45 protein-coding genes (2 of these 45 cut by a window edge) are annotated in these 57,671 nt (G+C 74.0%); 22 read left to right on the top strand and 23 right to left on the bottom strand.

Features of this window, described 5'->3' with window-relative positions:
• The 6 genes from IE94_RS0109710 to IE94_RS0109735 form a co-directional block, all read right to left on the bottom strand.
• Positions 1–297: the beginning of a sensor histidine kinase gene (locus IE94_RS0109710; protein ID WP_030181134.1), read on the bottom strand. Its footprint begins 1,155 nt before the window's first position; the window shows 297 of its 1,452 coding nt (coding positions 1–297); its start codon is at positions 295–297; its stop codon lies beyond the left edge, outside the window.
• 59 nt (positions 298–356) lie between these two features.
• Entirely contained in the window at positions 357–1,418 is a 1,062-nt protein-coding gene (locus tag IE94_RS0109715) for a rod shape-determining protein (protein WP_030181136.1), read from the bottom strand.
• A 141-nt stretch (positions 1,419–1,559) separates the two neighbouring features.
• The gene (locus tag IE94_RS37130; protein ID WP_245235209.1) at positions 1,560–6,809 is read right to left on the bottom strand and encodes an SAV_2336 N-terminal domain-related protein; all 5,250 of its coding nucleotides are present in this window, start codon (positions 6,807–6,809) and stop codon (positions 1,560–1,562) included.
• Complete coding sequence (locus tag IE94_RS0109725) at positions 6,809–7,834, bottom strand: AAA family ATPase (RefSeq protein WP_030181141.1); 1,026 nt, start codon at positions 7,832–7,834, stop codon at positions 6,809–6,811. Before IE94_RS0109725 ends, IE94_RS37130 begins: the two co-directional genes overlap by 1 nt.
• Before the next feature lie 71 nt (positions 7,835–7,905).
• On the bottom strand, positions 7,906–9,561 hold the full coding sequence (locus IE94_RS0109730) for a VMAP-C domain-containing protein (RefSeq protein WP_030181144.1): 1,656 nt from the start codon (positions 9,559–9,561) through the stop codon (positions 7,906–7,908).
• Entirely contained in the window at positions 9,558–10,046 is a 489-nt protein-coding gene (locus tag IE94_RS0109735) for a CU044_2847 family protein (RefSeq protein WP_106977791.1), read from the bottom strand. Before IE94_RS0109735 ends, IE94_RS0109730 begins: the two co-directional genes overlap by 4 nt.
• Before the next feature lie 177 nt (positions 10,047–10,223).
• Here IE94_RS0109735 and IE94_RS0109740 point away from each other — a divergent pair, with 177 nt between their 5' ends.
• The gene (locus IE94_RS0109740; protein ID WP_030181150.1) at positions 10,224–13,892 is read left to right on the top strand and encodes a S8 family serine peptidase; all 3,669 of its coding nucleotides are present in this window, start codon (positions 10,224–10,226) and stop codon (positions 13,890–13,892) included.
• Positions 13,893–13,977: 85 nt separating this feature from the next.
• Here IE94_RS0109740 and IE94_RS39855 read toward each other — a convergent pair whose 3' ends face one another.
• The 4 genes from IE94_RS39855 to IE94_RS0109760 all read right to left on the bottom strand — a co-directional run bounded on the left by IE94_RS39855 (position 13,978) and on the right by IE94_RS0109760 (position 17,921).
• Positions 13,978–14,115 (bottom strand): hypothetical protein, encoded by a 138-nt coding sequence (locus IE94_RS39855; RefSeq protein WP_157849331.1) that lies wholly within the window; start codon positions 14,113–14,115, stop codon positions 13,978–13,980.
• 53 nt (positions 14,116–14,168) lie between these two features.
• Positions 14,169–15,545: a carboxyl transferase domain-containing protein gene (locus IE94_RS0109750; RefSeq protein WP_030181152.1), complete on the bottom strand. Its 1,377-nt coding sequence runs from the start codon at positions 15,543–15,545 to the stop codon at positions 14,169–14,171.
• Positions 15,538–17,028: an acyl-CoA synthetase gene (locus IE94_RS0109755; RefSeq protein WP_030181155.1), complete on the bottom strand. Its 1,491-nt coding sequence runs from the start codon at positions 17,026–17,028 to the stop codon at positions 15,538–15,540. Before IE94_RS0109755 ends, IE94_RS0109750 begins: the two co-directional genes overlap by 8 nt.
• A gap of 290 nt (positions 17,029–17,318) precedes the next feature.
• Positions 17,319–17,921 (bottom strand): hypothetical protein, encoded by a 603-nt coding sequence (locus IE94_RS0109760; protein WP_030181157.1) that lies wholly within the window; start codon positions 17,919–17,921, stop codon positions 17,319–17,321.
• A gap of 156 nt (positions 17,922–18,077) precedes the next feature.
• Here IE94_RS0109760 and IE94_RS0109765 point away from each other — a divergent pair, with 156 nt between their 5' ends.
• Both IE94_RS0109765 and IE94_RS0109770 read left to right on the top strand, forming a co-directional pair.
• Positions 18,078–18,851, top strand: coding sequence for an IclR family transcriptional regulator (locus IE94_RS0109765; RefSeq protein ID WP_030181161.1), 774 nt, complete (start codon positions 18,078–18,080; stop codon positions 18,849–18,851).
• Positions 18,848–19,708: an SMP-30/gluconolactonase/LRE family protein gene (locus IE94_RS0109770; protein ID WP_030181164.1), complete on the top strand. Its 861-nt coding sequence runs from the start codon at positions 18,848–18,850 to the stop codon at positions 19,706–19,708. The genes IE94_RS0109765 and IE94_RS0109770 overlap by 4 nt, the downstream gene beginning before the upstream one ends.
• A gap of 22 nt (positions 19,709–19,730) precedes the next feature.
• Here IE94_RS0109770 and IE94_RS0109775 read toward each other — a convergent pair whose 3' ends face one another.
• The 4 genes from IE94_RS0109775 to IE94_RS0109795 all read right to left on the bottom strand — a co-directional run bounded on the left by IE94_RS0109775 (position 19,731) and on the right by IE94_RS0109795 (position 24,246).
• Complete coding sequence (locus IE94_RS0109775; protein ID WP_106977792.1) at positions 19,731–21,137, bottom strand: FAD-dependent monooxygenase; 1,407 nt, start codon at positions 21,135–21,137, stop codon at positions 19,731–19,733.
• Positions 21,127–22,338 (bottom strand): MAB_1171c family putative transporter, encoded by a 1,212-nt coding sequence (locus IE94_RS0109780; RefSeq protein WP_030181168.1) that lies wholly within the window; start codon positions 22,336–22,338, stop codon positions 21,127–21,129. The genes IE94_RS0109775 and IE94_RS0109780 overlap by 11 nt, the downstream gene beginning before the upstream one ends.
• A gap of 187 nt (positions 22,339–22,525) precedes the next feature.
• Positions 22,526–23,710 carry an MAB_1171c family putative transporter gene (locus IE94_RS0109790; protein ID WP_030181171.1) on the bottom strand — a complete coding sequence of 395 codons (1,185 nt, stop codon included), beginning with the start codon at positions 23,708–23,710 and terminating at the stop codon, positions 22,526–22,528.
• The gene (locus IE94_RS0109795) at positions 23,707–24,246 is read right to left on the bottom strand and encodes a hypothetical protein (protein ID WP_030181172.1); all 540 of its coding nucleotides are present in this window, start codon (positions 24,244–24,246) and stop codon (positions 23,707–23,709) included. The genes IE94_RS0109790 and IE94_RS0109795 overlap by 4 nt, the downstream gene beginning before the upstream one ends.
• A gap of 297 nt (positions 24,247–24,543) precedes the next feature.
• Between IE94_RS0109795 and IE94_RS0109800 the strand changes: the two genes are divergently transcribed.
• The 4 genes from IE94_RS0109800 to arfA all read left to right on the top strand — a co-directional run bounded on the left by IE94_RS0109800 (position 24,544) and on the right by arfA (position 29,276).
• A complete protein-coding gene (locus IE94_RS0109800) occupies positions 24,544–25,902 on the top strand; it encodes an extracellular solute-binding protein (RefSeq protein WP_030181174.1) in 1,359 nt (452 codons plus the stop codon).
• A complete protein-coding gene (locus tag IE94_RS0109805) occupies positions 25,899–26,840 on the top strand; it encodes a carbohydrate ABC transporter permease (protein ID WP_030181175.1) in 942 nt (313 codons plus the stop codon). Before IE94_RS0109800 ends, IE94_RS0109805 begins: the two co-directional genes overlap by 4 nt.
• Entirely contained in the window at positions 26,837–27,706 is an 870-nt protein-coding gene (locus tag IE94_RS0109810) for a carbohydrate ABC transporter permease (protein ID WP_030181177.1), read from the top strand. Before IE94_RS0109805 ends, IE94_RS0109810 begins: the two co-directional genes overlap by 4 nt.
• 64 nt (positions 27,707–27,770) lie before the next feature.
• Positions 27,771–29,276, top strand: a complete 1,506-nt coding sequence (gene arfA / locus IE94_RS0109815) for an arabinosylfuranosidase ArfA (RefSeq protein ID WP_030181179.1) — start codon at positions 27,771–27,773, stop codon at positions 29,274–29,276.
• Between the two features lie 99 nt (positions 29,277–29,375).
• Here the strand turns inward: arfA and IE94_RS0109820 are convergent, their stop codons facing one another.
• On the bottom strand, positions 29,376–32,153 hold the full coding sequence (locus IE94_RS0109820; protein WP_030181181.1) for a beta-galactosidase: 2,778 nt from the start codon (positions 32,151–32,153) through the stop codon (positions 29,376–29,378).
• Positions 32,154–32,249: 96 nt separating this feature from the next.
• Here IE94_RS0109820 and IE94_RS0109825 point away from each other — a divergent pair, with 96 nt between their 5' ends.
• On the top strand, positions 32,250–32,708 hold the full coding sequence (locus tag IE94_RS0109825) for an RrF2 family transcriptional regulator (RefSeq protein WP_030181182.1): 459 nt from the start codon (positions 32,250–32,252) through the stop codon (positions 32,706–32,708).
• A gap of 57 nt (positions 32,709–32,765) precedes the next feature.
• Here IE94_RS0109825 and IE94_RS0109830 read toward each other — a convergent pair whose 3' ends face one another.
• From IE94_RS0109830 to IE94_RS0109855, 5 genes are all read right to left on the bottom strand, one after another.
• Positions 32,766–34,337 carry a substrate-binding domain-containing protein gene (locus IE94_RS0109830; RefSeq protein WP_030181184.1) on the bottom strand — a complete coding sequence of 524 codons (1,572 nt, stop codon included), beginning with the start codon at positions 34,335–34,337 and terminating at the stop codon, positions 32,766–32,768.
• A 214-nt stretch (positions 34,338–34,551) separates the two neighbouring features.
• Entirely contained in the window at positions 34,552–35,763 is a 1,212-nt protein-coding gene (locus IE94_RS0109840; RefSeq protein ID WP_030181185.1) for a PucR family transcriptional regulator, read from the bottom strand.
• A 194-nt stretch (positions 35,764–35,957) separates the two neighbouring features.
• Positions 35,958–36,899, bottom strand: a complete 942-nt coding sequence (locus tag IE94_RS0109845) for a hypothetical protein (RefSeq protein ID WP_030181188.1) — start codon at positions 36,897–36,899, stop codon at positions 35,958–35,960.
• 35 nt (positions 36,900–36,934) lie between these two features.
• Entirely contained in the window at positions 36,935–38,533 is a 1,599-nt protein-coding gene (locus tag IE94_RS0109850) for a DUF6801 domain-containing protein (RefSeq protein ID WP_030181190.1), read from the bottom strand.
• A 110-nt stretch (positions 38,534–38,643) separates the two neighbouring features.
• Positions 38,644–39,276 carry a hypothetical protein gene (locus tag IE94_RS0109855; RefSeq protein ID WP_030181193.1) on the bottom strand — a complete coding sequence of 211 codons (633 nt, stop codon included), beginning with the start codon at positions 39,274–39,276 and terminating at the stop codon, positions 38,644–38,646.
• Between the two features lie 653 nt (positions 39,277–39,929).
• On the opposite strand from IE94_RS0109855, the gene IE94_RS0109860 reads away from it, so the two are divergent.
• From IE94_RS0109860 to IE94_RS0109925, 14 genes are all read left to right on the top strand, one after another.
• Positions 39,930–40,940: an ABC transporter ATP-binding protein gene (locus tag IE94_RS0109860; RefSeq protein ID WP_030181195.1), complete on the top strand. Its 1,011-nt coding sequence runs from the start codon at positions 39,930–39,932 to the stop codon at positions 40,938–40,940.
• Positions 40,937–41,701, top strand: a complete 765-nt coding sequence (locus tag IE94_RS0109865) for an MlaE family ABC transporter permease (RefSeq protein WP_030181197.1) — start codon at positions 40,937–40,939, stop codon at positions 41,699–41,701. The genes IE94_RS0109860 and IE94_RS0109865 overlap by 4 nt, the downstream gene beginning before the upstream one ends.
• 6 nt (positions 41,702–41,707) lie before the next feature.
• On the top strand, positions 41,708–42,514 hold the full coding sequence (locus tag IE94_RS0109870) for an MlaE family ABC transporter permease (RefSeq protein ID WP_007388461.1): 807 nt from the start codon (positions 41,708–41,710) through the stop codon (positions 42,512–42,514).
• A 1-nt stretch (position 42,515) separates the two neighbouring features.
• Positions 42,516–43,772 carry an MCE family protein gene (locus IE94_RS0109875; protein WP_030181199.1) on the top strand — a complete coding sequence of 419 codons (1,257 nt, stop codon included), beginning with the start codon at positions 42,516–42,518 and terminating at the stop codon, positions 43,770–43,772.
• On the top strand, positions 43,769–44,833 hold the full coding sequence (locus tag IE94_RS0109880; protein WP_030181201.1) for an MCE family protein: 1,065 nt from the start codon (positions 43,769–43,771) through the stop codon (positions 44,831–44,833). Before IE94_RS0109875 ends, IE94_RS0109880 begins: the two co-directional genes overlap by 4 nt.
• The gene (locus IE94_RS0109885) at positions 44,830–45,882 is read left to right on the top strand and encodes an MCE family protein (RefSeq protein WP_030181203.1); all 1,053 of its coding nucleotides are present in this window, start codon (positions 44,830–44,832) and stop codon (positions 45,880–45,882) included. The genes IE94_RS0109880 and IE94_RS0109885 overlap by 4 nt, the downstream gene beginning before the upstream one ends.
• The gene (locus IE94_RS0109890; RefSeq protein ID WP_030181205.1) at positions 45,882–46,904 is read left to right on the top strand and encodes an MCE family protein; all 1,023 of its coding nucleotides are present in this window, start codon (positions 45,882–45,884) and stop codon (positions 46,902–46,904) included. Before IE94_RS0109885 ends, IE94_RS0109890 begins: the two co-directional genes overlap by 1 nt.
• Positions 46,901–48,124 (top strand): MCE family protein, encoded by a 1,224-nt coding sequence (locus IE94_RS0109895; RefSeq protein ID WP_030181206.1) that lies wholly within the window; start codon positions 46,901–46,903, stop codon positions 48,122–48,124. Before IE94_RS0109890 ends, IE94_RS0109895 begins: the two co-directional genes overlap by 4 nt.
• On the top strand, positions 48,121–49,407 hold the full coding sequence (locus IE94_RS0109900) for an MCE family protein (protein WP_030181208.1): 1,287 nt from the start codon (positions 48,121–48,123) through the stop codon (positions 49,405–49,407). The genes IE94_RS0109895 and IE94_RS0109900 overlap by 4 nt, the downstream gene beginning before the upstream one ends.
• The gene (locus tag IE94_RS0109905) at positions 49,404–49,916 is read left to right on the top strand and encodes a hypothetical protein (protein WP_030181210.1); all 513 of its coding nucleotides are present in this window, start codon (positions 49,404–49,406) and stop codon (positions 49,914–49,916) included. Before IE94_RS0109900 ends, IE94_RS0109905 begins: the two co-directional genes overlap by 4 nt.
• Positions 49,913–50,722, top strand: coding sequence for a nuclear transport factor 2 family protein (locus IE94_RS0109910; protein ID WP_030181212.1), 810 nt, complete (start codon positions 49,913–49,915; stop codon positions 50,720–50,722). Before IE94_RS0109905 ends, IE94_RS0109910 begins: the two co-directional genes overlap by 4 nt.
• A gap of 26 nt (positions 50,723–50,748) precedes the next feature.
• Complete coding sequence (locus tag IE94_RS0109915; RefSeq protein ID WP_030181217.1) at positions 50,749–51,297, top strand: hypothetical protein; 549 nt, start codon at positions 50,749–50,751, stop codon at positions 51,295–51,297.
• Between the two features lie 48 nt (positions 51,298–51,345).
• Complete coding sequence (locus IE94_RS0109920; RefSeq protein WP_030181219.1) at positions 51,346–52,197, top strand: hypothetical protein; 852 nt, start codon at positions 51,346–51,348, stop codon at positions 52,195–52,197.
• A 75-nt stretch (positions 52,198–52,272) separates the two neighbouring features.
• Positions 52,273–53,550, top strand: coding sequence for a lytic transglycosylase domain-containing protein (locus tag IE94_RS0109925; protein WP_030181221.1), 1,278 nt, complete (start codon positions 52,273–52,275; stop codon positions 53,548–53,550).
• Positions 53,551–53,566: 16 nt separating this feature from the next.
• Here IE94_RS0109925 and IE94_RS0109930 read toward each other — a convergent pair whose 3' ends face one another.
• The 3 genes from IE94_RS0109930 to mmsB all read right to left on the bottom strand — a co-directional run.
• Positions 53,567–55,222 carry a pyridoxal phosphate-dependent aminotransferase gene (locus IE94_RS0109930; RefSeq protein WP_030181222.1) on the bottom strand — a complete coding sequence of 552 codons (1,656 nt, stop codon included), beginning with the start codon at positions 55,220–55,222 and terminating at the stop codon, positions 53,567–53,569.
• Between the two features lie 116 nt (positions 55,223–55,338).
• The gene (locus IE94_RS0109935; RefSeq protein WP_030181224.1) at positions 55,339–56,487 is read right to left on the bottom strand and encodes an aldose epimerase family protein; all 1,149 of its coding nucleotides are present in this window, start codon (positions 56,485–56,487) and stop codon (positions 55,339–55,341) included.
• A gap of 67 nt (positions 56,488–56,554) precedes the next feature.
• Positions 56,555–57,671, bottom strand: the 3' portion of a protein-coding gene (mmsB, locus tag IE94_RS0109940) for a multiple monosaccharide ABC transporter permease (RefSeq protein WP_030181226.1). The gene runs 128 nt beyond the window's last position; 1,117 of the gene's 1,245 nt are visible here — the last part of the coding sequence; its start codon lies off the right edge, out of view; the stop codon is at positions 56,555–56,557.

Genomic DNA, 57,671 nt, shown 5'->3' on the forward strand with positions numbered 1-57,671 from the left:
CGGGGCGGCGCCGGGCCGCCCGGCCAGCCGCAGCTCGCCGAACTCCTCCTCCCCCACGTGGATCGGCACCCGCAGCACGGGTGCCGTCCGGGGTACGGGTTCCGGGCCCGGGGTGCGGATCTCGGCGGGACCGCCCTCGCCCGGGTCGGCGACGACCAGGACCGCGCGGTCGGCGCCGGTCAGTCCGGCGGCGCCGTCCACGACCTGCCGCAGGACGTCGTGCAGGTCGAGGGCGGTGCCGACACCCAGGAGGGCTTCGAGGAGACGGGTCAGTCGGGGCGCGGGCTGCGCGGTCATGCGTCCGGCTTCCTCGGCTTCCTCGGCTTGCTCGGCCTTTTCTTTCGGTCCCTCGGCCGTCAGTCGGCGTCGGAGCCGGCGGTCGTCGGGTGCAGGACGAGCGGCTCGACCCGGCCCTCCAGCATGCTGCCGAGGCCCTGGACCGCGCACACGTCGGGCCGTTCCGCGATGTGCACCGGCATCCCGGTGGCCTGGCGCAGCATCTGGTCGAAGCCCGGCAGCAGGGCGCTCCCGCCGACCATCATGATCCCGCGGTCGGCGAGGTCGGCGACCAGGTCCGGCGGGCAGTCCCGCAACACCTTGCCGATGCCGTCGAGCACGGCCGTCAGCGGCGTCTGGATGGCGTTGCGCACCGTGGCGGTGTCGACCCGCACACTGCGGGCCAGCCCGGTCGCCACGTCCCGGCCGTGGATCTCGGTGGACGCCGGTCCCTGCGGGGTCAGCCCGTTGCCGGACAGGGCGAGCTGCAACGGGCGCACGGACTGGCTGGGCAGCACCAGCTCGTGCTGGTGGCGCAGCAGCTGCACGATCGCGTGGTCCACGGCCTCGCCGCCCACCGGGATGCGCTCGGCGGTGACGATCGAGCCGAGGGAGAGCACCGCGACCTGCGTGGCGTGCGCGCCGCACACCATGATCATGGTCGCCTCGGGCTGCTCCACCGGCAGTCCGCAGCCGACCGCCGCCGCGATGAGCGTGTCCACGAGCTCCACCCGGCGCGCCCCGAGCCCGACCAGCGTCTCGATCGCCGCGCGCTGGGACAGCGGATCCGCGTCGTGCGGGGTGCAGACGGCGGCCCGCAGCCGGGGCTTGCGGCGCAGGGTGCGGCGGATCCGGTCGCCGAGCAGGTGGCGCAGCATGCGCTGGGCCATCTCGATGTCGACCACCGTGCCGCCGGAGACGGGCCGTACGACGCGGATGTAGCCCGGGGTACGGCCGGTCATCTTCTCCGCGAACTCGCCGACCGCGATGAGCGCGCCCGTGCGGGTGTTGACCGCCGCGGCGGACGGCTGGTCGACGACGAGCCCGGCCCCCTTCACATAGACGCGGGTCCGCGCCGCGCCCAGGTCGACGGCGAAGTGGCAGCGGCGCAGCGCCTCCAGACTGGCGGTACTGGCGGTCATGGCGAATCCTCCCGAGAGCGCGGACCGTGCGGGGCCGCCCGGTGGACGGCCTCCTAGCACCGATCGTGCGCGGCGGCGCGGCCGGGCGCCCGTTGGAGGGGGCCGGGCGGGGGGCCGCTGAACGGGGGGCGCGCGGAGCGTTCAGCGGTCCTCGGCGGCCGTGAGCAGCGGACGCAGGTCCGGTACGAGCAGCACCCGGTCGTCCGCCGCGGTCAGCTCCCGCCGGGTCTCCTCGTCGGGCCCGTGGCCGACGAAGGGCAGACCGATCGCGCGGGCGGCGGACTGCCCGGCGACGGAGGAGCCGATCAGCACGCAGTCTCCGGCGGGGGCGTCGAGCCGGTCCAGCGCCCGGAGCAGGACGTCCGGGTCGGGCATGAGGCGGGTGAGGTCGGCGCCCCTGCCGTGCACGTCACCCGGCAGGGCGGGCAGCAGACCGCGTCGTCTCAGGTACCCGGTGACCGGTTCGGGAGCCCGGTCGGTCACCACCGCGGTGGGCACACCGCGGGTGTGCAGCGCCCGGACCAGCCGGTCGGCCAGGGGCGTCGGCTGCGCGGTGCGGGCCGCCCGCGCCTCGTGCCGGTCGAGCCGGACCCGCACGGCGGGAGCGAGCCGGTGGCCGGCGAGGGCGCGGACGAAGTCCAGGGTGCCGGCGTATCCGCCCGCGGTGACCCGGGGCAGCGGAACTCCCGCCAGGGCCTCATCGGGGTCGCGCTCCTCGACGAAGAGCCGCGCGATGTCCAGCAGCACCTCCCGCTCCGCCGCGGGCCGGTACAGCCGGGCCAGCACGTCGTCGAAGCAGAGCAGGACGCAGCGGGCGCCGGTGATCAGGTCCGCGGGGGAGCGCGCCGTGCGGCGGAGGGCGAGCGGGGACGTGTCGCCCGTCCGGTGGACGTGCCAGGTGACCACGTAACCGGGTACGCGGAACCGCTCGAAGGAGCCGTCCCGTCGCTCCCGGACGGCGGCGAGCGGCTTCCGGAGGTGCTCGGCGACCACCTCGCGCAGGTCGGTCGCGCGGTGGCGCACCGCCTCGACGGGGTCCTCGACCCGCCATGTGACGTCGACGCCCGCGAACGGAGTGGCGAGCCGGTGATCGGTCAGGTCGACCTCGAAGTAGCGCCACGCCGCGCGGGAGGCCGCGGGGGCCGAGCGGGCCCGTTCGGCGTCCGGCGGCGCCAGGGTGCCGTCGGGCAGCCGCAGGACGACGGCCCGGGAGGCGTCGCCCGGCACGGGGAGCCGCCCGTCGGACGGCAGGGGGAAGGGGCCGCTCACCGCCCCGGCGTCCGACGCCGCCGCCGGCGGGGGCACGGCACCGTCGATCAGCCGGTACCAGCCGGTGTCGTCGGGCAGGGGCCGGAAGAGGTCCGGCGGGAAGGCGGGCCCGTCCTGGTCCTCCTCGCACACCTCGTCGTAGTAGAGGGAGTCCGAGAGGGCGACGACCGCCTGCGCGGGCGAGGCGTCCAGGACCGCCCCGACCGATGTCCCGGCGGCCCGGAAGGTCTCCTCCCCGGCACCGTCCAGCCGGAACTCCACCTGCCAGAACTCCGCGCGCAGCCGACGGCCGCCCAGGTGCGGCAGCAGCCGGGGCAGACCGGCCACGGTCGCCCTCAGCAGCGGGGCGGCCTCGACGCGCGGTGCCATCAGCACCAGCAGGCCGCCGTCGTCGTCCAGGAGCTGGTAGGAGGCGCCGTCCATGCCGCTGTCTGTCAGCAGGCCCGCGACCAGGCCGTGCAGGGCCGCGAGGGCACCGGAGTCCACCGGGTGTCCCGTGCTTCTCGGGTTCCCCGGGCCCTCCGGGCCTCCCGGGCCTCCCGGGCCTCCCGGGCCTCCCGGGCCTCCCGGGCCTCCCGGGCCTCCCGGGCCTCCCGGGCCCTCCGGCTCGTCGGTGAAGGCGTAGCGGGCGCAGGCGCGGAAGCCGGTGTCCAGGTCGTCCTCCGGGCCGTCCTCCCCGTCGTCCTCGGGGGCGCGGGTTCCCCCGTCGCCCGGGTCGGGGCGCGGCTCCTCGTCCCGTTCGGGTTCCGGTCGCAGTCCCTCCTCCCTCTCCTCCCGCTCCGCCCCGTCCGCCGGGGCCCGTGCCGTGTCGTGTTCCGCGTCGTCCGCCGGCAGCGGCGTCCACAGGTCGTCCTCCGTGGGGAAGGGGCCCTCCGGCAGCTCGTCCGGCGCGGACACGACGGATCCGGTGCCGTCCGGGTCGTAGGGGCGCTCCTCGTACTCCGACCACGGCGCGTCCTCCGCCGGTACGGCGTGCTCCTCGCGCAGCTCCCGGCCCAGGGCGGCCAGGGCCGGGCTGCGCCCGCCGGACAGCTCGTACTCCTCGTACACCTCCAGCGCCTCCTCGCCCCGGCCCTGGCGGCGCAGGGCGATCAGGTACAGGCGGCGGAAGTCCTCCCGGTGCGGGTGGGACCGCAGCAGGCCGGCCAGTTCCGTGGCGGCGCGGTCGTACTCGCCGAGCGTCAGGTCGAGTTCGGCGCGCTTGGTGTGCAGGGCCAGCCGCAGCCGCAGCAGGCGGGTGCGGGCGGTGCGGGCCGCGGGGCCGGGCACGTCCGCCAGGGGCTCGGCCCCGCCCCACAGCGCCAGCGCCTCGGTGACCAGGGCGTGGGCCTCGGCGGGCGCGTCGCGCAGACCGGCGGCGTCGGCGCGCCGCACCAACTCGTCGCAGCGCACCAGGTCCAGGTCGTCGGCGCTGGTGTGCAGGGCGTAACCGTGCGCCGACTTCGCGAGGACGCCCGGGCCCAGGACGTCCGCCAGCCGCGTCGCCAGCCGGGTCACCTCGCCCCGCGGGTTGCGGGGCTCGTCGCCCGGGTCCCACAGCCCCCACCGCAGCTCCTCGTGCGTCACCGTGCGGCCGTGCTTGAGCAGCAGCATCGCGAGCAGCGCGCGCACCTCGGGGTCGGGACGGGTCGCGCCGTCCGGGAGGCCGACCCGCAACGGGCCCAGGGCGCGGTAGCGGCGCGGCCGGTACGCCTCCTTCGCCCGGGTGAGCAGGTGCGGGTCCGCGAGCAGTTCGAGACCGCGGGCCTGGGCCGCCGACGAGGTCGACATCAGCTGGTCGAGGGCGTGCGCGTAGTGGATGCGCAGCGCGGGCGGCAGCCGGTCCAGGCGGCGGGAGTCGATCGGGACGGCCGGGCGCGCGGCCCCCGACGTCAGGCGCAGCAGCACGTCGCACAGGGCGCGCAGGTCCGCGGAGCGTCTCCCCGGCCCCGAGGCCAGCCGCGGCTCGAACAGGCTCAGCCGGACCGTGCCGTCCGGCAGGAGGACCACGCCGGACGCCTCCAGGCCCCCGTGCGCGAGGCCCGCCCGGTGCAGTGCGGTGAGCGCCCGGGCCAGCTGCGCGCCCACCGACACCGTCAGCGGCACCGGCAGCCGCCGGTCGTCGGTCCGGGTGAGGGCGCCCAGCGCTATGCCGTCGAGGTGCTCCATCACGACGTACGGGACGTCGTCCTCGATGCCCGCGTCGAGCACGGTCACCAGGTTGGGGTGGGAGAGCCCCGTCAGCCGGCCCGCGTTGCGCAGGAACGCCTGGCGCGAGGCCGGGTCGGTGTCCGCGTCGTGCAGCCGGATCGCCACCGTACGGTGCGCCGACGAGGGGTCCGGCGCCGTCCGGTCCGGTCCGGTGTCCTCCGCCAGCCAGATGCTCCCGGACGGGGTGAGCCGGCGCGTCGGCCGGTAGCGGGCGCCCAGGGCGCGCGGGAAGGGCGACGCGACGGCGGGCCGCTCGCGCACCGTCAGCTGCCGGGCGCTCTTCTCGCTGATCGACGCGAACGACTCGCTCGCGTCGGCCCGCTCGGTGCCCTCCCGGGAGGGCACCAGCGCCCGGAACTCGCCCGGCGAGCGGCCCGCCCGCTCGTCGATCAGGCCGCCGGTGCGCAGCAGCAGTTCATGGGTGCGGTCGCGGGCGGTGCGCGGCAGCCCGCGCAGGAGCAGCGCGCGCACGCCGGGACGGAAGGCGTAGGAGCCGGGCGGCCCGGGGACCGCGGTGAGCAGTCCGCCGAGGATGACCTCGGCCAGGTGCTGGGGCCGCGGGTCCGGCTCGACCGCGGCCTGCACCAGCCGCATCACCGGCAGATCGGGGCGTCCGAGCGCGAGATGGCCGGCCAGCCGGTAGGCCTGCGGGGAGGCGCTGGCGCGGAAGCGCAGGACCAGCTCCTCGGCGGACAGCCGCGCGAGGTCGGTGCGGTCGTCGGCGTCGGCGGGCAACGGGCGGTGCAGCGCGGCGGCCGCCCCCGGGTACGGGGTCCCGCCCGGACTCGCCACCAGCGCGGCCCAGTTGGCCAGCCACTCGGGCCCCGGCTCCAGCACCGGGAGGTACGCCGCGCCCTCGGGAGCCCGGGGCGCCGCGTCGTCGTACGGCGTGAAGGCGAGCGAGGCGCTGGGGGCGGCCCGGTGCGGGGCGGACAGCCGGCCCGGGACCGGCGGCAGGGCGGTGTCCCGCCACAACTGCTCGGGCAGCGGCTGGAGCACGGCCAGCGGTGAGCGGCGCGCCCAGCGGCGCAGCGCGCCGAACCACCGGGTGCCGGCCGGGCCCTCGCGCCACTGGGGTCCCATGCAGTCGCTGATCAGCAGCATGACCGTACGGCCGTCGGCGGGGATCTGGGCCCCGTCGCCACCGACCGTGCCGTCGGCCTCGGCGCGGTGCAGGGTGACGGTGCGGAAGACGCCCGACTGGGCGAGCGCGGCGTGCAGTTCGCGGACCAGGGGCTGCCAGACGGGCATCGTGGGGCCCACGTCGTGCACCAGGTGCAGACGCAGCCACCGCTCCCGTACGGGGCGCAGCACGGGCAGCCACCACTCGGGTGCGGCGCCCAGACGCGCGATGCGGTCGGCGGTGGCGGTTTCGTCCACCTCGTGGCCGACGGGCGCGGCGCTGCGGCGCTTGAGGGGACGCAGGGAACGTTGCAGCGCCAGCGGGTGACGGAGCATCGGCGGTGCGGGCGCGAGCAGGGCGCTGTGCGGCTGGGCCGTCGAGGTGCCCGGGGGCGGGGCCGGGGACGGCAGGCGCAGAGGGGTGCGGGAGCCGGGGGAGGGAGCGGGCCCGGGCGGCCCGTCGTCCCAGGGCCGTTGCCCCGGCGCCTGCTCCCGCTGCCGGTCCGCGTCCCGGTCCCCGTCCCCGCGCGGGCCCCGCGCGTGCTCGTGCCGTCGCCCCTCGCGCTCCCCGTCCTGCTCCGGGTGCTCGTCCGGGTCGGCTCCGGGGGCCGGGGGCGGCTGCCCGGCCCGCGTTCCGGACGCCGGGCCGTCGCGCTGGTCCGCCGCGGGCTCCATCTGCCCGGCCAGCCAGAGGAGTTCGGCCAGCTCCAGCGGGGTCGGGCGGGCACCCGTGGCCGCCGCCCGGCCGAGGAGGTCGGCGAGGCGGGGCAGGGGCGGGGGGTCCGGTGCGCCGGGGAGTTCGGTGGACATCAGAAGGTGTCGGGCCCCGCGGACCGGCCGAGGTACGGCATCAGCCGCTCGGCCAGCTCGTCCAGGGAATCGGCGCCCAGACCGGAGGAACGGGCCAGGTAGATGGCGTTGAGCAGCTGGTCCGTGGCCAGTTCCCCGCTGCCCACCCGGGACAGGAACCGGTGGATCAGTTGGCGCGCGTACCCGTCGGGCTCGCCCAGGTGGGCGCGGACGATCTCGGCGAGGTGGTCGTCGTCGGGCTGGCGCAGCCGCAGCGAGACGCAGCGGCGCAGGAAGGCGGGCGGGAACTCGCGCTCGCCGTTGCTGGTGAGGACGACGAAGGGGAAGGCCTTGCAGCGGACCCGGCCGCGCTCCACCGGCACCCGCTGGTCGGCGCCGTCGATCAGGACCTCGGCGTGGGGGCCGGGGGCCTCCCGGGAGGCCCGGACGAGCTCGGGGATCTCGTACTGGCCCTCCTCCAGGACGTGCAGCAGGTCGTTCGGCAGGTCGAGGTCGCTCTTGTCGATCTCGTCGATGAGCAGGGCGCGCGGTCGGGCGTAGGGCAGCAGGGCGGTGCCGAGCGGGCCCAGGCGCAGGTGGTCCTCGACGCCGGTGGCGGCGGCCGGGGTGTCGGACGGCTGGGCGGTGTGGCGGGCCGCGTACAGGCGGGAGAGCGGGTCGTAGGTGTAGAGGCCGTCGCCCAGGGTGCTGCGGCTGGTGATGTTCCACCTGAGGACCGGGCCGAGCCGCAGCTCACGGGCGACCGCGTAGGCGAGGGACGACTTCCCGGTGCCGGGCGGCCCGGTGACCAGCAGCGGACGCCGCAGGTACAGGGCCGCGTTGACCAGTTGCACCGTGTCCTCGGTGGCCTGGTAGGTCGCGGCCCGGTGGGTGCGGTCGGGCGAGGCGGCCGCCGTGTCGCCGTCCGCGTCCGGCGGATCGAGCACGGGGCCGCCGTCGAAGTCCCGCCAGGGCGGGGGCGGGGGCAGCCGGGTGATGCCGTCGTGGGGGTCGGGCGCGCCGGTGTAGACGGGCCACAGGGGCATGGGTTCTTCTCTCCGGGCGGTCGGTGCGGCGGACGTTTCATCTCGGTTCGTCGGGGGCGCGGCGCGGCGGTTCAGCCGACCGGGGAGTGGAGCAGGGCGGGCGGCTCGGCGAAGCAGCGGGGGTCGTCCCACAGGAGCTGGACGTCCCGCGCCCAGTGCTCGTCCGGGGCGTCCGACGCGTCCGCCGTCTCGCGCAACTTCATTACCAGGCGCGGGAGTTCGGCCGGCGGCACGCCCGTCACGGACGCCGCCAGCTCGTCGAGGAACGCCGTGCCGGCGCAACGGCCGTCGGGTCCCTCGTCGCCGGGGCAGTCCCGGCGCGGCCACAGCAGCACGGGGACCGGGAGAGTGAGGCCGACCTCGAAGTACTCCGGCGCGGCCGAGGGCGGGGTGGCGAAACCGGCCAGCTCCGCGTCCTCCCGCAGCCGTTTGCGCAGTCCGGCCGGCCGCTCGCGGGTGTCGCAGTCCACGCGGTGCAGCGTGCCGCCCGGGCCGGAGCCGAGCCTGCGCCACCTCTTGCGCAGCTGGTGGCGCAGGCGCCCGCTGCGGTGGCGGTACCGGTCGGTCACCACCAGCGGGTAGGCGCAGCCCAGCGGCGTGGAGTCGTCCTGACCGCACTCCCAGTGCGCCACCGGTTCGTTCAGCCACTCGCGCGGGAGCACGAAGGTGAGCAGTTCGTCGGCGCCGGGATCGAGCTGGGCGCACGCCTCGTCGATGCGTTCCTGGACGAAGGAGCGCACCGCGCCGCGGGCCAGCCGGCGCGAGCCCACCGGGCGGCGCTGCCCGTCCCGGTAGGCGGACACCTCGACGGTGACCTGGTCGGCGCCGGCCCCGCTGTGGTCGATCTCCACGACGATGGGCGACCAGGTCGCGGGGCGCGGCGGCGGGGCGTGCAGCCGCTCGGTCAGCCGGTCGGCGAACCGGGCCACGGCCGCCGGGTCCGGCACCTCCCACTGCACGTACGCGGCGGCCTGGCGCAGCGAGGCGAAACCGCCCTGCGGCAGCGGCGGGTCGAAGTCGTCCATGGCGGAGACGTACAGCCGGTTCGGGTCGCAGTCCAGGCCCGCCTCCTCGGCCCGGCGCACCAGCGCGTACAGCCGCCTGCGGGCGTCCGCCCGGTGACCGGGGGTGGGCACCAGCTCGCCCAGCTCCGGCCAGTAGCGCGCCATGACCTCGACGGGCAGCATCCTGCCGACCCGCACGTCCCGTGCACCGGCGACGGCGGAGACCATGCCGACGACCGTGCCGTCGGCCAGCGTCAGCGCCGCGCCGCTGAACCCGGCGGCCAGCGGCTGCCCGTGCCCCGTGAGCGCCTCCAACTGGACCCACTCGCCGGAGATGAGCGGTCCCGGCAGGGCGCGGTAGGAGGCGAGCATGCCCTCGTCGTACCCCTTGGGGAAGCCGTAGGCGATCAGCTCGGGGACGGGGGCGGTCCGCTCCGTGCCGGGCCGGGCGAAGACGGCCGGGGTGAGCGGCACCTCCCGGTCCAGCTCCAGTACGGCCAGGTCCCCGAGGTCGGCGGCGCCCTCCCGCCAGCCGCCGTGCACGGCGACCGTGCCGGACAGCTCGCCCAGCTCCCGGCGCCCCGGGAAGGTCACCGTCACCGGCGCGCGGTCGGCCCACCGGACGACATGGGCGCAGGTGAGCAACCGGCGGGCGGAGACGAGGAATCCGGCGCCGACCTCCTTGCCGCACTCGACGCGGGCGTGCCACGCGGCACCGCTCATGACAGCGCGGCGGCGTCCGGGGCCCCGGGACGCGCCGGGGACGGAGGGGTCTCGGAAGGCGTCGGGGACGGCTGCGGCTCGGGGCGCGTCGCGGACGGCCGCGGCTCGGGGCGGAACGGGGAGGGCTGCGGCGACCAGCTCAGTCTCACCACCAGATGGCCCTCGGCCGAGCCCTTCGCGATGACCGCGCCGGCCTCGGCGCTCAGCTTGACCCCGAACTCCAGCTCCACCGCGTCGGGTCTGAGCGAGCCGTCCCGGAAGACCCGCAGTGCGGACGAGGCCGCCGCCCGCACACCGTCCAGCGAGTCCTCGAAGGTGCGGGCCGCGCGGGCCGGGCCGTCGCCGCGCGAGACCAGCCGGGCGCCGTCCTCGTCCTCGACGCCCTCGGCGACCACCCGCACGCCGTCCTCGGTCCTGAACTCGACCAACCCGTCCATGACGCCGCTCGCTCCCCGTGTGCCGTACGTGTCCGTGCGCAGCACCATTGTGACGGACGGTACTCGGCCGTGTCCGTCCCGCGCCGCCGCTCCGTTCGGCCCCTGGCGGAAACCCGCCAGGGCGACTAACCGCCGCCCCTGGTCAACTTCCTTGCCCCGCAGGCCCCCTGAGACTGCTCACAGCACTCGTCACAGCACTCTACGACGACACGAAGAGAGACGTGGATGAGCACAGGACCAGTCAGACGCGGGGCGGCCCTCCTGTCGGCGGGACTCGTGATCGCGCTGCTGCCGGCCGCAACGGCGGCGGCACAGGATCCGCCCCCCGACCCGGCGCACCCCCCGGCGGCCGCCGCCCGCGCGGCCGCCCCGCCGGCCGGCACCGCCCGCGCCGTCACCCTCGTCACCGGCGACCGGGTGAGCGTCACCGACCTCGGCGGCGGCCGCCGGACGGTCACGGTCGAGCGGCCCGAGGGCGCCACCGGGGCCGTGCGCACCAGCAGTTCGGGCGGCCGGACCACCGTCGTACCGGACGAGGCCCTGCCGTACCTGCGCGACGGCAGCCTCGACCGGCGGCTCTTCGACGTCGACGCGCTGCTGGAGCAGGGCCTCGCCGACGGCGAGAGCGGCGCGCTGCCGCTGATCGTGACCTACGCCGAGGGCGCGCGGGCCGCCACCCCGCGGGGCGTCGAACGGACGCGGTCGCTGCCCAGCGTGCGCGGAGCCGCCGTCGAGGCCGGCAAGGGCGGGGAATTCTGGCGGGAATTCACCCGTGGCGGCTCCGGTGTCGACGGCGTGTGGCTGGACGGGCGGGTCACCGCGGCCATGGCCGAGTCCAACGCGCAGATCGGCACGCCCGAGGCCTGGGAGGCCGGGCTGACCGGCAAGGGCGTCACCGTGGCCGTGCTGGACAGCGGCGTGGACGCCGGGCACCCCGACCTCGCGGGGCGGATCGCGCAGAGCCGGAGCTTCATCCCGGGCGAGGAGGTCGCCGACCGGCTCGGCCACGGCACGCACGTCACCTCCACCGTGGGCGGCAGCGGCGCGGCCTCGGACGGCAAGGAGAAGGGCGTCGCGCCCGGCGCCACGCTCGCGGTCGGCAAGGTCCTCGACGACGGGGGCTCCGGCAGCGAGTCGGAGATCATCGCGGGCATGGAGTGGGCGGCCCGGGACGTGGACGCCGACATCGTCTCCATGAGCCTCGGCTCCACCGAACCCAGCGACGGCACCGACCCGATGGCCGAGGCCGTCAACACCCTGTCCCGCGAGACCGGTGCCCTCTTCGTGATCGCGGCCGGGAACACCGGCGCCCCGTCCTCCATAGGCTCGCCCGGCGCGGCCGACGCCGCCCTCACTGTGGGCGCCGTCGACTCCGCCGACCAGGCCGCCTGGTTCACCAGCGCCGGGCCCCGGTACGGGGACAACGCGCTCAAGCCCGACCTGTCCGCCCCGGGCGTCGGCATCCTCGCCGCCCGCTCCCGGCTCGCCGAGGGCAGCGGCGACTACACCGGCATGGACGGTACGTCGATGGCGACGCCGCACGTCGCCGGGGTGGCCGCGCTGCTCGCCGAGGAGCACCCCGACTGGAGCGGCGCGCGGCTCAAGGACGCGCTGATGTCCACGTCGAGGGAACTGGACGCCCCCGTGCACCAGTCGGGCGCGGGCCGGGTCAGCGTGCCCGACGCCGTCCACGCCCAGGTCACCGCGACCGGCAGCGCCGACCTGGGCTTCTACTCCTGGCCGTACGCGTCCAACCAGCCCGTCACCAGGACGCTCACGTACACCAACGACACCGACGCGGCCGTCGCGTTGACGCTGTCCGTGCGGGGCGCCCCGGAAGGCGTCGCCACCCTCGCCGACACCTCGCTGACCGTGCCCGCGCACGGCACCGCCGCCACCACCGTCACCGGTGACGGGTCCAGGGCGCCGGTCGGCACCACCGGCGGGCAGATCGTCGCGGCCGACGCGGGCGGGAGGACCCTCGCGCACACCGCGTTCGGCCTGGTCAAGGAGGACGAGCGGTACACGCTCACCGTGCACGTCAAGGACCGCGCCGGCGCCGCGACCCCGGCCGACCTGACGGTGCAGCGGCTCACCGCGGGCGTCGACCCCTTCCCCGCGCACGTCGGCGGTTCCGGCACCCTGGAGCTGCGGCTGCCGCGCGGGCCGTACAGCCTGTCGTCCTTCCTGGACGTCCGCGGCAGCCACGGCGACGACTCCCTCGGCCTCGGCTTCCTCGCCGCACCCGAGGTCGTCGTCGACCGGGACCGCGCGATCACCCTGGACGGCCGCGAGCTGCGCGAGATCCGCGCCGAGGTCGACCAGCGCACCGAGACCCGGCAGCTCCTCATGGAGTACGACCGCAGCGCGAACGGCTCCGACCTGTTCGGCGCAGTCCAGGTGCCGCTGACGTACGACAGCGTCTTCGCCGCGCCCACCGAGGAGGTCACCGAGGGCGACTTCGAGTACCGCACCGTGTGGCGGCTCGGCAAGCCGCTGCTGGAGGTGAAGGGGGTCGGCGAGGCCGTCGTCCAGCCCGGCGGCACCCTGATCGAGGGCCGCACCCGGCTGCCGCTGGTCGACGTCGGGGACGTCGGGGCCGGGACCCTGCCGGCCGGCGTACGCGGCAAGGCGGTCCTCGCCCGACTCACCGGGGGGACCGAACCGGCCGCGCTCGCCCGGGCCGCGCAGGACGCGGGCGTCAGGGCGCTGTTCGTCACCGACGACGCCGCCGGGCGGCTGATGGCCTGGTGGGGCACCGAGGACAACGCCGACCGTCCGCTCCAGATCGCCACGGTCTCCGCGGCCGACGCCGCCCGGCTGCGCGAGGCCGGACGCGTCGACATGACCGGCACCCGCGACACGCCCTACGTGTACGACCTGTCCGAGGGGCACCCGGGCGCCGTGCCCGACCGGGACCTCACCTACCGGCCGGGGCACCGCGAACTCGCCGTGCTCGACACCAGGTACCACGCCGCCGAAGCGGCGGGCGGCGGCGAGTTCCGGTACTCCATCACCGACACCTTCCCGGTCGGCCTCGGCTCCCGCGAGCGGATCGCCCGCCCCGCCGAGCGCACCGAGTACGTCTCCACCGGGCCCGGCCAGCTGTGGCACGAGAGTGTGACGAGCGCCGGTGAGGCGCTGGAGGAGCGCGGCGGACTGGTCGCGTACCGGGGCGGCTCGCGCGCGGAGCTGAACTGGTTCAAGCCGGTGTGGCACCCCTACCTCGGCACCGGGCTCGGCTGGGGACAGCAGCGGGCCGGGAACCGGCTCCAGTTCAACGCGCCCGGCTGGGGCGACTCGGGACCCGACCACACCGGCTTCGGCGACGTGTGGAGCGAGGACAGCGGCATGTCGCAGACCACGTCGGTGTACCTGGACGGCGAACAGGTCGACCAGGGGCCGAGTTCCGCCGCGTACGTGTGGGACGCTCCGGCCGACGAGCACACCTACCGGCTCGTCACCGACACCGCGCTCGACGCGGCCCGCTGGCCGGTGGCGACGAAGGGCCACGCGGAGTGGACCTTCCGGTCGTCGGCCACGCCGGACGACCGGTGGACCTTCCTGCCGCTGATCAACCTCTCCTTCGACGTGGACACCGACCTCGCGGGGAAGGTGCGCGCCGGCAAGAAGCTGCGCGTCGGGCTCGGCGCCGCGTACGTGGCGGGCGCCCCGGACACCGGGACGATCGGCGGCGGGAAGCTGGAGGTGTCGTACGACGACGGGAAGACCTGGCGGCAGGTCGGGCTGCGCGGCGGTGACGGGGCGGCGTCCTGGCACGGGACGCTGAGCGTGCCGCGCGACGCGGAGCACGTCTCGCTGCGGGCCTTCGCGCGCGACGACCTGGGCGGCTCGGTCACCCAGGAGATCGTGCGGGCGGTGGCCGTGCGGTAGACCCGCGAGCGGCACCGTGCGCCGACACGCGGACGGCGCCGCCTCCCTGGGACGGGGAGGCGGCGCCGCCTGGTTTCTCGGACCGTCAGACCAGCCAGCCGACGAGGTGGATGAGGCCGGCGAGGATGTCGGTGAGAACGTTCATGATCGTGCAGCTCCTTGCGCTGTTCATGTGCGGGGCCCGCCGGGCACCGCTGGGACCTACTCGGGACAGGTGCGCCAACTACGGTCTGCAGCCCGTTGCTTGCACACCGTAAGTATCGTTGGTCCCTTCGGTCACATACGCTCTCCAGAGCGACGATCACCTGTTCCAGGGAACAACTGCTCGCTTGTTCGGATCACGCCAAGCTGGGCCACGTCCTGCGGACGCAGCCGCAGTTGACCGGCCGTCTCCTCCACCTCCTCCGGCGGGCGCTTCAGGATCGCCGCCGCGTGCTCCGGCGCGATGACCGAGAAGTAGCTGTCCGGGGTCGCCCAGGTGCTGCCCGGCGCGGCCAGGGCCAGCGCCCCGCCCGAGCCGCCCTCGCCGATCACCAGGGTGGTGACCGGCGTGCGCACCGAGGCCACGGCGCCGAACAGGTCCGCGATCGCCGGACCGACCCCCTCCCGCTCCGCCTGCGCGTCGTTGGCCGCGCCCGGCGTGTCCACCAGGGTCAGCACCGGGATGCCGAGCCGGTCCGCGAGGTGGAGCAGCCGCGTCGCCGTGCGGTACCCGGCGGGCCGGGTCGCCGTGCCCGTCTGGGCGGCGTACGCCACCGTCCGCCCCGCGTGCGTGCCGAAGCCGCACAGCATGCCCTCCGGGTCCCGGCCGCCGCAGCGGTCGCCGGACAGGGCGACGCGGTCGGTGTAGTAGGCGTCCAGGTACGCCCCCGCGCGCGGGCGTTCGGCGGCGCGGGCCCTGCGCACCGCCTCCCAGCCGTCGGCCGGCAGGTCCCGCGCGCCCAGCGGCCGGGGCACCGGCGCCGGTTCGCCCGACGGGGCCGTCAGCAGCCGCAGCCACCGCCCCAGCGTCGCGCGCAGCTCCCCGGCCGGTACGACGGCGTCCACGCTGCCCGCCGCCAGTTGCGCCCCGGCCGTGTACGCCGCCGGATCGGCGTCCGGCGGCCTCACCCGCGAGCCCGCGAAACCGACCTGGGTGCCGGGCAGCGCGAGGACCACGTCGGCGCCCGCGCCCAGCGTCGCCCAGCCGCCCCCGGTCGCCGGGTCCCGCACCACCGCGATCTGCGCCAGCCCGGCCGCCCGGGTGAGCGCCGACTGCCGGGCCACCCGTTGCAGCTGGGTCAGCGCGAGCATCCCCTCCTGCATCCGGCTGCCGCCGGTGGCGACCAACGGCACCAGCGGCAGCCGGTGTTCACGGGCGTACGCGTACGCCGCCTCCAGCCGGTCACCGGTGCGGTGCCCCAGTGAGCCGCCGAGGAAGCCGAACTCGAAGGAGACCAGCACGGCCGGGGTGCCCTCGACGCGACCGGTGCCGCAGACGACGGACTCCGCCTCGCCGGTGCGCTCGGCGGCGCGGGAGCGCGCGGCGTCGTAGCCCGGCCAGCCGAGGGGGCCGTCGGGCCGCCACGGGCCGTCCGCGTGGGGGAGTTCGGCGAAGGTGGAGTCGTCGGTCACCAGGGCGAGGAAATCCCGCGCGGTCGGGCGCTCAGCCATGGTCCAGCGCCCGCTTCATGATCTTCCCCATGTCGTTGCGGGGCAGCGCCTCCAGGTGGCGGACGACCCGGGGCCGCTTGTGCGGGGCGAGCCGCCCGGCGACGTGGTCGGCCAGCGTGTCGAGGGCGGGCGGCGCGGCGGGGTCGGCCGGGACGATCCAGGCCACGATCCGCTCCCCGAGGTCCGGGTCGGGCTCCCCGGTGACGGCGGCCTCCCGTACCGCCGGGTGTTCGAGCAGCGCGTTCTCGATCTCCCCGGCCCCGATCTTGTACCCGCCGCTCTTGATCAGGTCGGTGGCCTTGCGGCCGACGATGCGGACATGGCCGTCGGGGTCGCGCACCGCCATGTCGCCGGTGCGGAAGAAGCCGTCCCCGGTGAAGGCGGCGGCGGTGGCGTCGGGGCGGTTCAGGTACTCGGTGAACAGGTTCGGGCCGCGCACCTGGATCTCGCCGACGCTCTCCCCGTCGAGCGCCGCGATCGGTGTGCCGTCCTCCTCCACGAGCCGCAGCTCCACACCGGGCAGCGGCACGCCCACCGTCCCGGCGCGCGGCTCGCCGTCGGCGCGCACGCCGGGCCGGGGGCCCGGGGGTGTCCACCGGGACGAGCACAGCATCAGCGTCTCCGTCATGCCGTACCGCTCGATCACCCGGCGCCCGGTGGCGGCGGCGATCCGCTCGTGGTCGTGCACCGGCAGCGCGGCCGACCCCGACACCAGCAGCCGCGCCCCGGACAGCGCCTTCACCAGCTCCGGGTCGGCGGGGAGCGTCTCGGCGATGCGGTGGTACATCGTGGGCACGCCGAACAGCATGGTCGCGCCGTCGTTCAGCTCCCGCGCCGCACCCTCGGTGGAGAACCTGCCCAGGTGCCGCACGGACCCGCCCCGGCGCAGCGGGCCGAGGATGCCGAGGACCAGCCCGTGCACGTGGAACAGCGGCAGCCCCTGCACCAGCACGTCGTCGCCGGTCCACCGCCAGGCGTCGGCGAGCGCGTCCAGGGTCGCCGCCAGCGCCCGCCGGGGCAGGACCGCGCCCTTGGGCGGACCGGTGGTGCCGGAGGTGTAGACGACGAGCGCGGGATCGCCCTCGCCGGCACGGTCCTCGGGCACGGCCCCGCGGGCCCGCACGTCCACGTCGACGCGCTCCAGGGTGCCGAGAGCGGACGGGAGCTGCGCGCCCGGGGACGCCAGGACGAGGGAGGGCGCGCTGTCGGAGAGGATGTGCGCCAGCTCCTTGTCGCCGGACTTCGGGTTGAGCGGTACGGCGGCGACCCCGGCCAGCAGCGCCGCGACCACGGCGACGGCGGTCTCCATCGCCGGGGTGGCCCAGACCGCGACCCGGTCGGCGCCGCCGATCCGCCCGGCCGTGGCGCCCGCCGCTGCGGCGAGTTCCGCGTACGTCAGGGAGCGCTCGCCGAACCGCAGGGCGGGCCGGTCGGCCGGTGCGCCGGTCGGGGCCGGGCAGAGGGCCGGGAAGAGAGAGGACACGCGTCGTACTCCTTAGCTGCTGCCCGGGAACTGTCGCCCGAGTCCGTCGTTCAAGGCTGCCGGACCGCGCCGGATCCGCGAGGTGGGCCTACCCGCATCCGGGCGGGCGATCTCGCCCCGGCGCGGCGGCTGTCGACGCGGTGGCCGCCCGGCAGCCCCGGCAGGCCGCCACCGCGATGCGCCGCCACGTCCGTACGGTGGCCGCCGTCACGTCCGTACGGTGGTCGAGGTCCGGCCGCTGGACCGGGACCCAGAGGGGCGAACGCCGACCCGGTGGTGCGGGGCCCGCGTCACCCTCCGACGGCCGTGCGCTGCAACAGCCCCCAGGTGAACTCCGCGACCACCTCGTGCCGTACGCCGTCCCGGTCCGGGGCGGTGAAGGCCAGCCCCCACCTGGTCGGGGCCGAACCCTGGAGCGGCCGGGCGGGGGCGAAGGCGCGGGCCGCCTCGTCGACCGTGCAGGACCAGGGCGTGAGGTCGTCCAGCGTGCGCAGTTCGGGCCCCCGCGCGCCGGGGGCGCGGACCAGCCACTCGTTCCAGACCACGCCCCTGTCGGCGACCAGCACCTCGAAGCGCAGGTCCGGCCACAGGGGCAGCGCCCACTGCCGGGCCTCGCACTCCAGGTCGCCGATCCGGCGGGGCGCCACCGACTCCGGCTCGCCGAGGACCGAGCGGTACCGGGCGGCGGCCGAGCGGGACCGCGGGGAGTGGAGCATCGCCTGCCAGCGCCTGTTGGCCTCGCGCATCTGCGCGACCGAGGCGCCCAGCTCGCGGCGGGCGTCCTCGACCGGGCCGGGGTTGTGGTCGGCCATGCGGCGCAGCAGGACCAGCTGGAAGTCGCGCGGGGTGAAGGGTCCTGCGGGCTGCTTTCCGGTCGGCATGGCAGCCATCATCGCGGATGACGCGGATGACGCGGATGACGCGGACCGGGGCGGGGGACCACGGGCCGACGCCCGCCCATTGCCCAGGCAAACGCGATATGAGTAGCCTGTGTTCGCTATTCCGATCGCCTGTTGAAATCTCGAACACACCTAGGGAGGGGGCTGGACATGGGACGCCTCGTGCCGGCCGTGACCCGGGCTCTCGACATACTGGAGCTCTTCCTCGACGGGGACGGCACGCTCTCCGCCCCCGACATCGTGCGCAGGCTCCAGCTGCCGCGCACCACCGTGCACGAGCTGGTCACCACGCTCGCCGCCCGGAAGTACATCGTCCCGGTCCCCGGGCAGTCCGGACGGTACCGGCTCGGCGTGCGCCCGTACCAGCTCGGCGCCCGCTACGCCGAGCACCTCGACCTCGCCGCGGAGGGCCAGCAGGTCGCCCGGACCGTCGCCGAGACCTGCGACGAGACGGTGCACGTGGCGATCCTGGAGGACACGGACGTCATCTACATCGCCAAGGTCGACTCCACGCACGCGGTGCGCATGGTCTCCGCGGCCGGGCGCCGGCTGCCCGCGCACTGCACGTCCGTCGGCAAGATGCTGCTGGCCTCCCTGCCCGAGCCGGAGGTCGCCGCGCGCTTCCCGGACGGCGCCGAGCTGAGCGCGATGACCCCGAACAGCATCACCGACCCGGCCGCCCTGCGCGAGGCGCTGGCCGCGATCCGCGAGCGCGGCACCGCCGTGGAGAGCCGGGAGTCCAACCCGGACGTCTCCTGCGTGGCCGCCCCGGTCCGCGACCGCACCGGCCGCGTCGTCGCCGCGCTGTCGATCTCGGTGCCTATGATCCGCTGGAGCGAGGAGCGCCGCGCCGAACTCGAACAACTGGCGGTCAAGGGCGCCGCCGACCTCTCCGAGCGGCTCGGCCACAGGAGCGCGGCATGACGACGAACAGCACGGCCTTCGAGGTGGCCGTCCACGCGGAGGCGTCCCTCGGCGAGGGACCCACCTGGGACCCGGCGACGGGCCGCCTGCTGTGGCTCGACATCCTGAACTCCCGCGTCCACACCTACGACCCGGCCACCGGCCGGCGCACACTGCGCCGCACCGACCAGCACGTGGGCGCCGTCAAGCCCCGCGCGGGCGGCGGCCTGGTCCTCAATCTGCGGGACGGGATCGGCCTGCTCGACCCCGACGACACCTTCCGCTGGCTGCACCGGGAGCCCGTCCCCGGCCGCCGCGGCAACGACGCCGCCGTCGCCCCCGACGGCAGCCTGTGGGCGGGCACCATGCGCTACGACGAGGCGCGCGGCGGGGGCACGCTGACCCGGTTCACCGGCGACGGCACCGCCGAGACCGTCCTCGACGACGTGACGGTGAGCAACGGCACCGGCTGGAGCCCCGACGGCCGCCTGATGTACTACAACGACACCCCCACCCGCCGCGTCGACGTCTTCGACGTCGACGGGGACGGACGGGTGGCGAACCGCCGCCCCCTGGCCGGGATCGAGGACGGTGCGGGCTTCCCCGACGGCCTGTGCGTCGACGCCGACGGCTGTGTCTGGGTCGCCCTGTGGGACGGCGGCGCGGTACGCCGCTACACCCCGTCCGGCGACCTGGACCGGGTGATCACCCTCCCCGTCCCGCGCGTCACGGCCTGCGCCTTCGGCGGCCCGGACCTGACCGACCTGTACCTCACCACGGCCCGTGTCGGCCTGCCGGCCCCGCACCCGCTGGCGGGTGCGCTGCTGGTGGTGCCCGGGGCGGGGCAGGGGGTGGCGCAACCCGCGTTCGCGGGCTGAACGGCGCCGACGGGGCCGCCGTTCACGCGCCCGTGCGGTCGAGCCCGGTGAGAGTCTCGCGTTCGGCGGGTGTGAGGGGTGGTCCGGCCGGCAGGGGGAGCGGTGGGCCGGCGAGGGCGGCGAGGATGGCCGAGGGGTGGAACAGGCGGGTCGGCGCCGTGCGCATGCTGGTGACGTCCCAGAGCGCGGAGGCCGCCGCGAGGTTGCCGGTCGCCGCCCTCGTCAGGCGCCGCGTGTACGCGGTCGCCGCCCGGTCGGCGATCCCCGGCCGTCCGCCGCCCCGCGTGCCGGGGTAGAGGACGTCCTGCCCGACGGCCATGGCCCAGGCCGCGTCCACCGGGCGTGCCGCGCCCCGCAGCACCCGCCGGGCCAGGCCGGGCGTGTCGAGGCGGCCGGCCCGCTCCAGCTCGCGGCACAGGACCCGGGCGCCGAACGCGGCCACCGACATGCCCTGCCCGTAGGCCGGGTTGAAGGTGCCGAGCGCGTCGCCGAGGACCACCAGCCCTTCCGGCCAGTGCGGCGCCTTGTCCAGGTAGTGCCGCACATTGCTGGTGGACCGGCTCAGGTGCACGTCGGTGAGCGGTTCGGCGCCGGAGACGAGCCGGCCGACGATCGGGTCGGGCAGGTCGAGCGTGTACCGCAGGAAGCCCTCGGGATCGGCCGGCGGTTCACCGCCGCGCGTGCCGCCGCAGCTGACCAGCCAGCGGTCCCCCTCGATGGGCATGACCATGGCACTCCGGCCCGGCCGGGACACGTACGGGTCGGCCTGCACGATGGTCAGCGGGAACCGCTCCGCCCCGGCGGGTACCCGGTACACGCGCGAGGCGTTGACCAGTCCCGAGTCCACGGTCCGCGTCCGGACGCCGGACACCCCGAGCCCCGCCAGCCAGGTGACGACCCGGGTACCGCGTCCGCTCGCGTCGACGACCAGGTCGGCCTCCAGGTCCGCCTCCCCGTCGGGCCCCGAGACCCGCACGCCCCGCACCCGCCCCGCGGACCCGGTCAGCCCGACCGCGACCGCCCGGCGCACCTCGACCGGCGTGTGTTCGAGCACCGCGGCCCGTACCGTCCAGTCCACCAGCGCCCGGGTGCAGGTAAGCATGACGGGCCCCTCGCTCCGCCACCGGCGCAGCCAGCCCTCGGGGGTGCGGGCCAGCATGCCCGAACTGAGGGATATCTCGTGGGCCCCGGCGGCGACCAGCCGCTTGCGCAGGGCGAGGCCGGGCACGATCTCCTCCATCGCGGCCAGCCCGCCGGTCATGAGCAGGTGCGCGTGCCGCCCCTGGGGCAGCCCGCGGCGCGGACGGGGACCGTCGGGCAGCTCGTCGCGGTCCAGCACGACGACCTCCTCCACCCCCGCGTCGGCCAGTACGGCGGCGGCCAGCATTCCGGCCAGTCCGGCACCGACGACGACAGCTCTACGCGACATGGGGCTCCTCGGGTTCGGTCAGCGTTCCGGTCAGGGACGACGGGTCGGGGCCGCCGGGCGCGGTGGCCGGGCCGGGCGGGCGGCGCAGCGCCTGGGACAGCTCCACCAGCCCGCTCGGACCGGGCACCTCGGTGGCGTGGAGCCGGTACGACCCGCTCGCGTCGGGCGGGTCCTCGTGGGCGGCGGCCCGGCGCGCCGCGTCCGCGAGCATCACCGCCTCCGACGCCAGCCGGGCCTCGTGGGCGGAGCGGCCCGCGCACAGGGCGGCGTCCCGCGCCCGTTCCCGCACCCGGTGGTCGAAGTACGGCGCCAGGGTGAGCAGGGCGTCGTGGATGGAGACCTCACGCCACTGGAGCCGGGCCCGGGGGAGCCGCCACCACACGGACGGCTGCCTGGGCGCCGTGGACACCGACTTCACCAGCGACCACAGCGGGCCCAGCCGCCGGTAGTCGTCCAGCCCCCGCCAGTGGGCGAGCACGGACGGCAGCAGCCGGGGCAGGGCGAAGCCCACCGAACACACCAGAGCCGCCAGCGAGGCCATGGGCGGGGCCACCGTGGTGGACAGGAAGTCCAGGTCGTGACCCGCCCACCGCGCCGCCACCGCCGTGTACTTGGTGAGCTGGAACCCCACCAGGTCCAGCAGCGCCCCGAGCAGGATGAGCCGCAGCCCCACCCGCAGCAGACCGCCCACCTCACGGCTCCACTTGACGCAGACGGCGCACATCACCAGCATCGCCGCGCTGTGCCCGAGCAGGTACAGGAGGATCATCTCCCGCATGAACGGGGTGCCCGCGTAGTACGTGTCGAGGTCGGTCAGCCGCTCGGTGTCCGCATCGGCGAGCACGAACAGCACGACGATGGCGAGGACCAGCAGACCGTAGGCGGCCATGCTGCGGACCACCGCGCGTCGCACCACCGGCCGGGGGCCGCCCCGCCAGTTGATCAGCAGCACCAGCACCGCGCAGCTGTACGCGGAGAGCATGCCGTAGGTGAGCGGGGCCCCGAAGTTGGGGACCCCGGTGAGTTCGTTGACCGTGCCGAGGGTGGCCGGGGCGGCGCACACGAAGACCAGGGCGCCCAGGACGATCGCCACGCAGGTGGACAGGGTCAGCGGATTGCTCACGGCGGTGCGCGGACGGCGGAACAGCAGGACGGAGGTCATGCCGAACACCAGTGCCGCCAGGTAGACGACGAGACTCACGACCGACCACTCCTCTCGTGCGGGACCCGTGCGTCCCGGCCGTGCCGGGTGCCCGCGCGGCCGCCCGGATCACCGCCGCGTCCGTCGCCGAACCCGTCGGCCCTCACGTGGTGCTCGCCGTGGCTGTCGCCGAACCCGTCGGCTGTCACGCGGTGCTCGCCGTGGCTGTCGCCGAACCCGTCGGCCCTCACGCGGTGCCCGCCGTCGTCCGGCCGCTCGGCACGGCGGACGCGGCCGGTACGCGCACGGCACCGGCGAGCACGTCGGCGATCCTCGCGAGGGTCGCCGCATCCGGTGACGGGGCCAGGGAGCGGCCGGTGCCGGACGCGGGCGGCGACATACGCCCGGGGTCCGCCTCGCGCCGCAGCGCGTCGACGATCACCGCGGCCCAGGCACTCGCCCCGGCCAGTTCGGGATCGCCCGTCGCCGCCAGCGTGTCGGCGCGGGTCCGGTCGTACAGGTCCCGGTCGCCGTACGCGTCCAGGTGGCCGAGGGCGTTGTGGATGCTGGTGCGGCGCCACATCAGGAGGGTGGCGGGCGAGGCGAAGCGCGGGCGGGGCAGCCGCAGCGCCCGCCGGACGAGCAGGTCGTCCAGGGCCCGCTCCAGCGGCCCCAGCCGGGCGTACGCGCGCCCCGCCCGCCGCCACTCGGCCACCCGCGGGGCCACCAGGGGCACCAGCACCCCGACGACCACCAGCAGCGCGCCGAGGCCGGCGGCGGCCGGGGAGACCGTGGTGCCGAGTGCCGACCAGTCGTGCCCGGACCAGCGGGCGCCCACCGCGACGAGCTTGACCACGCTGTAACCGGCCCCGCACAGCGAACCGGCCCCGAGCAGCAGCAGACCGGCCCGCAGTCCGCCGCGCACCTGCCGGGCCCAGCGCAGCGCGGACACCGTCGTGACGGTCACCGCGGTCAGGTGCGCGAGCAGGTACAGCACGATCATCTCGGCGATGAACGGGGTCGTCGCGTAGTACGTGTCCAGATCGGTGCGGCGCTCCACCGGCGCGTCGCCGAGGACGAAGGCCACCGCGATGCCGAGGACCACGCCGGCGTAGGCGAGCGTCCACCGGCGGGCGGTGCGGCGCACCCGGGGTCCCCCGCGCCAGTGGACGACGAGGACCTGGGAGGCGGCGCAGTACCCGGTGATCGCCGCGTAGGTGAGCGGTGCCGCGAGGTTGGGCACGCCGCTCAGCCGGTTGACGGCCCCGACCGTAGGCGGCGCCCCGAGCAGGAAGCAGAGCCCGGCCAGTCCCAGCACCGCGCAGATGGCCCGCAGATACGGATCGTGCCGGTGCCGCAGCAGGTCGGGGGCGCGCACCGCGAGGCCGAGCCAGAGCGCCGCGCAACTCACGTAGTTGATCAGGCCGTTCATCCGGTCGTCCCCCGGTAGTTGAGGGCGGCCCCGATGCGGCCGGCGAGGCTCTGCGGGCTGGCCGGGCCACCGCCCTCCGCGGCGAACACCGAGTCGGTGGAGGCGTCCAGCCAGGTGCGCAGCCGGCTGCCCATCAGCATGCCGAAGCGGTCCGCCTCCTGCTCCTCGGCCAGGGAGAAGTCGGTGCGCGCGGCCACCGGCCGGCGCGGGCCGCCCGCCCGGTCCTCCGCCTGAGCCCCTTCCTCGGCCCGGCGGCGGCTCATGTGCCACACCTCGTGGCAGAGGATCACGATCTGGTGCCAGACGGCGGCGCGTTCGTCCACCACCACGTCGTCGTGGCTGTCGCGCTCGAGCCACAGTCCACTCGCGGTGTGCGGCGGGAACGCCGCCCGGTGCACGACCACTTCCCGTCCCCGCCACGCGCTGACGGAGGCCACGAGTGCCTCGAACAGCACCTCGGGATCGGCCGGCACGGCCACCTGGATGGGGTCGATGAGGGCGTCAGCCAGACGCCGCATCTCCTTCCTGGTACGCACCGCTGTCTCCTCGTTCCCCCGGCCGTCCTTCGGTCACCCCTGCAATATGCCAAGACGCGCGGCCCCAGGGCCAGTTCCCGGCGCCCACCGGTCGCCGGGTGGCCGAGACGGTGCCCCTCGCCCGTCCGTCCGCTCCGCGCGCGCTCCGGCCCGATCCTGTCCGAACCATTGACGCGCAAGCGCTTGCCACCTACGTTTCCCGTTCGAAGTTACGAGCGACATCCGGTATGTCGAACGACAGCTCCGCGCGACCACCACGGAACGACAACCTCCGAACGACGACAGATGGGGCAGGGCATGGGACGACCTGGCCTGAATCGCAGGCATTTCCTGGCCGCGGCCGGCGGTCTGACGGTCGCGGGCAGCTTCGGCTTCGCGGCCCTCGGCACCGGCGCCGACGCGCTCGCCTCCGGGGCGGACACCCGGGTGCGCTACTGGAACCTCTTCAGCGGCGGCGACGGCTACAACATGATCGCGATGCTGGACTCCTTCCGTAAGGACAACCCCGGCATCGACGTGAAGGACTCCACCCTCCAGTGGGGCAGCCCCTTCTACACCAAGCTCGCCATGGCCGCCGCCGGCCACCGCGCGCCCGACCTCGGCGTCATGCACCTCGGCCGCGTCACCGGCTTCTCGCCGGGGCGCCTCCTCGACCCCTGGGACCCCGCGCTGCTCGCCAAGTACGGCGTCCGGGAGGAGGACTTCAGCCCCGAGCTGTGGAAGCGCGCCGTCGTCGACGGCAGGCTCTACGCGCTGCCGCTCGACATCCACGTCCAGCTCTGCTTCTACCGCAAGGACGTGCTGAAGAAGGCGGGCCTGCTCGGCGAGGACGGCCGGATGGTGCCCGTCACCTCCACCGACGAGTGGTTCGACGTGCTCAAGGAGGCCAGGAAGGCCACCGCGAAGGGGTTGCAGACCATCGGCCTGTGGCACAACGACCAGAACTTCCAGTGGTGGTTCTTCGTCGCCTTCTACACCCAGCTCGGCGGCACCTGGTTCGACGACGCCAAGACCGAGGTCACCTTCGACACCGACAAGGCCGCCCAGGTCCTGGAGTTCCTGCGCAAGCACGTCGCCGACGGCTACGCCAACCCCGCCTTCGGCGGCAACGCGGGCGCCGAACAGTTCGTCAACGGCTCCCCGTTCGCCTGGGAGGGCAACTGGTCCGTGCCCGTCTTCGACACCGCGAAGGTCGACTACGGCGCCACCCCGCTGCCGCCCGTCTTCGGCAGGCGGGCCACCCACGCCGAGTCCCACTCCTTCGTCCTGCCGCACCAGGCCGGCCGCGGCGGCGCCACCAACGAGGGCGCGCACCGGCTCGCCGCCTACGTCGTCAAGCACGCCCGGCAGTGGGCGGCCGGCGGCCACATCCCCGCCTACACCCCGACCCTGGCCACGGCCGCGTACCGGAGGCTGAAGCCGCAGAACGAGTACGTCTCGGCCATGGACCACCAGGCCACCGAGCCCAAGGTGTGGTTCGCCGGGTCCACCGGCATCCTCGCCCAGCGGGTCGGCCCCCTCGTCGTCTCCTCGACGACCGGCTCCGCGAGGACCGAGGCCGCCGCCCGCCGGATGAAGGGCACGCTCACCGAACTGCTCGCCATGAAGAACCCCATGGACGGCCGCACCGCCGCGCAGGGAGGGAGCGCCGCATGACCGCCACCAGCGCCGAAACGACCATCCGCCCGGCGCGTGCGAAGACCGCCGCCGACCGCGCCGGCCTCCGCCGCGGGCAGGGCTTCCAGCACGGCGGCTGGTTCGTCGCCCCGTTCCTCGCGCTCTTCGCGCTCTTCGTGATCTGGCCGCTGCTGCGCGGCCTCTACCTCAGCTTCACCGACGCCAACATCTCCGGCGACAGCGCGAGCTTCATCGGCCTCGACAACTACCGCGAGGCCCTGAAGGACCCGCTGATGTGGGACGCGCTCGGCCACAGCGCGTACTTCACGCTGCTCGTCGTGCCCTGCATCACCGTCCTCGCCTTCCTCCTCGCGATGCTGGCCCACCACATCGAGCGCGGCACGTGGCTGTGGCGGCTCTGCTTCTTCCTGCCGTTCCTGCTGCCGTCCACCGTCGCCGCCAACCTCTGGCAGTGGCTCTTCAACCCCGGCACCGGCATGGTCAACCACGTCCTCGGCCTCGACACGCCCTGGCTGACCGACAAGTCGTACGCGATGCTCGCGGTCGTCATCACCACCCTGTGGTGGACCGTCGGCTTCAGCTTCCTGCTCTACCTCGCCGCGCTCCAGGGCATCCCCGCCCACCTCTACGAGGCCGCCAAGCTGGACGGCGCGAACGCCTGGCACCGCGCGGTCCGCATCACGCTGCCGATGCTGCGCCACATCACCGGTCTCGTCGTCGCCCTCCAGATCCTCGCCTCCCTCCAGGTCTTCGACCAGGCCGTCGTGATGCAGGACTTCGGGCCGGGCCCGGAGGACTCCACCCGCACCTTCGTGCAGTACACGCTCGAACAGGGCTTCACCAGCTACCGCGTGGGCTACGCCTCCGCGATCTCCATCATCTTCTTCGTGCTCATCGCGGCCGTCGCCCTCGCCCGGATGTGGCTGCTGCGCAACCGTGAGGAGGGCGGCCGATGACCACCGCCGCGGCGCAGACGACCCCGGCCGCCAGGCCGCGCAGGGCCTGGACGCCCGCCCAGATCGTGCTCACCCTGCTCGGCACCGCCGTCGCCGCGGTGTTCCTCGCCCCGCTCGTCTGGGCGCTGTTCACCTCGCTCAAGTCGGAGACCGAGGCGGTCGAGGTGCCCACCCACTGGCTGCCCGAGGACTGGACCGGCCAGGCATGGAAGGCCCTCTTCGAGACCGGCAACATCACCGCCTGGTTCGTCAACTCGCTGGTCGTGTCGGTGTGCGTGACGGCGATCGTGCTGCTGGTCGCCGCGCTCGCCGGATACGGCTTCGCCCGCACCGAGTTCCGGGGCAAGGGCGCCCTGATGGGCGTGGTGATGACGGGGCTCATGGTCTCCCCGGCCGTGCTCGGCGTCCCGCTGTTCACCAGCGTCCAGCAGATGGGAATGGTCGACACCTACTGGGGCATGATCCTGCCGCAGTGCGCGCCCGCCGCGATGGTGTACATCCTCTACAAGTTCTTCCAGGGCATCCCGCGCGAGCTGGAGGAGGCCGCCTTCATCGACGGCGCCGGCCGCTGGCGCGTCTTCTTCACGATCATCGTGCCGCTCTCGCGCCCCTCGCTCGCGGCGGTCGGCATCTTCACCTTCATCAGCTCCTGGAACAACTTCCTGTGGCCCTACATGGTCACCAACAACCCCGACCTGATGACCATGCCGAACGGCATCGCGACCGTCATGAACTCCTACGGCATCCAGTGGGCCCAGCTCATGGCCGGCGGCCTGATGGCCGGCCTGCCGCTGATCGTCGTCTTCGTCTTCTTCCAGCGCCAGATCGTGGCGGGCGTCGCCCACACGGGCCTGGCCGGACAGTAGCGAGCCCCGCAGTCCCGCAGCCCCGCAGTCCCGTACGAGGACACGTCCTCCCCGAAAGGAAAAGATGCGCACCGCCCGCTTCACCCTCGACCCCGCCTTCACCGTCGGCGCCGTCAACCCCCGCCTCTTCGGCTCCTTCGTCGAACACCTCGGACGCTGCGTGTACACCGGCGTCTTCGAACCCGGCCACCCCACCGCGGACGCCGAGGGCCTGCGCCAGGACGTGCTGGAGCTGGTCCGGGAGCTCGGCGTCACCACCGTCCGCTACCCCGGCGGCAACTTCGTCTCCGGCTACAAGTGGGAGGACTCCGTCGGCCCCGTCGAGGACCGCCCGCGCCGCCTCGACCTCGCCTGGCGCTCCACCGAGACCAACCGCTTCGGCCTCTCCGAGTACATCGCCTTCCTGAAGAAGATCGGCCCCCAGGCCGAGCCCATGATGGCGGTCAACCTCGGCACCCGCGGCGTCGCCGAGGCCCTGGAACTCCAGGAGTACGCCAACCACCCCTCCGGCACGGCCCTGTCCGACCTGCGCGCCGAGCACGGCGACAAGGACCCCTTCGGCATCAGGCTCTGGTGCCTCGGCAACGAGATGGACGGCCCCTGGCAGACCGGCCACAAGACCGCCGAGGAGTACGGCCGCGTCGCCGCCGAGACCGCCCGCGCCATGCGCCAGATCGACCCCGACGTCGAACTGGTCGCCTGCGGGTCGTCGAGCCAGGCGATGGAGACCTTCGCCGAGTGGGAGGCGACGGTCCTGAAGGAGACCTACGACCTCGTCGACCACATCTCCCTGCACGCCTACTACGAACCGCACGACGGCGACGTCGACTCCTTCCTCGCCTCCGCCGTGGACATGGAGTCGTTCATCGAGAACGTCGTCGCCACCTGCGACCACGTCGGCGCCCGCCTCAAGTCGAAGAAGAGGATCAACCTCTCCTTCGACGAGTGGAACGTCTGGTACATGAGCCGGACCGAGGCCCAGGTGAGCGCCCTGGACTGGCCCGAGGCGCCGCGCCTGCTGGAGGACAACTACAGCGTCATGGACGCGGTCGTCTTCGGCTCGCTCCTCATCGCCCTGCTGCGGCACGCCGACCGCGTCACCGTCGCCTGCCTCGCCCAGCTCGTCAACGTCATCGCCCCGATCATGACCGAGCCGGGCGGCCCCGCCTGGCGCCAGACGACGTTCTTCCCCTTCTCCCAGGCCTCGCGGTACGGCCGCGGCGAGGTGCTCGACGTCCGGGTCGACTCCCCGAGGTACGAGACGGCGAAGTACGGCGAGGCCGACCTCCTGCACGCCACCGCCGTGCGCGCCGAGGACGGCTCGGTCACCGTCTTCGCCGTCAACCGCTCCCGCACCGAGGCCCTCCCGCTGGAGGTCGCCCTCGGCGGCCTGGCGCTGAGCGAGGTCGTCGAGCACAGCGCCCTCGCGGACGCCGACCCCGACGCCCGCAACACCCTCGCCGAGCCCGAGCGGGTCGTCCCGCACCCGGTGGACGGCACGGCCCTGAGCGAGGGCAGGCTCACCGCCGCCCTGGAACCGCTGTCCTGGAACGTGATCCGGCTGCGCTGAACCGGGCCCGCCCCCGGCCCGCCCCCGCCCCGCCCCGCCCCCGGCCCGCCCCGCACCGAAGGCGGCCGGGCCTTCTCGGCCTCCGTTGCGCGAGACCCGTCAACCGCGCCGCCGGGCCGGGGAGGCGACGGGCTTCACCGGCACCCCTCCGGCCGCGCTGCCCAGCAGTTCCAGGCGGACCGGGCCGGGGCCCGGCGGGGTGTCGCCGTCGGACAGGACCGCGAGGGCCAGGGTGTTGGCGGCGGCGCGGGTGCGCAGGATGCCGTTCGGCAGGACGAAGGGGTGCGGGGCGCCCCCGCGGCCGCCCACGTACTCGCCCATGTTCCAGCCGTTCAGGAAGACCTGGACGCGCACGTCGCGGTCCGGGGCGCCGTCGAGGACCAGGCCGACCGAGGCGTCGACCTCCGGCGGGACGTCCAGCCGGAACGTGGTCCGGTACCAGGTCACGCCCTGGCGCCGGTCCTCCTCCGGGGCGGTGGCCGGGGACACCCGCTCCCAGGCGCCGTCGTCGTACCCGGGCAGGTGCCAGCCGTGGCGTTCCCCGTACAGCCCGCCGGTGTTCAGCGGCCCGCGCACCGGGTCGGGGGCGGCGGCGCCCATGATCCGCCAGCGCACGTCGGGCGAGGCGCCCTCGAAGCGGGCCGACGCCAGCCCGCGGGCCGAGCGGTACGCGTCCTGGTCGTGCTGGGTGCGCCGGACCAGGACGGAGAGGACGGGCGCGTCGTCCTCGCCCCGCGGCCCGCGCAGCGCCGCGCGCAGGGACCGGGGCAGCGGGAAGCGGGCCGTGGCCGTCCAGGTGCCCGCCCCGTCCTTCTTCCCGCCGGACCGGTCCACGCGGTGCGTGCCCAGCGGCTCCCCGTCCAGCCAGGCCATCAGCAGGCCGTGCGCGCCGGTGCGGTACGACAGGGACACCGACTCCAGGCCCGAGGCGCCGGTGAGGCGGCCGCGGTACCAGACGTCGCCGTAGTGGAAGCCGTAGTCGTCGGCGAAGAGCACCGGCTGCCCGTCGGGGACCGGGGTCGTGCCGTGCGAGGTGCGCCGGTCGGCGACCGTCCAGCCCTCGTCGCCGTAGTCGGGCCGCGCCTCGAAGTTCTCCGCGCGCCGCCGCCAGCCGTCGAGCGCGGGCAGGACCAGGTCCGGCACCCCGGGCAGTGGCCACACGGTCATCAGGCTCAGCGCGCGGCCCAGGCCCGACTGCACCGGCTCGCCGTTCCAGGTGACGTCGGTGATGCCGGGCGGCGCCCACACCTCCAGCTCGCGCTCCTCGACCGTGTCGCCGGTCAGCCGGATCACGGCACCGTCCAGCGCGGCCTCGCGCAGCAGCTCGGGGCCGCGCACCAGGACCCGGCCCGAGGGGGTCTCGTACGGCCACAGCCGCAGCGAGGCGGCGTCGTCGGCGAAGAGCAGCAGCAGGGTGCGGTCGGTCTCGCCGCTGCGCACCCGCACCCGGGTCAGCCGGTCCTCCCGCAGCGGCACCATCACGTGCAGCCTGCCGTGGTCGAAGGTCCAGGCGGCCTCCTCGTCCAGCCGGGTCGGCCAGGGCTCGTCCGGACAGTCCAGGGCCAGGTGCGCCATCTCGCCGGCCCGTCCCACGAACGCGGCGATGTCCAGCTTCCCGACGCTCAGCGACAGCATGGGCTGCACGGTGGCGTAACCGAGCCTGCGCCCCGCGCCCAGGTGGAGGCCGGTGGCGAGCAGCTTGGCGTCCCGGGCGGGGACGGTGACCTCGACGTCCGTCCCGCCCATCGGCAGCTTCGAGGTGATGTCGGCCGCGGAGTCGTTGCGCAGCACGTAGGCGTGCGCGCCGGTGTCCGGGTTGGCCAGGTGCCGCACCCGGAGGCGGGGGTTCGCGGCCCGGACCGCCGGCGCCTCGGTCATCCGGGTGAAGTCGGGGACGTGGCACAGGAGGTGGCCGAGCTGGTGGAGCGGAGCGAGCTTGTCCGTCGGCCGCCGCGCCTCGTCGATCGCCGCGGTGGGGTCGTACGTCGGAGAGGGCGCCGAGGGCGCGGGCAGCCATCCCCACGAGGTGCCGCCGAACGCCGTCCGGACGTTGTGCAGTGTGCTCCCGCGCCCCAGGCGGTCGAAGTGGGCCCGCCGCGCCTCGGCGGCGTCCCGGGTCCGCTCCGGCTCCTCCCAGAGGGGCGGGGAGCCTGCGTGCAGCAGCGGCACCTCGATGCCGTCGGCGCGCAGCCGCTCGCGCAGGTGGTCCAGGCCGGCGCGCTCGGGGGTGTCCGCCCGGTAGAGCAGCACGGTGCCGGTGCCCCGGGTGAACTGGTGCCGGGCGGCGATCGCGTTGACCCGGCCCAGCCACTCGTCGGCGTGGCGCAGATAGGCCGGGTCGGTGGTCCTGGCCCGCCCCCCGGCCGTCGTCAGCCAGCCGGGCAGGCCCCCGGCGTCCACGTCGGCGCCGATGTACGGGCCGGGGTGCAGGACGACGTACAGACCGCACTCGGCGGCCGTGCGCAGAAACAGACCGAGGTCCCGGACGCCGGTGAAGTCGTACCGGCCGGGGGCGGGGGAGTGCTGGTTCCAGGCGAGGCGCACGCTGACCGCGTTGTGGCCGTACGCCCGCATCTTCTGAAGCACGTCCCGCCACAGGGACGGGCTCGGCAGCCGGAAGGGGTGCAGCTCGCCGGACCACAGGGCCAGCCGCCTACCGTCCACCAGCAGGGAGTACCGGTCCAGGGCGACCCGGTGGCGCCGGCCGTCGGCACCGGGCGGGCCGGGCGGCGGTCCGGTGGGCACGGGGCCCGGAGCGCCGGCGGCGGGCAGCGCCGCGCCGCTCACACTGCCGCCGAGCGCGAGACCGAGGACGGTGGTGCCCGCGAGGGCGCTGAACGCTCGTCTGCCGAGCCTGGTGGACCTGCTGAGCTCCAAGGGAGCCTCTCCTGTTGCGCGCGTACCTCTGGTCCCGTCGGCTGCGCGGGACGCCTGTGCCGGGCCATTGTCCCAGCGCGCGCCACAATGGTCGGCATGAGGATCTCGGCGCGTGCGGACTACGCGGTACGGGCGGTACTGGAACTGGCCGTCCGGCAGGACGAATGCCCGGTCAAGGCGGAGGACGTGGCCGCCGCGCAGGACATTCCGCACAAATTTCTGGAGGGGATCCTCGGGGAGCTGAGGCGTGGCGGTGTCGTGGAGAGCCGCCGCGGCGGGGGCGGCGGGTACCGGCTGGCGCGGGAGGCGGCGGCCATCACGGTGGCGGACGTGATCCGGGCGGTGGACGGCCCGATCGTCTCCGTGCGCGGCGAACGGCCGACGGGGCTGGTGTACACGGGTACGGCGGGGCCGCTGCTGCCGCTGTGGGTGGCGCTGCGCGCCAACGTGCGCCGGATCCTGGAGGGCGTGACGATCGCCGACCTCGCCGCGGACGCGCTGCCGGCCCCGGTGCGCGAACTGGCGGCGGAACCGGCGGCCTGGGAGAACCCGTAGGCCCCCGGGCGGGGTGCGGCGGGGTGCGGCGGGGTGCCGTGGGGACCTCCCCGGGGGTCACCTCGCCGTCGGTGCGCCGCTCGGTCGGCACAGGAGTGGCTTGTCCAGTTCGGCGCAGGGGCGGTGGCCCTTGGAGCGGATGACGTCCTTGCCGACCTCGGCGGCGAGGTAGCGCAGGAAGCCCGCCGCGATCGAGTCGGCCGGCGGTTCGCCGTAGGTGTAGGCGATCTCCGTCTGCCAGTACGGGTACGCCCCCTCGTCGGCACCCTCCAGGGTGGCCGGGTAGCCGTCGATGCGGATCTGCCGGAGGTCGTCGCGCGCGGCGGCGGCGCCGACCTCGCTGTGCCCCAGGGCGCCCGGGGTCGAGGCCACGGTGTCCAGCAGCGTCCCGGTGCCGCCCACCTCGCAGCGGCACGGCCGGTCCCGGTCGAGCCCGGCGCAGTCGGGCGTGGTCACCGCCGGGAGGGGGCGGCCGTCGAGGACCTGCCGTTCGAGCGTGGTGCGCGTGCCCGAGCCGGGGTTCCGGCTGACCAGGTGGATGGGCACGTCGTTGCCCTTGACCTGGTTCCAGTTGGTGACGGTCCCGGCATAGATGTCCCGTACCTGCTCCAGGGACAGGTCCTCGACCCCCGCGTCCGCGTGCACGACGAGGGTGAACAGGGACAGCGCGACGGGCCGGGGCAGCAGCCGCGGGCGGCCGTCGGACTTCGGTCCGTCGCTGAACGACAGTCGGTTCCCGAGCCCCCGGGCGTCCGGGAGGTGGGCGCCCGCACCGGCGGCGGCCAGGGTGTCGAGCCCGTCGACGCTGCCCTTGAAGGAGGTGGCGGTCAGCGGGATGCGCGCGTCCGGGCAGGTCCGCTCGTACTGCCGCGCGGCCTCCCGCAGCACCGGGGCGAAGGCCGTGGAACCGGACAGGTACAGGGTCCCGGCGGCGCAGTCCAGCGGCGCGGCGACGCCCTCGTCGCCCCCGGCCAGGGTGAACGCGGACTGGGTGGCGCTCACCAGGATGAGCGAGGCGAGCAGCCATCGGACCTGGCGCGAGGCGAAGGGGTAGTAGGCGGTCTTCTTGATGTTCCCGCCGCGCACCCCGCCGACGATCCCCGCGGTGACCTCGGGCTCGGGGAACTCGGGTTCGGTGAAGCCCTCTTCGCGGTCCAGGACCGCCAGGACCTTGTAGTGGGCCCGGCGGTTGAGGATCACCTTGGGCAGCTTGATCTCCCGGCCGGTGGTCTCGAAGCCCTCGGCCCCCGGTACGAAGAAGGTGGGCGGGACCTGCGGGCTGCGCTCGGTGACGGTCATGCCGACCACGCGGCGGCCGGGGAAGGCGATGCGTATGCCCACGGGATCGCTGGCGGGAGCGACGTAGTCGCCGGCGACGACGGGGCTCCAGCCGGCGTTCTCGATCCGCAGCAGCACGACCGAGGGGTCGCGCAGGTTCGTGCCGTCCCACTGCATGCGTTGCAGCACCGTGGTGTCGGGCCCCGAGGCGGCCGAGTCCCGGATCGTGGTGTCCAACTGGACGCGGTAGCCCAGCCGTTTGCGGCCCGCCAGCACGAACTCCCACAGCGCGGCGGCGACGGGCACGGCCAGGCCCAGGACGGCGGCCACGGAACCCCAGGACAGACTCACGCCCGGCTCCCCCTCAGGACGGTGACACGGGAGGCCATGGTGGCGGGGGAGGGGCCGGGGCGGGCGCGGCTGCGGTGACTCTCCGGTTCGAATTCACCCGCCGGCCATCTACGGCACCCGGTGTTCTCCGGACGTCAACCGCCGCCGGTGCCACGGGCATCGACGACGGCGACGACGGCGGCACGCCCGAGCTCGGCGTCGACCTCCTGGGGCGTCACTCCGCGTCGCCGTGGCCCCGCAGGTGGAGCGAGCGCAGGGCCACCTCGATGGCGAAGCGGTGGTCGGGGTCGGCGAGCCGGTCGCCCAGGTAGGTGTCCAGGGTCCGCAGGCGGTAGCGGACGGTCTGCGCGTGCACGCCCAGCATCTCGCCGACCTGCTCCGCGGGCGCCCGGGTGGACACGTGCACGCGCAGGGTCTCCACGAGCCGGTCGCGCCGCCGGGCCGGCAACTCGTCCAGCGGGGCCAGTTCGCGGGCCGCGATCCGGTCGACCAGGGCGGAGTCGGACAGCAGCCACAGGGTCGTCAGGTGGTCCTCGCAGCGGACCAGCGGGGCGTCGGGTATGACATCGTCGTCAACGAGTTGCAGCACCCGGCGGGCCCAGCGGACCGAGTCGGCGGCCTGGGTGATCGGTACGGTCAGGCCCACCGCGGCGCGGGTGCCGGCCAGGGCCGTGCCGATCATGTCGAGGCGGGCGGGTGTGAGGTCCCCCGGCACCAGCAGGTGCGGCTGCGGTATGTCCAGGTCGGCGAGGACGTCCCGGTCGAGGCCCGCCTGGATGTGTTCGGGCGCCGGAGAGCGCAGGGCGACGAGGAAGCACGAGCGGGGCAGCTCCCAGGCGGCGGCCTTGCACAGTTCGGAGACGGCCGTGCGGGGGAGCGGGGAGGCGGCCAGGAGGAAGTGCAGTAACTGTCTTCGTAACGCGGACTCCTCGGAGGCGGCCCGCTCCCGGACCTCCGCGTACCCCTCCCGGGTGATCGCCTCCAGCTCCTCGACGTAGGCGAAGAGCGCGTCGGCGAAGGCCAGGATCAGCGAGGGGGAGAGGCTGTACTGCCGTCCCAGAGTCTTGGCCCGGCGCAGCGCGATACGGGCGCCGAGCCGGTAGGCGCCCTGCAGCACCTCCAGGTCGCGGCCCTCGTAGGCCTCGACCCGGCCGAACCGGCGCAGCAGTTCGTCCCGCAGTTCCGAACTGCTGGAGGGGTCGGCCACCCGGTCCACGAAGGCGGTCAGCGCCTGCTCGACGCCTTGGCGGATCGCGTCCCCGTCCGGGCCGTTGAGCAGCCTGCCGTACACCGGATAGCTGCGGGTGACCTCGGTGCGTATCTCGTTCAGCAGCCCCGGAAGCAGCGGGCGCATGAAGGCCGCGAACTTCTTGGGGAGGGGATCGAGTGGTTCACCGAGCACCGAGGGACGCGCGATTGCGGGCATGTGTGATCCCTTGCCGTCGACATGTCCGGTGGGGTGGGCCGACCGGGCCCCGCCCTCGCGGGCGGAGCCTGGACCGGTCCAAGGCGTTCACCGGTCTGGCAAGCAGACGGTAAATCAACTTTGTTGTGTTGTACATCTCTTGGGGAGGAATCGTGTCACGGTTGTGTGTGTCGCCAACCGCCTTGGTCACCAGGCTAGTTGACGGCCGAGTGCCAGTTCTTCGAGAGGACCTTGCCGGCGTCGGGGACCACGGTGCCCGGTGCGTTGAGACCGGTGAGGTAGGTCCGGGTGTCGTTGAGGGTGAGGCTGTTGTTCCCGGCGGCGGAGGGCAGACCGGTCTTCGCGTTCACCGCGGCGTTGATCAGACCGACGTTCAGACCGCAGCCGGTCGCGCCGGGCACCGCGAAGGCGCCGTCGTTCTGGGTGGCGCCGGTGAGGTTGATCCGGCTCATCTCGCCGGCCGCGTCCACGGTGCCGTCGCCCTGGAAGAAGCTCATGCCGAACTCGGGGAAGGTGCGGTTCTCCGGGCGCAGCACGATCGGGTTGGCGGCCGTCCCGATGTAGCACTTGTCGCCGAGCAGCGGGTTCTGCAGGTGGATGCGGACCGGCAGGGCGACGATGGGCAGGTCGGTGAGGACGCCCGCGGTCTGGTCGAAGGCGTAGGGCGCGCCGACCGACTCCATGGTCGCGGTGATCTTGTTGAGGCTGGAGTTCTCCAGCGACTCGCAGATGCCGGTGATCACGAAGATGTCGCTCGGGCACATCAGGCCGAGCAGCCCGCCGGGCACGGTGGCGGGCTCGGCCACCAGCGCGCCGGAGGCGGGGGCGACCACGGTGCTGGTGCCGTCCGCGTTCTGGACGACGCCCAACTGGAGGTTGGTCCTGCCGGTCGTCACGGTGGTGTCGCCCAGCTTGATGGAGCCGCTCGCCGAGGTCGACACCACACACTGCGGGGTCTTGGCGAAGCCGTCGGCCGCCAGCATCGCCGGGGCGTCCACGGGACAGCGGGTGAAGGGGGCCCACTCGCCGTTCAGCACGGGGTCGGCCGCGGTCGCCGTGCCCAGCGAGGCGAAGGCGCCGAGCGCGGTCAGCGCGGACACGGTGGCGAGCCGGGTACGGGGGGAGATCGGGCGCATGGTGGTGGCCTTCCGTGGAGGTGGGAGTCGGGGGATCAGCGCTCGGCGACGGGGATCTCGTAGGGCTGGAGGTCCTCGGTGCACTGGCCTTCGTTCTCAGGGCTCGGGAAGACGGGGGCGGCGATCGCGCACGTCTGGCCCTGGACCTGCTTGATGTGGTTGCCGGGACCGGAGACGGAGGCGGTGAGCAGCCGGTCGAGGTCCTCGCCGTCGGTGCCGCAGCCGGTGAAGGCGGGAATGGCCGTCTCGCCGGACAGCACACCACCGCTCAGGAGCAGGTAACCGGTGGCCGGCAGGCCGATGATCTGCTCGCCCCGGCCGTACAGCACCAGGTGGTCACCGGGGAAGTTCGCGGGATCCGGGTCCTCGGAGGTCAGGGACGTCTCGGTCCGGCACTGCGAACCGACCTCCAGACGTGTCCCGTTGACCTCCAGATCCAGCACGCGCACGATCAGCGGGGCCCGGACGTAGGTGTCGGTGATCGTGGTGAAGTCGGACAGGCGCATCTTCATGCGCGAGTCGATCCGCAGGGGGCCCGTCTGCTCCAGCACCATGGTGGCCTTCACCGGGGCGAAGTCGAAGGACAGGAAGGTCGCTTCGAAGGGCGGGGTCTGCTCGCGCTCCCGGTAGTGGAAGTTCCCGTACGACACGGTGTCGAAGATCAGGTACTCCGGGTCGGCGGGCCCCGGCGCCGGCAGCCCCTGTTCGATCAGCACGCAGGACGGCGGCAGGTACGCGGCGCCCTTCATCTTCTTCACGTTGGCGTAGCCGGTGACGTAGGCGTTGAGCGAGACGTCCGTGGGCGGGTGCTGCTCGTCATAGCGGCACGGCGGGACCTCGTCGCGGTCCGCGGCGGCGCCGGGGGTGTTCTCCAGCACTTTCGGCGACCGGTCCGACTGCCGCTCCGGCTCCCGGTCCCCCGGCCGGTCCTGCTGCGCGTCGTCCGGCGCCCCGGAGGTCTCGACCGGCCCCGGCGAGGACGGCGAACCGCTCGGCGCCGGCTCGCCCGTGCCCACCGGTACGGTGGCCAGCAGGCCCTGCTCGGGCGCGTCCTCGGCGAGGGCGCAGTCGACGGTCAGCGAGCCGGGGTCGGCGGTGGCCGGGTCCGCCGCCCCGAGCGCCAGGTCGATCGCGAGGGCGCCCGCGGAGAACGTGAGGTCGCCGTCGCCCCGGCCGGCCACCGAGGGGACGTCGCCCCGCGCGATGAGCGTCAGCGGCCCCGACGCGGGCAGCGCGTCAGGCTCGGCGCTTCCCCGCCAGGTCGCCGTGGCCGTGGCCGAGTTCTGGGCGACGCCGACGGCGAGCCGGGTGGCCGCCCGTACCTCGGCCGCGCCGCGCGCGGTGAGGTCCGCGACCGCCTGGGCCGGGAGCTCCACGGTGGTGGTGACGTCGGAGGGCGTGAACGCCTCGCCCGCCGCCGCCCGCCCGGGGAAGTCGGCCGACAGGCGCACCGTCGCGGGCAGTGGCCCCGAGGGGAGGGTGCAGACGTAGGGGAGCTCTGCCTCGATCTCCTGGGTGCCCGAGGCGGAGGCCGTGGTCGGGACCAGGGCGGCGAGCACCACGAACGCGGCGATCGACGTGGTCCGCACCCGGGCCCGGGGCGCCCGCGGGGCGGCGGCTGGCTTGGCTTTCATACGACTCCGCTCGGACGGCTCGGACGGGAGACCGGTTCTTCTCGGGCGCGGCACCGGCCCGCGAACGCCCGGCCGGGGTGCCGGCCGGGCGCACAGGACGCGTCGGCGGCCTACGGGTTGGAGCCGACGATGGTCGGGATGGCGCCGGTGCTCGCCACCGTGACGGCGTAGTTGCCCTTGAAGGTGGGCTTGGTGGCGGTCGTGACGACCGCGCCGCAGTTGACGGGGTTGGTGACCGTCAGTTCACCGCTGGTGCTGTTGATCGCCAGGATGCCGGTGGAGTTGGTGTACGTGCCGGAGGCCTTGCCGGTCACCGTGAACTTGCAGGCCCCGGCGGTCACGTTGGCCTTGACGTTGCCGACGTAGCCCTTGGTGACACCGGTGGAGGCGGTGTAGTCGAGGGCGACGACGTCCCAGGGGGTGACCGACGTCGTGGTGACGTTGCCCAGGACACTGGTGCACGGCGAGGTGGACGAACCGAAGTTCATGGTGGTGATGTCGGCGACGTCCCCGGGGTTGCCGGTGGTGCTCGCCATCGTCCCGGCCGCGGTCGAGGTCGTGCACGTCATGGGGATGGTGGCGGTCAGCACGATGTTGCCCACGTTCACGGCCTTGAAGGCGGCCGGGGAGGGGCTGACCGTCCAGACCGTGGAGGGCACCGCCGAGGACGGGACGGCGGCGAGGCCGAGCGCCGACGCGGCCGCACACACCACGAGGGCGGACCTTCTGATGCTCTTCTTCATGACTCGGACTCTCCTTGAGGGTCGACCTGCAGTGCGCCGTGACGTTACTCGCCGGAAACATAGCCGAACAATGCGGAAGTCCATGATTCTTTGAAAAGGGGAACAAGCTGTTTCCGGGGTGAGCGAATCGCGATACGGCTTAGTCATCTGCTGCCAAGGTCTAAACGTCCCGCCCGTGGCACTCACGCCCCGCGACCGTCCCACAGTGCGGGGTTTCCCTACTCATTCGATGACAAGTTACCGAGTGGTTCTTGTGACGTCCCTGACAGGTTCCGGATGGCCGGAGTCGGTATCGGGGAAAACTCGGATTCCGGTGTTGCCCGCCGAGGTTACTCGGCCGTAACGTGCCGGTGCGGTGCTCGGTTCCAGGTCGGTGGCCCCCGTCGGCCGGAGCCATGGCGGACGCGTTTCGGCCCGGCCTCCCGTCGGGCGGGGTGTCCGCCGGCGGGGTCCCGCGGGATCCACACCCCCCGGAACCGCGAGACCCTGCCCTGTCTTCGCGGAGACAAGTGCGGGGCGGCGAGTTTGTCTGCGCGGTGACAAGTTCCACCGGGGTGCCGGTGATCCTTGCCGCACCCGTTGTCAGTGTGCTCCGTGCCGACTTAACGTGCGGGCCCGCAGCGCGTATCCGATTGGCGTCCGCTGGAGGTGATATGGGAATCGAAGTGGTGGTCGAGGGCCTGACCAAGTCCTTCGGTAAGCAGAGCATCTGGCGGGACGTGTCACTCACTCTTCCGGCCGGAGAGGTCAGCGTGATGCTGGGCCCGTCCGGAACCGGCAAGACCGTTTTCCTGAAGTCGCTCATAGGGCTGCTCAAACCCGAGAAGGGCCGTGTCCTCATCAACGGGGTGGACATGGTGAACAGCCCGGAAAGAGACATCTACGAGACCCGTAAACTGTTCGGTCTCATGTTCCAGGACGGCGCCCTCTTCGGGTCCATGTCCCTTTTCGACAACATCGCCTTCCCGTTGCGCGAACACACCCGCAAGAAGGAGTCCGAGATCCGCCGCATCGTCATGGAGCGGATCGAGGTCGTCGGGCTGCTGGGCGCGGAGGGAAAGCTTCCGGGAGAGATCAGCGGAGGCATGCGCAAGCGGGCGGGGCTGGCCCGCGCGCTCGTCCTCGACCCGCAGATCATCCTGTGCGACGAACCGGACTCCGGGCTCGACCCGGTCCGCACCGCCTACATCTCCCAGCTGCTGATCGACCTGAACGCGCAGCTCGACGCCACGATGCTGATCGTCACCCACAACCTCGACATCGCCGCCACCGTGCCCGACAACATGGGGATGCTCTTCCTGCGCGAACTGGTCACCTTCGGCCCGCGCGAGGTGCTGCTCACCAGCGACGAGCCGGTGGTGTCCCAGTTCCTCGGCGGCCGGCGCGAGGGCCCCATCGGGATGTCCGAGGAGAAGGACGCGGCCACCCTCGCCGCCGAGGCGGACGCCGCCCCCTCGGCCCCCGCCGCGCCCCGGGTGATCGTGCCGCAGCTGGAGCCCTCGCCCGGCCTGCCGCCGCGCCGGGCCGCCGCCCGCCGGCGCGAGCGCGTCATGGGCATGATCGACTCGCTCCCGCCCGCCGCGCGCTCCGCCATCCGGGAGACCTACGCGAAGGGTTCCGAGGCGGCCACCCTGCCGATGCCCACCGCCGGGAGCGGCGCGTGATCACCGGTGCGCTGCGGCAGACCGGCAGGCTCTTCGCGCTCGCCGCGGAGGTCGTCCGGGCCGTCTTCCGAAGACCCTTCCAGTTCCGCGAGTTCGTCGAGCAGTTCTGGTTCGTCGCCAGCGTGACCATCCTGCCCGCCGCCCTGGTCTCGATCCCCTTCGGCGCCGTCATCGCCCTCCAGGTCGGCTCCCTGACCGAGCAGTTGGGCGCCCAGTCGTTCACCGGCGGCGCCAGCGTCCTCGCCGTCGTCCAGCAGGCGAGCCCGCTGATCGTCGCACTGCTCATCGCCGGGGCCGGCGGCTCGGCCATCTGCGCCGACCTCGGCTCCCGCAGGATCCGCGAGGAGCTCGACGCCATGGAGGTCATGGGCGTCTCGCCCGTGCAGCGCCTGGTGGTGCCCCGGGTGCTGGCCGCCATGGGCGTCGCGGTCCTGCTCAACGGCCTGGTCTCCGTCGTCGGCATCCTCGGCGGCTACTTCTTCAACGTCATCATGCAGGGCGGCACCCCCGGCGCCTACCTCGCCAGCTTCTCCGCCCTCGCCCAGCTGCCCGACCTCTACGTCAGCGAACTCAAGGCGCTGGTCTTCGGGTTCATCGCGGGCATCGTCGCCGCCTACCGGGGCCTCAACCCGCGCGGCGGCCCCAAGGGCGTCGGCGACGCCGTCAACCAGTCCGTCGTCATCACCTTCCTCCTGCTCTTCTTCGTCAACATGGTGATGACGGCCGTCTACCTCCAGATCGTCCCGCCGAAGGGAGGCTGAGGTCCGATGGCCTCCCCGCTCGTCTGGCTCGACCGTTCCGGCGACCAACTCCTCTTCTACGTCCGGGCCCTGCTGTGGATCCCGCGCACCCTGCGCCGCTACCTCAAGGAGGTGCAGCGCCTGCTCGCGGAGGTGGCCTTCGGCTCCGGCGGCCTCGGCGTCATCGGCGGCACCATCGGCGTGATGATTGCGATGACGCTCTTCACCGGGACCGTCGTCGGACTCCAGGGCTACGCGGCCCTCGACCAGATCGGCACGGCCGCGTTCACCGGGTTCGTCTCCGCCTACTTCAACACCCGCGAGATCGCCCCCCTGGTCGCCGGACTCGCCCTCTCCGCGACCGTCGGAGCCGGATTCACCGCCCAGCTCGGCGCCATGCGCATCAACGAGGAGGTCGACGCGCTGGAGGGCATGGGCATCCGCTCCATGCCGTACCTCGTCACCACCCGCATCATCGCCGGCGTCGTGGCCATCATCCCGCTCTACGCCATCGGGCTGCTCTCCTCCTTCCTCGCCTCCCGCTATGTGACCGTCCTGTTCAACGGGCAGTCCCGGGGGACCTACGACCACTACTTCAACCTCTTCCTCTCCCCGACGGACGTGCTGCTCTCCGTACTGAAGGTGCTGATCTTCAGCGTGATGGTGATCGTCGCCCACTGCTACTACGGCTACCGCGCCTCCGGCGGCCCCGCCGGGGTCGGCGTCGCCGTCGGCCGGTCGGTGCGCAACGCCATCGTGCTGATCAGCGTCACCGACTTCTTCCTGTCGCTGGCCCTGTGGGGCGCGACCACGACCGTGAAGGTGGCGGGGTGAGATGAGCCGACCGAGAGGCGAGGCGCTGCGCCACCGGCTGGCCGGAGTGGTGTTCGTGCTCGTGCCCGCCCTGCTGATCTGGCTGGCCGTCGCCGTCTACGACAAGAAGTTCACCGACTCCGACCCCGTGGTCGTGGAGACCGGCAGCGCCGGCAACCAGATGCACCCGGGCGCCGAGGTGAAACTGCGCGGCGTCGTCGTCGGCGAGGTCCGCGCCATCCGCGCCACCGGCGACGGCGCCCGGCTCACCCTCGCCATGAAGCCGGGCGCGCTGGACGACGTGCCGTCCGACGTCCGCGCGCAGATGCTGCCCACCACCCTGTTCGGCGAGCGGTTCGTGGCCCTCGTACCGCCCGCCGACCCCTCGCCCGAACCCCTGGCCGCCGGGGCGGTCGTCCCCCAGGACCGGTCCGCGAACGCCATCGAACTCCAGCAGGTCCTCGACGACGTCCTGCCGATGCTCACCGCCGTCCAGCCGCAGAAGCTGTCCGCGACCCTGTCCGCCGTCTCGCAGGCCCTCGAAGGGCGCGGGCAGCGGCTCGGCGAGACGCTGAGCCTGCTCGACGAGCACCTGGCCAAGTTCAACCCCGACCTGCCCGCCCTCAACCGTGACCTCAAGGAACTCGTGAAGGTCAGCCATGTCTACGCGGACGCCGCGCCCGACATCATCACGGCGCTCACCGACTTCACCACCACCAGCGGCACCCTCGCCGAGCAGGAGGCGGAACTCGCCGCCACCCTCGGCGCCACGACCGGGACGGCCGAGGACGTGACCGCCTTCCTGCGCAAGAACAAGGACAACATCATCCGGCTCGGCGACACCAGCCGCCCCACCCTGGAACTGCTCGCCGAGTACTCCTCCGCCTTCCCCTGCACCCTGCGCACCCTCGCCGACTTCGTGCCGGGCATGGACAAGGCGCTCGGCAAGGGCACCGACCGGCCCGGCATCCACGTCGACGTCACCACCGTCGCCTCCCGCGGCGCCTACCGGCCCGGCCGCGACACCCCGGTCTACGACTCCGGCGGCGGACCCCGCTGCCCCAGCGTGCCCTACCTCGGCTCCCTGCCCGGGCCCGCCGCGCCCGCCGCGGCCCCGGCGGCCGAGCAGGACCTCGGGCCCGCCAACTCCCCGCAGGAGAACGACCTCGTCAACGAACTCCTCGCCCCCGCCGCCGGGAAGAGCCCCGGCGACCTGCCCGACTGGAGCAGCCTGCTCGTCGGCCCCGTCTACCGCGGTACGGAGGTGACCCTCGGATGACCGGCGCCGACCTCGCGCACACCCGGCGCCGCCCGCTGACCGGACCGCTGGTCAAGTCCCTCGTCTTCGTGGTGGTCACCGCCCTCGCCACGACCGTGCTCGGCCTGAGCGTCGCCGGCACCAGTGCCGACTCCCACAGCGGCACCCGCACCTACAAGGCCCTGTTCACCGACGTCACCGGGCTCGTCGACGGCGACAGCGTGCGGATCTCGGGGGTGACCGTCGGCGAGGTGACCGACGTACGCGTGGTGCACCGGCGCACCGCGCAGGTGACCTTCACCGTCCGCGACGACCGCAGGCTGCCCCGGTCGACCACCGCCGCCGTGAAGTACCTCAACATGGTCGGCCAGCGCTACGTCTCCCTCGGCCGCGGCAGCGGCGACCTCACCGGCACCCTCCCGGAGGGCGGTACCGTCCCGCTGGACCGCACCACGCCCGCGCTCGACCTGACCCTGCTCTTCAACGGCTTCAAGCCGCTGTTCGAGGGCCTCTCCCCGAAGGACGTCAACGAACTCGCCGGATCCATCGTGCAGGTGCTCCAGGGCGAGGGCGCCACGGTCGACGGCCTGATCCGCCACATCGGCTCGCTGGGCACGACCGTCGCCGCCAAGGACAAGGTGATCGGCCAGGTCGTGGAGAACCTCACCACCGTCCTGGACACCCTCAACGACCGCGAGGACGGCTTCGACGACCTCGTCGTCACCCTCCAGCGACTCGTCACCGGCTTCAACCAGGACCGCAAGCCCCTCGGCGAGGCCGTCGCCGCCATGGGCGACCTGACCGACGTCACCGCCGGCCTCCTCCAGGACGGACGGGCGCCGCTCAAGAAGGACATCCGGGAACTGGGCCGGCTCTCGACCAACCTCGGCGAGCACACCCCGCAGATCGAGGACTTCCTGGAGAAGAGCCCCGCCAAGATGACCGCCCTGGCCCGCCTGTCCTCCTACGGCTCGTGGTTCAACCTCTACCTCTGCGAGGCGCGCGTGAGCGGAGTGACCACCTCCGACGGCTCGAAGCCGCCGACCGGCATCGCGATCACCGAATCGAGGTGCCGCGGATGAAGCGTCCCCGCACCGGGCCGCGCCTCAAGCCGGTCAAGGAACGCGACCCCGTCGCCGTCGGCGTCGCCGGACTGCTCGTCCTCACCCTCGTCGCCCTGCTCGTCTACAACGTCGACCGGCTGCCCTTCGGCGGCGGCACCACCTACAGCGCCGACTTCTCCGAGGCCGCCGGCCTGGACGAGGGCGACGAGGTGCGCATCGCGGGCGTCAAGGTCGGCCAGGTCACCGGCGTCGCGCTCGACGGCGCCAAGGTCAGGGTGAGCTTCGAGGTCCAGGACGCCTGGCTGGGCGACCGGACCACCGCCGCCATCGCCATCAAGACCGTCCTCGGCGACAAGTACCTGGCGCTCGACCCGCTCGGCTCCGCCCGCCAGGACCCCGGCGCCCGCATCCCGCTCGCCCGCACCACGTCCCCGTACGACGTGACCCAGGCCTTCCAGGACCTCAGCGGCACCGTCGACGACATCGACACCGGACGGCTCGCGGAGAGCTTCGAGACCATCTCCGAGACCTTCAAGGACTCCCCGCCGCACGTGCGCAAGGCGGCCACCGGCCTGTCCGACCTGTCGAAGTCGATCTCGAAGCGCGACGCCAAGCTCTCCGAACTCCTCAAGGGCAGCGCCGACTTCACCAAGACGCTGGAGGACAACAAGTCCAGCTTCGAGACCCTCATCGAGGACGGCGGCCCGCTGCTCGGCGAACTCCGCGACCGCCGCAGCGCCATCAGCGCCCTGCTCAAGGGCAGCCAGGACCTCGGCACCGAACTCGGCGGCCTCGTCAAGGACAACGAGAAGCAGCTCGGCCCCACCCTGAAGGCGCTCGGCCGCGTCACCAGCGTCCTGGAGAAGAACAACACCCGGCTCGGCGAGACCCTCGCGCTGGTCGGCCCGTACTACCGCCTGGTCGGCAACACCCTCGGCAACGGCCGCTGGTTCGACAGCTACCTGTGCGGCGTGGTGCCCCGCGACTACCTGCCCGCGACCTCCCAGCCCGAGACCGGATGCCTGCCCCCGAAACAGCCGGCGGCGGCCCAGGGGAGCGGTGAGTGATGACCCGACGCCGAAAGATCCTCACCGGAGTGCTCGCCCTCGTGGTGCTCGCCGCCGGCGGCCTGGCCGCCGCCCGGGTCCTCGAAGCCGACGGCACCCGCGTCACCGCCTACTTCGACCGCGCCATCGGCGTCTACGCCGGATCCGACCTGCGCATCCTCGGGGTGCGGGTCGGCGAGGTGGAGTCGGTGGACCCCGAGGGCACCAGGGTCCGCGTCGGCCTCCGCCTGGACGAGGGGATCAAGGTCCCCGAGGACGCGCGGGCCGTCGTCGTCGCGCCCAGCGTCGTCGCCGACCGCTACGTGCAGCTCACCCCCGCCTACCGCGAGGGCCCCGCCCTCGCCGACGGCGCCGTCCTGCCCGCCTCCCGCAACCACGTCCCCGTCGAGATCGACCAGATCTACGACTCCATCACCGAACTCGGCGACGCCCTCGGCCCGGACGGCGCCAACTCCGAGGGCGCCCTGTCCGACCTGCTGCGGACCGGCGCCGACAACCTCGACGGCAACGGCGAGGCCATCGGCGACGGCGTCGAGGAGTTCGGCAAGGCGGCCAAGACCCTCGACGGCAACAGCGGCGACCTGTTCCGGACGCTCAGCAGCCTCCAGACCTTCACCACCATGCTGAAGAACAAGGACACCGACGTACGCACCGCCCAGGAACGCCTGGACGAGGTCGTCAGCTTCTTCGCCGACAACAAGGACGACCTCACCGGCGCGCTGGAGGAACTCGGCAAGGCCCTCGGCCAGGTCAAGACCTTCGTCGAGGACAACCGGGGCGAGCTGAAGAAGAACGTCGACCGGCTCGTCCCCCTCACCCGCACCCTGGTCGAGCAACGCGCCTCGCTGGCCGAGGCGCTGGACGTCGCACCGCTGGCCGCCGACAACGTCGTGAACGCCTACAACCCCGACACCCGCACCCTTGACGGCCGCGCCAACCTCAACGAGATCAGCGGCGGCGGCCCGCTGCTGCCGCTGCCCGTGGCCGGCGCGAGCGCCCCGAACAAGGAGGCCGGGCGATGAGGCGCGGCAGGATCGGAGCGGGCCGCGCCGCGGGGCTCACCGCCGGCGCACTGGTCGCCGCCGGACTCGCCCTGGCCCTGACCGTCGGCGGGGTGAGCGTCGTACCGAGCGGCTTCGACGGCATCGAGGACCTGCCGCTGCCCGGCGGCGCCGACCTCGGCGACCACCCCTACACCGTCACCGCGGAACTCCAGGACGTGCTCAGCCTCGTCCCGCACGCCGCGGTACGGGTCAACGACGTCGCCGTCGGCCGGATCACCGGCATCGACCTCGGCGAGGACGACTGGTCGGCCCGCGTCACCATGGAGATCAACGGCGATGTGCGGCTGCCCGCCGACGCCACCGCGCGCCTCGAACAGTCCAGCCTGCTGGGCGAGAAGTACGTCCAACTCGTCGCCCCCGCCAAGGAGACCGGAACCGGCCGGCTGACGGACGGCAGCGTCATCCCGCTGTCCCGCACCAGCCGCAACACCGAGGTCGAGGAGGTGTTCGGCGCGCTGTCCCTGCTCCTCAACGGCGGCGGCGTCAGCCAGCTCAAGACCATCACCCGGGAGCTCAACGCCGCGCTGGGGGGCCGCGAGCCGGAGGTGCGCTCCATGCTGAAACGGGTCAACACCCTGGTGGGCGACCTCGACGAGCACCGCGGAGACATCACCGACGCCCTCGACGCCGTCAACCGGCTCTCCTCGACCCTCGCCACCCGCAAGGACGACGTCGGCACCGTCCTCACCGACCTCTCGCCCGGCCTGAAGACGCTGGAGACGCAGCGCGGCTCCCTGCTGACCATGCTGCGCTCCCTCGACACGCTCTCCGGCGTCGCCGTCTCCACCATCAACGCGAGCAAGGACGACATGATCGCCGACCTCAAGGCCGTCGCGCCGACGCTGAAGGCCCTGGCCGACGCGGGCACGGACCTGCCCGACTCGCTCCAGGTGCTGCTGACGTACCCGTTCACCGACGAGGTGCTGCGCGGGGTGAAGGGCGACTACCTCAACACGTACCTGAGCATGGTCGCCGCACCGGGGACCGAGGTGATCCCGCCGCTGGTGGACGGGGGCACGCCGTCACCGTCCGCCTCCGCGACGGCGCAGGGCGCCCCCGACCCGGGCGCGAAGAAGCCGTCCTCGGGGAAGCGGAGCCCTTCCCCGCCGCTGCCGCTGCCCTCGGTGTCCGGGGCCGCGTCGGCCTCCGCGTCCGCGTCCGGGGGTGAGCACGGGTGATCACCCCCGCCGTCCGGCTCAAGAACCTCGCCTTCCTGCTCGTCGCCGTCCTCGCCCTCTCCTTCCTCGGCATCCGCTACGCCGACCTCGGCCGGTACGTCGGGGTCGCCGACTACTACACCGTCGACGTGCAACTGCCCCGCACCGGCGGACTGTTCACCCACTCCGACGTGACCTACCGGGGTGTCTCGGTGGGCCGCGTCGGCCCGATCGACCTCACCGCCGAGGGCGTCGTCGCCGAACTCCGCATCAAGAAGTCCGCGCCCCGCATCCCCGCCGACACCAAGGCCGTGGTCGCCGGGCTCTCCGCCGTCGGCGAGCAGTACATCGACCTGCGGCCCGAGAGCGACGGCTCCCCCTACCTCGCCGACGGCACCCGCATCGAACAGGCCGACACCGAGGTGCCCGCACCCGTCACCGACGTGCTCTCCAGCGTCGACGACCTCGTCAGCTCCGTCCCGCTGGAGGACCTGCGCACGGTCGTCGACGAGTTCGGCAAGGCCTTCGAGGGACACGGTGACGACCTCCAGGTGCTCCTCGACAGCGGCAGCGACTTCGTCGAGGCCGCCGACCGCGCCCTGCCGTCCACCACCCTGCTCATCAACGACGGCGAGACCGTCCTGCGCACCCAGGCCCAGGAGTCGCGGGCCATCCGCGACTTCGCCGTCGGCGCGAAGGACCTGGCCGCCGCGCTCAAGGGCTCCGACGCCGACCTCCGCCGCCTCCTCGCGGTCACCCCCGAGGCCGCCACCCAGGTCAGCGGCCTGCTCCAGGACCTCGACCCCAGCCTCGGCGTCGTCCTCGCCAACCTCCTCACCACCTCCGAGGTCGCCGTGACCCGGCAGCGCGGCATCGAGGAACTCCTCGTGAAGTACCCGGCGGTCGTCTCGGCCGGCTCCACCGCCGTCGACGAGGGCGGACTGAACCTCGGCCTGGCCGTCACCTTCTTCAGCCCCCTGCCCTGCACCGACGGCTACGGCGGCACCCGCTACCGCAACGGTCTCGACCTCGGCACCGCGCCCGCCCTCAACACCGACGCGGCCTGCACCGCCCCGGCGTCGAGCGGCAAGAACGTACGCGGCTCGGCCAACGCCCCGAAGAGCGGCCCGGTTCCCGACCCGGCCAGACCCGGGACCCTGCCCTCGGGCAGCGCCGGCCGGACCACCCCGGCCGAGGACGGCACCCCGGCCCTGCCCGGCGCCCTCGCCCTGCCCGGACTGAGCGGTGAGGCCCCGGCCGGCCTGACCGGTCTCCTCACCCCGGCCGGCGGGAGCACCCGATGAGCGGGGCCAGGATCCTCACCGCGGCGGGGCTCGTGCTGGCCCTCGGCGTCTGCGGCACCGGCGCGTGGACGTACGCCGAGGCCCGCACCGACGACGCGCTCACCTACGGCCGCCAGCGGGACGAGGCGCTCGCCGACGGGCGGGACGGCATCGCCGTGCTCACCACGCTGGACGCCTCCACCCGGGAGCGGGCGGAGCGGAGCATCCGGGACTGGCGCACCGTCTCCACCGGGCCGCTGCGCGAGGAACTCGGCGACACCGAGGCGGCGGCCGGGACCTCGGCGCGCGGCACGGTCACCGAGGCCGCCGTCACCGCGCTCGACCCGCGGTCCGGCACGGCCAAGCTCATCGCCACCGTACGCGTCCAGGTCACCCCGGCCGGGGCGAAGAAGCCGTCCACCGACCGCAAACGCCTGGAGGCGGTCCTGGACCGCACGGGCGAGGGGGAGTGGAAGGTGCGGGCGCTGAGCGCCGTACCGGTGGCGGAAGGAAAGGGCGGGGAGCGATGACACCGACGTGGTTGCCGCGCAGGGCCGCCGCACCGGAGCCCGGCACCGGGGCGGGCCCGGACCCGGACCGGGAGGCGGCTACCGAGCCGGGCACGGAGGCGGACCCGGACCGGGAGGCGGCTACCGAGCCGGGCACGGAGGCGGACCCGGACCCGGAGGCGGCTACCGGGCCGGGCACGGGCACGGCCGCAGCCGCGGGCCCGGCCACGGGCACGGCGCCCGGTGACGCCGAGGCCGCCGGGGACGCGCCCGCCGGGACGGGCGGGCCGAAGGGGCGCCTGCGCAGGGCGGCCCTGGCCTCGGCGGTCGCGGTCCTCGTCCTCGGCGGCTGCGGATTCTTCTACGCGGCCCACCAGTTGAGGTCGCAGGCCCCCGCCCGGAACCACGCGCTCACCGACGCCGAGGCCACCACCCGCGTCGCGGGCGACGTCGGCGACGCCCTCGCCCGGATCTTCTCCTACACGCCGGACGGCACCGCGGCCGCCGAACGCTCCGCGAGCGCCGTCCTCGACGGCCGCGCCGCCCGCCAGTACGAGACCCTCTTCGCCCGGGTCCGCGACGACCTCACCGAGCAGCGCGTCACCCTGAGCACCCGGGCCGTGCGCACCGGAGTGATCGAACTCGACGGCGACCGGGCCCGCCTGCTGGTCTTCCTCGACCAGACCTCCCACCGCGGCGACGCCAAGGGCACGGGCACCGGCAAGGGCAAGGCCGACACCGGGGCCACCACCGCGGCGGCCCAGCTCACCGTCACGGCACGGCTCGACGACGACCGGTGGCGGATCGTCGACATCAAGGCCCGCTGAGCATGCGCGGGAGACTGGAGCACCCCATGGAACGCGCGGTCCGCCTCCTCGACGCAGGCCGTTCCCGGCCCCTTCCGGCGCTGGCCCTCGCCCTCACCCTCGTGGCGGGCGGCTTCGCCGCCTGGGCCGGTCAGGACTGGTACCGGGCGGCGCACGACGAGCGGGCCGGTTACGCCGCCCAGCGGGACGCGGCGCTCTCCGCCGGCGAGCAGGCCGTGCAGAACCTGAACACCCTCGACCACCGGGAACTCGACCGGGGCCTGGACCTGTGGGAGTCGTCCACCACGGGCGAGCTGCACGAGCAACTGGCCGACGGGCGCGAGGAGTTCGCCGCGCAGGTGAAAGAGGCGAAGACGGTCAGCACGGCCCGGGTGCTGTCCGGCGCCGTCACCGAACTCGACGACCGGGCCGGACGCGCCCGGGTGCTGGTCGCCCTGCGCGTCACCGTCGAGGCGGCCGACGGGGCGAAGAGCGACAAGGACAGCCGCATGCTCGGCGAACTCACCTGGACCGACGGCCGGTGGAAGCTGAGCGCCCTCGGACAGGCCCCCGTGGGCGGCACATCGACCGGCTGACCCGGTTCCGTACCGCGAAGCCGGCCGCAGCGAGGAGGACACCGCACCATGTCGACGACCCGCCACCACATCAACCGCCAGCGGCGCCGCCAGGCCCGCGAGAGCCTGCCCGCCGCCTCCGCCGCCTCCGCAGGGCGCGCGGAACGCCCCGGGCGCGCCGAGCGCGCCGAGCGCGCCGAGCGCGCCGAGCGCACGGCGGTCCCGACCGGTACGCGCGGCGCCACAGCCGTCCTGAAACCGCAGGAGGTGGCCACCGCCGGCCCGCCCGCGGACGGAGCGGCCCCGAAGGCCGCCGGGGCCCGGCCGCGCCGCCGCCCCCCGGCCCTCGTGCTGCTCTGCGCGCTGACGGTGCTCCTCGGCGGCTTCGCGGGCTGGGCGCACGCGAAGGCCGAAGGGCTCAGGTCCGAGCCCGCGCGGAGCAACACCGCGCTGACCGACCTCGCCCGCACCAGCGAGATCAAGGGACAGGTGGCCAAGGCCGTCGACCGGCTCTTCTCCTACGACCACGCGGACCCCGGCGCCCTCGACGGGGCGGCGAAGGACCTCCTGACGGGCAAGGCCGTCGGCCAGCACCGCGAGCTGCTCGCCGACGTCCGCGCCCGGGCCGACGAGCAGAAGGCGGTGATCACCACGACGGTCACCGAGAGCGCGGTCGAACAGATCGACGGCGACCGGGCCCGGGTCCTCGTCTACGCCGACCAGAGCAGCGTCGCCACCACCGGGAAGAAGGCCGCGACGGACCAGAAGGACAAGGACAACGACAAGGACAACGACAAGGACAAGGCGGGAACGCGGGCCGCGCAGGACGAGGGCGTGTACGCGGCGGCCATGCTCGCCGTCGACGTCGTGCACCGCGACGGACGCTGGCTGGTCTCCGCCCTCGACACCTTCGGCCGCTGAGCCGCACCGCCCGCCCGCGCCCCCGGCCCGCCTCCCGCCCCCGCACCTCCCACGGATCCGACAGGAGTGACGACCATGTCCGTACGCCGTGCCCGACGACGCCCGTACCGCGGGCGGGCCCGCAAGGGACTGCGCACGACCGCCCTCGCGGTGGCGGCCATGGCGGCCCTCACCGCGTCCCAGGCCCCCGGCCTCACCGGCGGCGAGAAGGACACCCACGCCGGACCGGCGGCCGACGACCTGAACCAGCCGACGGCGGACGGCCCGTTCGCCGAGCTCGCTCCGCCGGGCGACGGCTCCTACCACACCGAACTCCCGCCCCTGACGACCCGGAGCGGCGGACCGGCCACCCCCGCGCTCGGACCGCAGATCCGCGCCCAGTCGGGCATCCCGGCCACCGTGCTGCGCGCCTACCGCGCCGCCGAGACGGCCGTCGGCAGGACGGACCCGGGCTGCCGACTGCCCTGGGAACTGCTCGCGGCGATCGGCAAGGTCGAGTCCGGCCAGGCACGCGGCGGCGCGGTCGACCGCGCCGGCACGACCCTGGGCCGGATCACCGGCCCGCCCCTCGACGGCCGGGGCTTCGCCCTGATCCGGGACACGGACGGCGGCGCCCACGACGGCGACACGGTCTACGACCGGGCGGTGGGCCCGATGCAGTTCCTGCCGTCCACCTGGGCCCGCTGGGGCGCGGACGGCAACGGCGACGGCCGCGCCGACCCGAACAACGTCTTCGACGCGGCGCTGGCGGCCGGGCACTACCTGTGCGCCGGCGACCGGGACCTGGGCCGGGCGGCCGACCTGGACCGGGCGGTCCTCAGCTACAACAACTCCCGCACCTACCTCGAACTGGTCAGGCACTGGCTGGAGTTCTACGGCCGGGGAGTCCACACCGTCCCCGACGGCAAGGGCGTCGTCCCGAAGAGCCCCGGCGCGGGCGGCGACACCCCCGCGACCCAGCCCGTCGACGGCGAGGGCGGCGGCAGCGGCGGCCCGGGACACGGCGGCGGGAACGGCGGCGGAGGCGGAGAGGACGGCATCGACATCGGCCCGGACCCGAGCACCGCGCCGGGCAGCCCCAAGCCGTCCTCGTCCTCGTCCCCGTCCCGCCCGGTACCGTCCACGGCTCCGGACCCGTCCTCCCCGACGCTCCCCACGACGAGTCCGGACCCCTCCCAGTCGCCCACCGGAAGCCCGGACCCGTCGCCGGACCCGACCGACCCGAGCCCGTCGCCGACGGCCACGGACGACTGCTCCACGCCACCGGGGACCGCGTCGCCCGACCCCGCGGCCGCCCCGACGGACCCGCCCTGCCCCACCCCGTCGGGCACCGCGACCGCCTCGGCCGGGTAGGCACACCCGGGCGGGATCAGCCCGCCCGGCCCATCCCCGCCGCGTGCGGCCAGCCGGTCGCGGGGACCGACTCCAGACCGTTGGTGCCCCGGACCTGGGCGGCGGTGAGGCCGCCGCGGGCCGGGACACCGGGCGGGGTGGGGCCCACGGCCGGGGGATACGCGGCAGGCGGTGGATACGCGGAGGGCGCCGGAACCGGGGCGGGCGCGGGCTGCGGGGCCGGTGCCGGGTGGGGGGCCGGCACCGGCCCGGGATACGGCACCGGCCGGGGGCCCGGCACCGGCTGCGGCACCGGCGCGGGGCCGGGCACGGCGGCGGCCGCCGGGGCGACTGGCACCGCGGCGGGGAGCGGCACGCCGGTGCCGGTGCCGGTGCCGGTGCTGATGCCGGGGGCCGGAGCGGCGGCGAACCCCGGGGCACCGGCACCGGCGGTCCGGGCGGTGATCGCGCGCAGGCCGGAACCGTTGGTCTCGTGCATCAGGCGGTCCACCGCCGCCGTGCCCGAGCTGTAGCCGGTCCCCGTGGCCGGCCCGGGCACGGCGGCTCCCCTCCCGGCCCCGTAGAGCACCTGTTCCAGGCCGGACACCAGGCGACGCACGTCGGCCTGGGGGCGCACCACGAGACGCAGGAAGCGGCTGGACGAACCGATCTTGTTGCCGCACTCCCGGACCAGCACCCGGTGCTCGGTGAGCATGCGGTCGCGCACGGCGGTGCCCTCCGCGCCGACGGGGAGGCGGACGAAGAGGAAGTTGCCCTGGGAGGGGTAGACGGTCAGGCCGGGCAGGGCGGACAACCGGGCCCCCATCTCCAGGCGGTCGCGGCGCACCTGGTGCAGGCTCCGCGCGTACTCGGGGCCGTGGTCGCGCAGCATGAACACCACGTGCTCGGCGAAGGAGTTGAGGTTCCACTTGGGGAGCATGGCGCGCACCCGGCCCGCGAGCGCCGGGTTGGCGACCAGGTAGCCGAAACGGATGCCGTGCAGCCCGAAGTTCTTGCCGAGGCTGCGCAGCACGACGACGTTGGGGCGCAGCATCGCCTCCTGGACCACGCTGGGTTCGGCCTCCGCGTCGGCGAACTCGAGGAAGGACTCGTCGATCACCACGAGGTCCCGGTCGGCCATCGCGTCCATGAACCCCACCAGCGCCTGCTTGGGCAGATAGCCGCCGTCGGGGTTGTTGGGGTTGCAGACGACCACGGCGCGGGTGCCCCTGGCGCGGACGAACTCGCCGTACCGGGCGAGGTCGAGGGCGAAGCCGCCGGCCTCCTGGAGCGGGAACATGTCCACCCGCTTGCCGGTCTCCATGGGCTGGTCGGTCCAGCGGCCGAAGGTGGGGACGGGGACGGCGAGCGACTCCCGGACCAGCAGGTGGTCGATCCAGGTGATCAGCTCGGTGGAGCCGTTGCCCATCGCCACGCACTGCGGGGGGAGTTGGAGCAGTCCGCACAGCTCGGCGGTGATGGTGTCGGCGCTGCTCGGGTAGTACGTGATGATCTCGCGCAGCCGGCCGGCCATCTCGTCGAACATCGCCGGGGTGGGGAAGTACGGGTTGCAGGGGATGCAGAAGTCCACCGGGCCGGCGCCCGCCGCCTCGCCGCTCTCCCGCGCCAGCGCCGCCATGGAGGGGCTGTGCGCCGCGGTGCTGCGGAACAGCGAGGTGACGTTGCCGGACAAGGGGACCTCCGTCGGTGGGCGGCCCGTGCGAGGGGCACGGGCCGCCCTTGTGTACGGAGGCGGACGGGACACCGTTCAACAGGTGTGAAGAAAATGTGCCCGCGCCCTGCCGTCGGCTACGCGTCGAACGAGTGCACCGTCGACGTCCGGTACGTCTCGCCGGGCCGCAGCACGGTCGAGGGGAACGACGGCTGGTTCGGCGAGTCGGGGAAGTGCTGCGTCTCCAGGCACAGGGCGTCGCCCTGGCGGTAGAGGGAGCCGCCGGTGCCGGTCAGGGTGCCGTCGAGGAAGTTGCCCGAGTAGAACTGGAGGCCGGGCTGGTCGGTGGCGATGCGCAGGGTGCGGCCCGAGGCATGGTCGCGCAGGGTGGCGATGTGCTCGGGGCGGTCGGTGATGCCCTTGTCGAGCACCCAGTTGTGGTCGAAGCCCTTGGCGGTGACCAGCTGCGGGTGGGCGTCCCGGATGTCCCGGCCGATGGGCTTGGCCCGGCGGAAGTCGAAGGGCGTGCCGGACACCCGCGCCAGCTCGCCCGTCGGGATCAGACCCGCGTCGGTGGGCGTGAAGCGGGAGGCGGCGATCGACAGCTCGTGGTCCTCGATGGTGCCGCTGCCCTCGCCGGCCAGGTTCCAGTAGACGTGGCTGGTCAGGTTGACGACGGTGGCCCTGTCGGTGGTGGCCTCGTAGTCGATGCGCCAGTCGCCGCTCCGGGTGAGGGTGTACGTCACCTTCGACCGCAGCGTGCCCGGGTAGCCCATCTCGCCGTCCACGCTGGTGTAGTGGAGAACCAGGCCGGTGTCGGAGCCCTCGGTGAAGGGCTCGACGTCCCACACCCGGTAGTCGAACCCGAGGGCGCCGCCGTGCAGGGAGTTCTCCCCGTCGTTGACGGAGAGCTGGTACTCCTTGCCGTCCAGGGTGAAGCGGCCCTTGGCGATGCGGTTGCCGAACCGCCCGATCAGGGCGCCGAAGTGCGGGCTGCGGGCGACGTAGTCCTCGAGGTTGTCGAAGCCCAGCGAGACGTTGGCGTAGCGGCCCCGGCGGTCCGGTATCTCCAGGGACTGCACGACGCCGCCGTAGGACAGCACCTTCATCCGTGTGCCGCCGTTCTCCAGCGACCAGCGGTAGACCTTCGTCCCGTCGGCCAGCTTGCCGAAGAGCTCCTTCACCGGCTTCCTGCCTCCCGACGCGTGCGCCGTGCCGCCGACCGCGGTGGCGGCCACCCCGGCCGCCGCCGCCGACGCGATGACCGTTCGTCTGCTCAGTTCCATACGTGCGGCTCCTGTACTTCCGTGAGAAGAAGCGGGCCCCGCCGTGAGTGGCGGGGCCCGAGATCCGTTACGAACCGACCCTGCGCTTGTTCCACACGTCGAACCCGACCGCCGCCAGCAGCACCGCGCCCTTGATGACCTGCTGCCAGTCGGAGCCGATGCCGACGAGGTTCATGCCGTTGTTCAGCACGCCCAGGACCAGACCGCCGATGATCGCGCCGAGGACCGTGCCGACGCCGCCGCTCATCGACGCGCCGCCGATGAACGAGGCGGCGATGGCCTCCAGCTCGAAGTTGAGGCCCGCCTTGGGCGAGGCCGCGTTGAGGCGGGTGGCGAAGACCAGACCCGCCAGGGCCGCGAGCATGCCCATGTTCAGGAAGACCAGGAAGGTGACCTTCTTGTCCTTCACGCCCGACAGCTTGGCCGCGGGCAGGTTGCCGCCGATGGCGTAGATGTGACGGCCGATGATCGCGTTGCGCATGACGTAGCCGAAGCCGACGAGCAGTACGCCGAGGACGAGCAGCACGATGGGGGCGCCCTTGTACGAGGCGAGCAGCATCGTCACGACGAGGATCGCGGCGACGAGCGCCACGATCTTCAGCACGAACAGGTTGACCGGCGGGACGTCCAGCGCGAACTCCTGCTGCCGCCTGCGGTCGCGGACCTCCCGCAGGACCACGAAGACGATCAGGCCGAGACCCAGCAGCAACGTGAGGTTGTGGTAGTTCGTGCTCGGGCCGACCTCGGGGAGGAATCCGGTGGAGACCTTCAGCAGACCGTCCGGGAACGGGCCGAGCGTCTGGCCCTCCAGGAAGATCTCCGTCAGCCCGCGGAAGATCAGCATGCCGGCCAGGGTCACGATGAACGACGGTATGCCGCCGTACGCGATGAAGAACCCTTGTACGGCTCCCGCCGCCGCGCCGATCACCAGGCACAGGATCACCGCGATCGGCCAGGGCAGATCGTGCTTCACCATGAACACGGCGGCTATGGAGCCGACGAACGCCGTCAACGAGCCCACCGACAGGTCGATGTGACCCGCGATGATGACCATCATCATGCCGATCGCGAGGATCAGGATGTAGCTGTTCTGCACCACCAGGTTGGACACGTTGCGCGGCAACAGCAGATCGCCGTCGGTCCATACGGCGAACAGCGCCACGATCAGGCCGAGGGCGAACAGC

The sequence above is a fragment of the Streptomyces violaceorubidus genome (assembly GCF_000717995.1).
Lineage (GTDB): Bacteria > Actinomycetota > Actinomycetes > Streptomycetales > Streptomycetaceae > Streptomyces > Streptomyces violaceorubidus.

Excerpts from the sequence above, each read along its gene's own strand:
- IE94_RS0109910 (WP_030181212.1), top strand. The coding sequence starts at position 49,913 with ATGACACCGACGTGGTTGCCGCGCAGGGCCGCCGCACCGGAGCCCGGC.
- IE94_RS0109935 (WP_030181224.1), bottom strand. The coding sequence starts at position 56,487 with ATGGAACTGAGCAGACGAACGGTCATCGCGTCGGCGGCGGCGGCCGGG.
- IE94_RS0109905 (WP_030181210.1), top strand. The coding sequence starts at position 49,404 with ATGAGCGGGGCCAGGATCCTCACCGCGGCGGGGCTCGTGCTGGCCCTC.
- IE94_RS0109880 (WP_030181201.1), top strand. The coding sequence starts at position 43,769 with ATGACCGGCGCCGACCTCGCGCACACCCGGCGCCGCCCGCTGACCGGA.
- IE94_RS0109730 (WP_030181144.1), bottom strand. The coding sequence starts at position 9,561 with ATGAGCGGTGCCGCGTGGCACGCCCGCGTCGAGTGCGGCAAGGAGGTC.
- IE94_RS0109775 (WP_106977792.1), bottom strand. The coding sequence starts at position 21,137 with ATGTCGCGTAGAGCTGTCGTCGTCGGTGCCGGACTGGCCGGAATGCTG.
- IE94_RS0109920 (WP_030181219.1), top strand. The coding sequence starts at position 51,346 with ATGTCGACGACCCGCCACCACATCAACCGCCAGCGGCGCCGCCAGGCC.
- arfA (WP_030181179.1), top strand. The coding sequence starts at position 27,771 with ATGCGCACCGCCCGCTTCACCCTCGACCCCGCCTTCACCGTCGGCGCC.
- IE94_RS0109825 (WP_030181182.1), top strand. The coding sequence starts at position 32,250 with ATGAGGATCTCGGCGCGTGCGGACTACGCGGTACGGGCGGTACTGGAA.
- IE94_RS0109740 (WP_030181150.1), top strand. The coding sequence starts at position 10,224 with ATGAGCACAGGACCAGTCAGACGCGGGGCGGCCCTCCTGTCGGCGGGA.
- IE94_RS0109870 (WP_007388461.1), top strand. The coding sequence starts at position 41,708 with ATGGCCTCCCCGCTCGTCTGGCTCGACCGTTCCGGCGACCAACTCCTC.
- IE94_RS0109760 (WP_030181157.1), bottom strand. The coding sequence starts at position 17,921 with ATGATGGCTGCCATGCCGACCGGAAAGCAGCCCGCAGGACCCTTCACC.
- IE94_RS0109850 (WP_030181190.1), bottom strand. The coding sequence starts at position 38,533 with ATGAAAGCCAAGCCAGCCGCCGCCCCGCGGGCGCCCCGGGCCCGGGTG.
- IE94_RS0109800 (WP_030181174.1), top strand. The coding sequence starts at position 24,544 with ATGGGACGACCTGGCCTGAATCGCAGGCATTTCCTGGCCGCGGCCGGC.
- IE94_RS0109735 (WP_106977791.1), bottom strand. The coding sequence starts at position 10,046 with ATGGTGCTGCGCACGGACACGTACGGCACACGGGGAGCGAGCGGCGTC.
- IE94_RS0109715 (WP_030181136.1), bottom strand. The coding sequence starts at position 1,418 with ATGACCGCCAGTACCGCCAGTCTGGAGGCGCTGCGCCGCTGCCACTTC.
- IE94_RS0109750 (WP_030181152.1), bottom strand. The coding sequence starts at position 15,545 with ATGGCTGAGCGCCCGACCGCGCGGGATTTCCTCGCCCTGGTGACCGAC.
- IE94_RS0109725 (WP_030181141.1), bottom strand. The coding sequence starts at position 7,834 with ATGCCCCTGTGGCCCGTCTACACCGGCGCGCCCGACCCCCACGACGGC.
- IE94_RS0109895 (WP_030181206.1), top strand. The coding sequence starts at position 46,901 with ATGAGGCGCGGCAGGATCGGAGCGGGCCGCGCCGCGGGGCTCACCGCC.
- IE94_RS0109855 (WP_030181193.1), bottom strand. The coding sequence starts at position 39,276 with ATGAAGAAGAGCATCAGAAGGTCCGCCCTCGTGGTGTGTGCGGCCGCG.
- IE94_RS0109765 (WP_030181161.1), top strand. The coding sequence starts at position 18,078 with ATGGGACGCCTCGTGCCGGCCGTGACCCGGGCTCTCGACATACTGGAG.
- IE94_RS0109915 (WP_030181217.1), top strand. The coding sequence starts at position 50,749 with ATGGAACGCGCGGTCCGCCTCCTCGACGCAGGCCGTTCCCGGCCCCTT.
- IE94_RS37130 (WP_245235209.1), bottom strand. The coding sequence starts at position 6,809 with ATGTCCACCGAACTCCCCGGCGCACCGGACCCCCCGCCCCTGCCCCGC.
- IE94_RS0109890 (WP_030181205.1), top strand. The coding sequence starts at position 45,882 with ATGACCCGACGCCGAAAGATCCTCACCGGAGTGCTCGCCCTCGTGGTG.
- IE94_RS0109875 (WP_030181199.1), top strand. The coding sequence starts at position 42,516 with ATGAGCCGACCGAGAGGCGAGGCGCTGCGCCACCGGCTGGCCGGAGTG.
- IE94_RS0109810 (WP_030181177.1), top strand. The coding sequence starts at position 26,837 with ATGACCACCGCCGCGGCGCAGACGACCCCGGCCGCCAGGCCGCGCAGG.
- IE94_RS0109770 (WP_030181164.1), top strand. The coding sequence starts at position 18,848 with ATGACGACGAACAGCACGGCCTTCGAGGTGGCCGTCCACGCGGAGGCG.
- IE94_RS0109805 (WP_030181175.1), top strand. The coding sequence starts at position 25,899 with ATGACCGCCACCAGCGCCGAAACGACCATCCGCCCGGCGCGTGCGAAG.
- IE94_RS0109845 (WP_030181188.1), bottom strand. The coding sequence starts at position 36,899 with ATGCGCCCGATCTCCCCCCGTACCCGGCTCGCCACCGTGTCCGCGCTG.
- IE94_RS0109885 (WP_030181203.1), top strand. The coding sequence starts at position 44,830 with ATGAAGCGTCCCCGCACCGGGCCGCGCCTCAAGCCGGTCAAGGAACGC.
- IE94_RS0109790 (WP_030181171.1), bottom strand. The coding sequence starts at position 23,710 with ATGAACGGCCTGATCAACTACGTGAGTTGCGCGGCGCTCTGGCTCGGC.
- IE94_RS0109860 (WP_030181195.1), top strand. The coding sequence starts at position 39,930 with ATGGGAATCGAAGTGGTGGTCGAGGGCCTGACCAAGTCCTTCGGTAAG.
- IE94_RS0109840 (WP_030181185.1), bottom strand. The coding sequence starts at position 35,763 with ATGCCCGCAATCGCGCGTCCCTCGGTGCTCGGTGAACCACTCGATCCC.
- IE94_RS0109925 (WP_030181221.1), top strand. The coding sequence starts at position 52,273 with ATGTCCGTACGCCGTGCCCGACGACGCCCGTACCGCGGGCGGGCCCGC.